This is a genomic window from Roseibium sp. MMSF_3247 (assembly GCF_030733765.1).
Lineage (GTDB): Bacteria > Pseudomonadota > Alphaproteobacteria > Rhizobiales > Stappiaceae > Roseibium.
This window is the reverse complement of the sequence record NZ_JASHII010000002.1, coordinates 863,866-921,536: the sequence shown is the minus strand read 5'-3', so window position 1 is coordinate 921,536 and position 57,671 is coordinate 863,866. Positions and strand designations below refer to the sequence as shown.

The 57,671-nt window shown below is 56.4% G+C and carries 52 protein-coding genes and 1 pseudogene (2 of these 53 only partly in view); 21 read left to right on the top strand and 32 right to left on the bottom strand.

All coding sequences use genetic code 11. The annotated features are described in order from the left end of the window. The 3 genes in view from RBB44_RS09605 to RBB44_RS09595 are tightly spaced (at most 9 nt apart) and all read left to right on the top strand, a layout consistent with a single transcriptional unit that may run on beyond the window. Positions 1-427, top strand: the 3' portion of a protein-coding gene (locus tag RBB44_RS09605) for a TRAP transporter small permease (RefSeq protein ID WP_306147148.1). Its footprint begins 242 nt before the window's first position; the window shows 427 of its 669 coding nt (coding positions 243-669); its start codon lies off the left edge, out of view; it ends in the stop codon at positions 425-427. Next, complete coding sequence (locus RBB44_RS09600; protein WP_133949816.1) at positions 427-1,785, top strand: TRAP transporter large permease; 1,359 nt, start codon at positions 427-429, stop codon at positions 1,783-1,785. Before RBB44_RS09605 ends, RBB44_RS09600 begins: the two co-directional genes overlap by 1 nt. A 9-nt stretch (positions 1,786-1,794) precedes the next feature. Beyond that, on the top strand, positions 1,795-2,574 hold the full coding sequence (locus RBB44_RS09595; protein WP_306147147.1) for an IclR family transcriptional regulator: 780 nt from the start codon (positions 1,795-1,797) through the stop codon (positions 2,572-2,574). 257 nt (positions 2,575-2,831) lie between these two features. Here the strand turns inward: RBB44_RS09595 and RBB44_RS09590 are convergent, their stop codons facing one another. Then, positions 2,832-3,239 carry a hypothetical protein gene (locus tag RBB44_RS09590; protein WP_306147145.1) on the bottom strand — a complete coding sequence of 136 codons (408 nt, stop codon included), beginning with the start codon at positions 3,237-3,239 and terminating at the stop codon, positions 2,832-2,834. 76 nt (positions 3,240-3,315) lie between these two features. On the opposite strand from RBB44_RS09590, the gene RBB44_RS09585 reads away from it, so the two are divergent. Continuing rightward, positions 3,316-3,450: a hypothetical protein gene (locus RBB44_RS09585; RefSeq protein WP_306147144.1), complete on the top strand. Its 135-nt coding sequence runs from the start codon at positions 3,316-3,318 to the stop codon at positions 3,448-3,450. Between the two features lie 255 nt (positions 3,451-3,705). Here the strand turns inward: RBB44_RS09585 and RBB44_RS09580 are convergent, their stop codons facing one another. Beyond that, positions 3,706-5,331 (bottom strand): VWA domain-containing protein, encoded by a 1,626-nt coding sequence (locus RBB44_RS09580; protein ID WP_306147317.1) that lies wholly within the window; start codon positions 5,329-5,331, stop codon positions 3,706-3,708. A gap of 529 nt (positions 5,332-5,860) precedes the next feature. On the opposite strand from RBB44_RS09580, the gene RBB44_RS09575 reads away from it, so the two are divergent. Further along, positions 5,861-5,992, top strand: coding sequence for a hypothetical protein (locus RBB44_RS09575; RefSeq protein ID WP_306147142.1), 132 nt, complete (start codon positions 5,861-5,863; stop codon positions 5,990-5,992). Positions 5,993-6,126: 134 nt separating this feature from the next. Here the strand turns inward: RBB44_RS09575 and RBB44_RS09570 are convergent, their stop codons facing one another. Further along, positions 6,127-7,002 (bottom strand): LysR family transcriptional regulator, encoded by an 876-nt coding sequence (locus tag RBB44_RS09570; RefSeq protein WP_306147141.1) that lies wholly within the window; start codon positions 7,000-7,002, stop codon positions 6,127-6,129. A gap of 74 nt (positions 7,003-7,076) precedes the next feature. Here RBB44_RS09570 and RBB44_RS09565 point away from each other — a divergent pair, with 74 nt between their 5' ends. Genes RBB44_RS09565 through RBB44_RS25505 form a run of 3 tightly spaced genes read left to right on the top strand, consistent with a single transcriptional unit; the run spans position 7,077 to position 10,194 of the window. Further along, positions 7,077-8,141: a four-carbon acid sugar kinase family protein gene (locus tag RBB44_RS09565; protein WP_371932236.1), complete on the top strand. Its 1,065-nt coding sequence runs from the start codon at positions 7,077-7,079 to the stop codon at positions 8,139-8,141. Then, entirely contained in the window at positions 8,138-9,139 is a 1,002-nt protein-coding gene (gene pdxA, locus RBB44_RS09560; protein WP_306147139.1) for a 4-hydroxythreonine-4-phosphate dehydrogenase PdxA, read from the top strand. The genes RBB44_RS09565 and pdxA overlap by 4 nt, the downstream gene beginning before the upstream one ends. Next, on the top strand, positions 9,139-10,194 hold the full coding sequence (locus RBB44_RS25505; RefSeq protein WP_371932235.1) for a cupin domain-containing protein: 1,056 nt from the start codon (positions 9,139-9,141) through the stop codon (positions 10,192-10,194). Before pdxA ends, RBB44_RS25505 begins: the two co-directional genes overlap by 1 nt. 299 nt (positions 10,195-10,493) lie before the next feature. Here the strand turns inward: RBB44_RS25505 and RBB44_RS09545 are convergent, their stop codons facing one another. Beyond that, positions 10,494-11,705 carry an MFS transporter gene (locus RBB44_RS09545; protein WP_306147138.1) on the bottom strand — a complete coding sequence of 404 codons (1,212 nt, stop codon included), beginning with the start codon at positions 11,703-11,705 and terminating at the stop codon, positions 10,494-10,496. Positions 11,706-12,347: 642 nt separating this feature from the next. Between RBB44_RS09545 and RBB44_RS09540 the strand changes: the two genes are divergently transcribed. Further along, on the top strand, positions 12,348-13,010 hold the full coding sequence (locus tag RBB44_RS09540) for a GNAT family N-acetyltransferase (RefSeq protein ID WP_306147137.1): 663 nt from the start codon (positions 12,348-12,350) through the stop codon (positions 13,008-13,010). An 87-nt stretch (positions 13,011-13,097) separates the two neighbouring features. Here RBB44_RS09540 and RBB44_RS09535 read toward each other — a convergent pair whose 3' ends face one another. After that, complete coding sequence (locus RBB44_RS09535; RefSeq protein ID WP_306147136.1) at positions 13,098-19,382, bottom strand: DUF4347 domain-containing protein; 6,285 nt, start codon at positions 19,380-19,382, stop codon at positions 13,098-13,100. Between the two features lie 437 nt (positions 19,383-19,819). Here RBB44_RS09535 and cyaB point away from each other — a divergent pair, with 437 nt between their 5' ends. Together cyaB and RBB44_RS09525 are read left to right on the top strand one after the other, a co-directional pair. After that, positions 19,820-20,407 carry a class IV adenylate cyclase gene (gene cyaB / locus RBB44_RS09530; protein WP_306147135.1) on the top strand — a complete coding sequence of 196 codons (588 nt, stop codon included), beginning with the start codon at positions 19,820-19,822 and terminating at the stop codon, positions 20,405-20,407. A 341-nt stretch (positions 20,408-20,748) separates the two neighbouring features. Continuing rightward, complete coding sequence (locus RBB44_RS09525; protein WP_306147134.1) at positions 20,749-20,904, top strand: hypothetical protein; 156 nt, start codon at positions 20,749-20,751, stop codon at positions 20,902-20,904. A gap of 141 nt (positions 20,905-21,045) precedes the next feature. On the opposite strand, the gene RBB44_RS09520 is transcribed toward RBB44_RS09525, so the two are convergent. Next, the gene (locus tag RBB44_RS09520; protein ID WP_306147133.1) at positions 21,046-21,459 is read right to left on the bottom strand and encodes a response regulator; all 414 of its coding nucleotides are present in this window, start codon (positions 21,457-21,459) and stop codon (positions 21,046-21,048) included. Positions 21,460-21,568: 109 nt separating this feature from the next. Between RBB44_RS09520 and RBB44_RS09515 the strand changes: the two genes are divergently transcribed. Beyond that, positions 21,569-23,542, top strand: coding sequence for a PAS domain S-box protein (locus RBB44_RS09515; RefSeq protein ID WP_306147132.1), 1,974 nt, complete (start codon positions 21,569-21,571; stop codon positions 23,540-23,542). Further along, the gene (locus RBB44_RS09510; protein ID WP_306147131.1) at positions 23,539-23,955 is read left to right on the top strand and encodes a response regulator; all 417 of its coding nucleotides are present in this window, start codon (positions 23,539-23,541) and stop codon (positions 23,953-23,955) included. Before RBB44_RS09515 ends, RBB44_RS09510 begins: the two co-directional genes overlap by 4 nt. Before the next feature lie 364 nt (positions 23,956-24,319). Here the strand turns inward: RBB44_RS09510 and RBB44_RS09505 are convergent. The 3 genes and pseudogenes from RBB44_RS09505 to RBB44_RS09495 form a co-directional block, all read right to left on the bottom strand. Next, positions 24,320-24,607, bottom strand: a pseudogene (locus tag RBB44_RS09505) (EAL domain-containing protein); the annotation flags it as partial. Between the two features lie 136 nt (positions 24,608-24,743). Beyond that, on the bottom strand, positions 24,744-24,980 hold the full coding sequence (locus RBB44_RS09500) for a hypothetical protein (protein ID WP_209173808.1): 237 nt from the start codon (positions 24,978-24,980) through the stop codon (positions 24,744-24,746). A gap of 1,361 nt (positions 24,981-26,341) precedes the next feature. Continuing rightward, on the bottom strand, positions 26,342-28,393 hold the full coding sequence (locus RBB44_RS09495; RefSeq protein WP_306147130.1) for a trypsin-like peptidase domain-containing protein: 2,052 nt from the start codon (positions 28,391-28,393) through the stop codon (positions 26,342-26,344). Between the two features lie 266 nt (positions 28,394-28,659). On the opposite strand from RBB44_RS09495, the gene RBB44_RS09490 reads away from it, so the two are divergent. Beyond that, positions 28,660-29,565 carry a GGDEF domain-containing protein gene (locus tag RBB44_RS09490; RefSeq protein ID WP_306147129.1) on the top strand — a complete coding sequence of 302 codons (906 nt, stop codon included), beginning with the start codon at positions 28,660-28,662 and terminating at the stop codon, positions 29,563-29,565. A gap of 188 nt (positions 29,566-29,753) precedes the next feature. Further along, positions 29,754-30,542 carry an ABC transporter substrate-binding protein gene (locus RBB44_RS09485; RefSeq protein ID WP_306147128.1) on the top strand — a complete coding sequence of 263 codons (789 nt, stop codon included), beginning with the start codon at positions 29,754-29,756 and terminating at the stop codon, positions 30,540-30,542. 34 nt (positions 30,543-30,576) lie between these two features. Here RBB44_RS09485 and RBB44_RS09480 read toward each other — a convergent pair whose 3' ends face one another. After that, positions 30,577-31,428, bottom strand: a complete 852-nt coding sequence (locus tag RBB44_RS09480) for a PaaX family transcriptional regulator C-terminal domain-containing protein (protein WP_306147126.1) — start codon at positions 31,426-31,428, stop codon at positions 30,577-30,579. A 181-nt stretch (positions 31,429-31,609) separates the two neighbouring features. Between RBB44_RS09480 and RBB44_RS09475 the strand changes: the two genes are divergently transcribed. Then, positions 31,610-32,839, top strand: coding sequence for a zinc ABC transporter substrate-binding protein (locus RBB44_RS09475; RefSeq protein ID WP_306147125.1), 1,230 nt, complete (start codon positions 31,610-31,612; stop codon positions 32,837-32,839). A gap of 220 nt (positions 32,840-33,059) precedes the next feature. On the opposite strand, the gene RBB44_RS09470 is transcribed toward RBB44_RS09475, so the two are convergent. Further along, complete coding sequence (locus RBB44_RS09470) at positions 33,060-35,036, bottom strand: murein L,D-transpeptidase (protein ID WP_306147124.1); 1,977 nt, start codon at positions 35,034-35,036, stop codon at positions 33,060-33,062. 330 nt (positions 35,037-35,366) lie between these two features. Then, the gene (locus tag RBB44_RS09465; RefSeq protein ID WP_133949830.1) at positions 35,367-35,918 is read right to left on the bottom strand and encodes a single-stranded DNA-binding protein; all 552 of its coding nucleotides are present in this window, start codon (positions 35,916-35,918) and stop codon (positions 35,367-35,369) included. A 504-nt stretch (positions 35,919-36,422) separates the two neighbouring features. Between RBB44_RS09465 and uvrA the strand changes: the two genes are divergently transcribed. From uvrA to RBB44_RS09450, 3 genes are all read left to right on the top strand, one after another. Then, complete coding sequence (uvrA, locus tag RBB44_RS09460) at positions 36,423-39,350, top strand: excinuclease ABC subunit UvrA (protein ID WP_306147123.1); 2,928 nt, start codon at positions 36,423-36,425, stop codon at positions 39,348-39,350. 239 nt (positions 39,351-39,589) lie between these two features. Next, positions 39,590-39,742 carry a DUF1127 domain-containing protein gene (locus RBB44_RS09455; protein WP_082429181.1) on the top strand — a complete coding sequence of 51 codons (153 nt, stop codon included), beginning with the start codon at positions 39,590-39,592 and terminating at the stop codon, positions 39,740-39,742. 587 nt (positions 39,743-40,329) lie between these two features. Then, positions 40,330-40,479, top strand: coding sequence for a DUF1127 domain-containing protein (locus tag RBB44_RS09450; RefSeq protein WP_008194643.1), 150 nt, complete (start codon positions 40,330-40,332; stop codon positions 40,477-40,479). A 116-nt stretch (positions 40,480-40,595) separates the two neighbouring features. On the opposite strand, the gene RBB44_RS09445 is transcribed toward RBB44_RS09450, so the two are convergent. After that, positions 40,596-41,237, bottom strand: coding sequence for a hypothetical protein (locus RBB44_RS09445; RefSeq protein WP_306147121.1), 642 nt, complete (start codon positions 41,235-41,237; stop codon positions 40,596-40,598). Between the two features lie 87 nt (positions 41,238-41,324). Then, complete coding sequence (locus RBB44_RS09440) at positions 41,325-42,032, bottom strand: hypothetical protein (RefSeq protein ID WP_306147120.1); 708 nt, start codon at positions 42,030-42,032, stop codon at positions 41,325-41,327. A gap of 381 nt (positions 42,033-42,413) precedes the next feature. Here RBB44_RS09440 and trmFO point away from each other — a divergent pair, with 381 nt between their 5' ends. Beyond that, the gene (gene trmFO / locus RBB44_RS09435) at positions 42,414-43,832 is read left to right on the top strand and encodes a methylenetetrahydrofolate--tRNA-(uracil(54)-C(5))-methyltransferase (FADH(2)-oxidizing) TrmFO (RefSeq protein WP_306147119.1); all 1,419 of its coding nucleotides are present in this window, start codon (positions 42,414-42,416) and stop codon (positions 43,830-43,832) included. 16 nt (positions 43,833-43,848) lie between these two features. On the opposite strand, the gene RBB44_RS09430 is transcribed toward trmFO, so the two are convergent. From RBB44_RS09430 to yajC, 6 genes are all read right to left on the bottom strand, one after another. Continuing rightward, the gene (locus RBB44_RS09430; RefSeq protein ID WP_306147118.1) at positions 43,849-44,370 is read right to left on the bottom strand and encodes a GrpB family protein; all 522 of its coding nucleotides are present in this window, start codon (positions 44,368-44,370) and stop codon (positions 43,849-43,851) included. A 30-nt stretch (positions 44,371-44,400) separates the two neighbouring features. Beyond that, on the bottom strand, positions 44,401-45,252 hold the full coding sequence (locus RBB44_RS09425) for a phytoene/squalene synthase family protein (RefSeq protein WP_306147117.1): 852 nt from the start codon (positions 45,250-45,252) through the stop codon (positions 44,401-44,403). A 28-nt stretch (positions 45,253-45,280) separates the two neighbouring features. Then, positions 45,281-45,670, bottom strand: a complete 390-nt coding sequence (locus RBB44_RS09420) for an Mth938-like domain-containing protein (RefSeq protein WP_306147315.1) — start codon at positions 45,668-45,670, stop codon at positions 45,281-45,283. Then, the gene (gene secF, locus RBB44_RS09415) at positions 45,670-46,620 is read right to left on the bottom strand and encodes a protein translocase subunit SecF (RefSeq protein ID WP_286183653.1); all 951 of its coding nucleotides are present in this window, start codon (positions 46,618-46,620) and stop codon (positions 45,670-45,672) included. The genes RBB44_RS09420 and secF overlap by 1 nt, the downstream gene beginning before the upstream one ends. A 17-nt stretch (positions 46,621-46,637) precedes the next feature. Beyond that, positions 46,638-48,248, bottom strand: coding sequence for a protein translocase subunit SecD (secD, locus tag RBB44_RS09410; RefSeq protein WP_286190220.1), 1,611 nt, complete (start codon positions 48,246-48,248; stop codon positions 46,638-46,640). Positions 48,249-48,318: 70 nt separating this feature from the next. Next, positions 48,319-48,651 carry a preprotein translocase subunit YajC gene (yajC, locus tag RBB44_RS09405; RefSeq protein WP_133949848.1) on the bottom strand — a complete coding sequence of 111 codons (333 nt, stop codon included), beginning with the start codon at positions 48,649-48,651 and terminating at the stop codon, positions 48,319-48,321. Between the two features lie 241 nt (positions 48,652-48,892). Between yajC and RBB44_RS09400 the strand changes: the two genes are divergently transcribed. Further along, the gene (locus RBB44_RS09400) at positions 48,893-49,765 is read left to right on the top strand and encodes an ATP-binding protein (RefSeq protein ID WP_306147116.1); all 873 of its coding nucleotides are present in this window, start codon (positions 48,893-48,895) and stop codon (positions 49,763-49,765) included. A 93-nt stretch (positions 49,766-49,858) separates the two neighbouring features. On the opposite strand, the gene RBB44_RS09395 is transcribed toward RBB44_RS09400, so the two are convergent. From RBB44_RS09395 to flgK, 12 genes are all read right to left on the bottom strand, one after another. Continuing rightward, positions 49,859-50,317, bottom strand: coding sequence for a hypothetical protein (locus tag RBB44_RS09395; RefSeq protein WP_133949852.1), 459 nt, complete (start codon positions 50,315-50,317; stop codon positions 49,859-49,861). Beyond that, entirely contained in the window at positions 50,314-50,712 is a 399-nt protein-coding gene (locus tag RBB44_RS09390) for a hypothetical protein (RefSeq protein ID WP_306147115.1), read from the bottom strand. The genes RBB44_RS09395 and RBB44_RS09390 overlap by 4 nt, the downstream gene beginning before the upstream one ends. Next, positions 50,712-51,143 carry a rod-binding protein gene (locus RBB44_RS09385; RefSeq protein ID WP_306147114.1) on the bottom strand — a complete coding sequence of 144 codons (432 nt, stop codon included), beginning with the start codon at positions 51,141-51,143 and terminating at the stop codon, positions 50,712-50,714. The genes RBB44_RS09390 and RBB44_RS09385 overlap by 1 nt, the downstream gene beginning before the upstream one ends. A gap of 102 nt (positions 51,144-51,245) precedes the next feature. Then, complete coding sequence (locus RBB44_RS09380) at positions 51,246-51,626, bottom strand: flagellar biosynthesis protein R (RefSeq protein WP_306147113.1); 381 nt, start codon at positions 51,624-51,626, stop codon at positions 51,246-51,248. Between the two features lie 5 nt (positions 51,627-51,631). Then, the gene (gene fliR / locus RBB44_RS09375; protein WP_306147112.1) at positions 51,632-52,408 is read right to left on the bottom strand and encodes a flagellar biosynthesis protein FliR; all 777 of its coding nucleotides are present in this window, start codon (positions 52,406-52,408) and stop codon (positions 51,632-51,634) included. Then, positions 52,405-54,495, bottom strand: coding sequence for a flagellar biosynthesis protein FlhA (gene flhA, locus RBB44_RS09370; protein ID WP_133949860.1), 2,091 nt, complete (start codon positions 54,493-54,495; stop codon positions 52,405-52,407). The genes fliR and flhA overlap by 4 nt, the downstream gene beginning before the upstream one ends. A 188-nt stretch (positions 54,496-54,683) precedes the next feature. Continuing rightward, on the bottom strand, positions 54,684-54,950 hold the full coding sequence (fliQ, locus tag RBB44_RS09365) for a flagellar biosynthesis protein FliQ (protein ID WP_133949862.1): 267 nt from the start codon (positions 54,948-54,950) through the stop codon (positions 54,684-54,686). A 15-nt stretch (positions 54,951-54,965) separates the two neighbouring features. Continuing rightward, positions 54,966-55,370 (bottom strand): flagellar hook assembly protein FlgD, encoded by a 405-nt coding sequence (flgD, locus tag RBB44_RS09360; protein WP_306147111.1) that lies wholly within the window; start codon positions 55,368-55,370, stop codon positions 54,966-54,968. 11 nt (positions 55,371-55,381) lie between these two features. Next, positions 55,382-55,849: a flagellar biosynthesis repressor FlbT gene (flbT, locus tag RBB44_RS09355; RefSeq protein WP_306147110.1), complete on the bottom strand. Its 468-nt coding sequence runs from the start codon at positions 55,847-55,849 to the stop codon at positions 55,382-55,384. 4 nt (positions 55,850-55,853) lie between these two features. Continuing rightward, positions 55,854-56,204: a flagellar biosynthesis regulator FlaF gene (gene flaF, locus RBB44_RS09350; RefSeq protein ID WP_133949868.1), complete on the bottom strand. Its 351-nt coding sequence runs from the start codon at positions 56,202-56,204 to the stop codon at positions 55,854-55,856. Positions 56,205-56,253: 49 nt separating this feature from the next. Continuing rightward, entirely contained in the window at positions 56,254-57,300 is a 1,047-nt protein-coding gene (locus RBB44_RS09345; RefSeq protein ID WP_306147109.1) for a flagellar hook-associated family protein, read from the bottom strand. Between the two features lie 5 nt (positions 57,301-57,305). Beyond that, a protein-coding gene (flgK, locus tag RBB44_RS09340; RefSeq protein WP_306147108.1) for a flagellar hook-associated protein FlgK crosses the window boundary here: on the bottom strand, positions 57,306-57,671 show its 3' portion. The gene runs 1,107 nt beyond the window's last position; 366 of the gene's 1,473 nt are visible here — the last part of the coding sequence; its start codon lies beyond the right edge, outside the window; the stop codon is at positions 57,306-57,308.

The following is a 57,671-nucleotide window of genomic DNA, read 5'->3' as shown; positions in this document are numbered from 1 at the left end:
TGACCGTTTCGTCTTCTCAAATCAGCAACCTTGGTCAACCACCATTCCCCCGTTTCTTTTCATGATCATGGCGCTCTTCGGGGGAGCCTACAACATTCGGATGCGGACGCATCTCAGCTTCTCTGAATTCCGAATGATCATGCCGCGGACGGCACAGTTCGCCTGTCTGCTTCTCGATTTCGTTCTTTGGTTTGGCTTCGCGCTTATTCTTCTCGTGACGACCCTGCGCGTTGTTGCGCTGTCCGCTTCGAACTTTCAAATCGTTCTGGGAACAGACAACACCATGCAATGGTGGTTCCTGTTGTCGGCTCCCATCGCCGCGACCCTCATGGCGGCGCGTGCGGTTGAAAACATCGAAGATGACATAAAAAACATGCGCGCTGGCAAACCCCTCCTCCGGCAGGCGGTTATTGGAGGAGATACCTGATGACCGATGGAACACTTGTCACGCTGATCTCCGTCGGAGTTACGATACTTTTCATGCTGGGCGTCCCGGTGTTTTTGGTGATTGCCTATTGGGTGGTTGGCTGCTCATTCGTTCTTGGGCTGACCCTCGACAACATGGGCGCCGAGATCCTTAACGTCTTCAACAAGGGCTTCGCGCTTCTCGCGATGCCGCTTTTCATTCTAACTGGGGATCTGATCAACAAGTCCGGAATTGCCCGGCGGTTGTCGGACTTCGCTTATGCTTGTCTTGGGTGGCTCCGAGGCGGGCTGGCCATGGCCTCGCTCGGCGCTTGCGGTCTGTTTGCCGCGATTTCAGGTTCAAACTCCGCCACCACCGCAACGATCGGTTCGATGTTGCATCCCGAGATGGTCAAGGGCGGCTATGATGAGCGCTTCTCCGCCGCAACAGCAGCAGCAGGTGGAACTGTCGGTATCATCATACCGCCGTCGATTATTTTCATCGTCTATGGGTTTCTCATGAATTTGCCGATTTCGGACCTGTTCGTTGCGGGTATCGTGCCTGGCGCGCTCATGGTCATCGGAATGCAATTCGCCTGCTGGATCATTTGCCGCCTCAACGGATGGGGCTTTTTGATCCCACTCCAGTTGAACCGGGTGCTTAAAACCGCTTTCGGTGCATGGCTTGGCTTCTTCGCAATTGGTCTTGTCCTTTGGGGCATCTACACCGGGAAGTTTTCGCCGACCGAAGCAGCAGGTGTCACAGTTGGTTTCTGTATTATCGCAGGGCTTCTATCCTGGCTCGTCAGCCGCCTTACGCGCCAGAACCGCGATCGCACGTGGCAGGAAAAGAACTATGCGGAAATGCTGGTCGTCGAGGGCTTCACGCTCTGGCAGGTGCCGGGGATCACGATGCGTTCGGCCGAGATCACCGGCATCCTTGCTCCGTTGATCGCAATTTCTGTGGTGATGCAACAGATCCTATCGCTACTCGGAGCGCAGCAGGTTATCGGCGATTTCGTAACCTCCATGGGCGGTTACTATGCCGTTTTGTTTACCGCGATGATTATCGTGTTTTTCTCCGGCATGGTGTTGGAATCCCTTCCGGTCACGATCATTCTTGCGCCTATCCTTGCCCCGATCGCTGCAAGTGTGGGTGTCGATCCGATCCACTTCTCGGTAATCTTTCTCGTTGGCGCTTCTATCGGGTTTATTACACCGCCTTACGGACTAAACCTTTATGTGGCATCTGGCGTAACGGGAGTGCCATATTTCCGGCTCTTGCGCTATACGGTGCCTTATCTGGTAGCGCTGATCGGAGTATGGATATTTGTTTCTCTTACGCCCGAGGTCGCGCTATTCTTGCTTCCAGACAGATAGGGAAACTGAATGTCGGTAGACGCAGAAGCGGATGCAAAGGGACAAATTCCGACGAACCTGAGGCTTTTGCTGATCTTCGAAGAGGTCGCACGCTCCGGGGTTCCGGTTACTGGCGCCACATTGGCCGAGACACTGAACCTGCCCAAACCCACTGTTTACAGGCTTTTGACCACAGCAGAAGAAGAAGGGTTTCTACAGCGCGACGTCGACGGTAAATCCTTTGGGCCGGGGCGCAGGCTCCGCCACCTTGCAGGCAACACGCTGTCATCGCAACGGATGAGGACCGAGCGATTGATCGTGATGAAAGCCCTGGCCGAGGAGGTGGGCGAGACGTGTAATCTCGCTGCGCCCGGCCGGTTTGGAATGGTTTATCTTGACCGAGTCGAAACGCATTGGCCGTTGCGCATTCAGCTGCGCATTGGGTCTCATGTCCCGTTCCATTGCACGGCAAGCGGTAAGATGTACTTGTCGTCATTGCGAACGGAGAAGCTGGACCGCTTGCTGTCCTGGATGGAGTTCGAGAAACACACGCCAAAGACAATCACCGATAAAAATCTTTTGCGTGAGGAGCTCGCAACGACCCGGGCCAGGGGCTATTCAACCGACAATGAAGAATTGCTGGAAGGCATGGCAGCGATTGCAGTGCCCCTGAAGGATAGCGAAGGCCGATTGCTTACGACGCTCTCCATACACGCACCCGTACAACGTTTGTCCTTCGAAAACCTTGTATCGGTGTTGCCAGCTTTGCGGGAGGCAGCCGCCAAGATCGAGGAACTCGCGCTAAACTGATCCAAGCCACCTCAAAAGAAGGTTTCTGCGCGATAGAAGTTAAGCCTGAATGGCGTTTCCCGCGAAAGCGCAGGCACGTGACTTCAGCTGAAACAGGTCACCTAGGGTTGGGGGTGGAGAAAGGCACTTACCCGCCTCTAACTCTTAAAAAACCTAACGTGTTGCCGGCGACGCTGTCCAACGCTGTGCCAGCTGGCGAAAGCCCGGTGCCGAGTTTCGGAAGGGAACCGGTCTTTTTGTCAGGCTTAGACTTCAACTCACCTGCTAAGGGAATCTGCCTTTACGTCACAGGACGCCGTCATGGCGTCAGGCTCCCAATAGAGGTCGACGTGGCTGAATTCCGCGAATGCGCGGACTTCGAGGGTGTTTGTCAGCCGATCAATGAAATTTGTGGAACAGATCGACGTCGCGGCGCTCGGCCCATAGATCACCATCGTTGGTTGCGTGATTTTATCTGCGTAGTGCTCGGCAATGTAGATCAACGATTGCATTGGCTGATCGCCGAAATGTGCTGCGGTGAAGTTCTTGACCTTTCCGGGGCCTGCAACGCTATCCTTGTAGGTATCGTCTGACATCGGAATGCTCGAGGCATTGAACTCTTCTTGGGTCATGTTGTCTTGTAGAACGATCTGCCAAGTGTAATCCGCTTCTCCAGTCTTAATCATTTTTTGCTTAGACGCACTTGCATCGGCAGCGTCCGGCCGGCCCATCGACACAGCCCGGCTGAAGTCCGCCCAGAAGGTGACGGCCCTCCTGGTTCAGAAACTCGGCGACGACTACCAGCCGTTTTTCATGCGTCTGGAAACCGAGCTCGCACAGCACGAATCCAAGGAAGCCGCCCGCGCGCGGGTGCAAAAGGTTCTGGAGGATGGGTGAGGATCGGCAAAGAGCACGGCCCATGTTCACGGCCCGTTTTTACGCCACACACCCGCACATTCAGGCAAGAAAAGCCCCGACACCCCCCTCTGATGTCATCCACGACTTGATCGGTGATCCACTCGATTCCAGAGGCTCGCGAAAGACCGATCACGCCACCCAACAGACAGTATCAAACGCCAAACCGAAAAGGCCGGTCAGGGACCCTGCGACCCCATAAACCCATGGTCCTCGCGCGACCATCAATGCACCCAATCATTGAACTTCAATAGTGATGTTCGGCTGTTCGCCAAGAACTAACTCAAAAACTTCCGAGGTGGCGTCATTGCCGATTTGCAATTTGTGCCGGCCGGGTTTGCCAATCCCAGTTCCCTTCGGAGTTCCCCAGGCAAAACCTGTTTTAACAAATCCTGATTTGTCGTCACGCTCTGACAATAGTGTTACCCCTTTGACAGCTCCGCCATCTTGTTTGGTGACGTTGTAGCTGAACAAGACAGCGTCCATTGTGAATGGACCCGTCAGCTGATCCCCAGGCTTGACTTCGATTGGAAACCGTTTTTCAACGCGCCCCAATTGACGATCCATCACAACCTCAAGATCATACTTGCCGGGCTTTACAGTTTTTTTGGTGCCATAGTATCCGATGATAACCTTGCTGCCAGAGCCTTCCGGGAACAGCGTCAGAAAACCGAAATTTACCTCCTGCTGTGCACCCGCATTGAGAAAGACCTTTGGCGCGACAGTGCCACTGCGCAGGTCAAAGGTGTGTTCGACCTGTTCGCCCGCAACCAGTTCGATTTCGGTCGAATCCGTAACGTTGCCGCCCACGTTGACCGTGACCTTGTATTTTCCTGCATTGAGCCATGTTTCGGCCGGCGCACCCTGGTTGTTGAAAGCTGAGGCAATTTCACTGCCAACTTCACCGTTCACCACCGGGTAGAACTTGTAGAGCGCTGTTTGTGCGACTTGTTTGTCTTCCTCACTAACAAGAGCAAATGTTGTGATGCTACCTGCGTTCAGGTTGAGCGCGCCGATCTGCTGACCGTCTTCACCAATTTCAATCTTCCCCTTAGCAACGGCAGTGGAATTGAACAAGCGCGCGGTGACGTCATATGAGCCGGAAGCAAATTGGTGTGTGTCCTCAGGATAGATGACGCCGAGGCCCGCGTGATGTTGAACGCCGTCCTTGAGTACATTCCAGTTCACGTCCAGGGGCTTTAGTCTGTCACAGGTCTCGCACAGTTTTCCATAGAGCAGCGTTGAGGGATCTTCTTGTGTTGGAACGGGCAAACTGTCATTGCCCTGGCCCGCACTGGTATTGCCCGCGCCATCGTCAGTGACGACGGCGACCGTATTCGTGATCGCTTCCTTCAACTCTTGGGCATTATTGGCTCGGAAGAACTGGCCGCCTGTGGACGTCGCAATGCATTGCAACTGCTCGAATTCCACATCGTTCACATCAAATCCGATCACGTGAGCCCTAAAGTTCACATTGAGTTGTTTGATGACCTGGACTTCCTGGCAAGGGTTTCTTTGGCAAGTTTCTAATCCATCCGACACGAGTACGATGTCGACTTTTTTGCCCGTAAACGCACCCGTCGAAACGGCCGCCAAACCAAGGGAAGCCGCAATTGGCGTTTTTCCTCGAGGGCTGACACTTTGCACTTTCTGGATGAAAGCCTGACGGTCTCCAAAACCTGGTGTCGAGATGATCTCAATGTCGTTGCAATCATCCTTGCGGCGATGCCCATACATCATCAAACCCATGGGCGTTGAGAAATCCCAATCCCGGATCAAGTCCGTCATCGTGGTTTTGGCGATCGATATTTTCGCCTCGCCGTCAATCTGTCCCCACATGGAATTGGACCCATCCAGAACCATCATGACAGTTCGTTTTTCCGGGTCACTTGCCAATTCTTGTGCATTCAGCGGCCCAGGGAGCGCTGAAAGACCGAAAGAACACAGGGTTGCAAGAAGCACTCTTTTCAGGGGGCTTGAAAGGCTCAATGGTCTACTCCGAAACAAATGAAATTGAGTTGGAGAATGGTCGAGCGAAGAAATGCCCGTCTCCAATCTCGTTTTTTTGATCCACCGCCAATACTGAGGAACGAAAAACGGTTGCCGACAATAGGCACGCACGCTGTTGAGAAGTTGTGATCATACTTTGTCCAAAATGTACTTTTGAAAAGACGGGCAATAAAACATTGATATCTTCAGTATGCGGTTTGGCTTCGAGACCCTGATAGAACAATAACGATCGATAATTGGAAAGAGTTTGCTTGAAGTTTTTTGGAAACGGGCGAATATTTCTGGAAATTTCCAACTATTCCTTGAATTGTAACGCACAGTTTTCCCGCTTATGAAAACCCAATGTCCGCCAAAGACAGGCCATGCCGCCTTCGGAACATGTTTGAGCGGACTGATACGCGATGTCGGAATTGCCTCCGATAATCAGCTTGCGCGCAAGGCTATGTGGCTCAAACAAGCGCAAGTCATGAAAACCGATCAGGACGGCGAGCAGCGGCGAGTTTCCGGGGTCTAGGATCTGGTATCCACGTCCGGCGCCAATCCCGCGGCTGCGGCGGCACCTGCTCTAAACCGCCGAAAAACGGTCCGGCAACATACCTCTGCCGGTCAAGGGCGTTTGCCTCAGCCAGAACGTATTGGAAACACCAACTACGATCTGAGGGGGGCAAAGGCATCACCAATCCAGTGCGCCAGGCGTCGTGCCGCCTCACTCAACTCCGAACGTCCTGGATCGATCAACCCATAGTTTGATCCGTCTTTAACAAACCCGAGCGGCGCGATCAGGCGCCTTCTTTCGATATCATCGCAGGCCACGATATGTGGGCAAACCGCGACGCCAAGCCCGCTGGCGGCTGCTTCAGCCAGCAGGAAATGGTGATCAAACAATCTGATTTCCGCAGGTTTGGGTGCCTCCGGGTTCTGATCCAACCAGGCCGACCATGCATCCGGCCTGGTTTTGCTGCCCAGACCGATAAAGCCGCCGGCTTGGAAAGCACCAAGCATTTCCGGAACCATCACGACCCCCACCCTCTCACCAAACAACGGGATAATCCGCCAGTCGGGATCAACTGGAAAATCCAGACGGCGCACGGCCAGTGTCACACCATCCCGAGCGAAATTAAGTGTCCCACCACCAACAGACAAGTGGACCGGGATATCGGGGTGTGCCTCCTGAAACTGGCTCAGTCTGGGGATGAGCCATCGCATAGCGACAGATCGCTCACAGGAAAGCACGATCGGCGCATGCGTTTCCTTAACGCGGATCGAGGTCAACGTTTTGGAGATCAAAGCGAGAGCCTGGCCGACAGCCTCGGAGAGAACCTTGCCCTCCGGGGTCATGGCAATGCCGCGCCCTTCAGGGGTGACCAAGGGAATTTGCAGATCGCGAGATAGCTTGGTGATGCGCCTACTTACCGCCCCGTGTGTTAAGGCCAAATCGTCGGCGGCAGCCCGCACAGAGCCAAGCCTTGCAACGGCTTCAAACGCACGCAGGTCATCGAGGGAGGGAATTTCGGATCTTTTCATTTGTGATAAATTATCACCGATACTGGTCAAAAGAAATAGATTTATGGAGATTATCCGTTTGTTATGCTCACCATATGAAGCAAATGCAACGACCTATCCCTCAGATTGGCATTCTGGCAGATGACTTGACCAGCGCAGCTTATGGCGGCGCGCCCTTCCGGCGAACTGGTCTTTCTGTAACCGTAACGCGTGGAGCCTTAGGCGTTGTGCCAACACCTTCGGAAGTATGGTCCGTTGATTGCGCCACCCGGTCACGGAGTGCGGATGCGGCGACCAAAATGACAGCTCAAGCAACGCAGACGATTGGCAGCGCTCCGGTTCTTTACAAAACAATCGACAGCACCTTGCGGGGGCACATTAGAGCGGAAATTGGAGCAGCTTTTCGCGCCAGCGGGCGAAAGCACCTCGTGGTGACGCCGGCCTTTCCGGACGCCGGGCGCGTTACCACTGGTGGCATTCAATATGTGAACGGCGTTCCCGTGTGCCAATCGTCCTATGCCGACGATCCTGCCCATCCTGCCACAACATCGCGCATCTCAGATCTCCTGCCATCCGCGATCCCGGATGTAACCATTCTGGATGCGATTACACAGGAGGAACTGAACCGGAAGGTGGCCGAGATAGAAGACACTGAAGATACACTTTGGGTTGGCTCCCCGGGAATGGCAATTGCATTGGCCAATCGGTTTGCGAAGGTGCGTTCATATGAATTTGCACTCCCCGACTGCGCCTCGATTCTGATCGTGGTCGGCAGCGCAAATCCGGTTAGCCATCGGCAATTGACACGGGTTGCGCAGCACGATCCCCAGACCAAGTGCCTTCAGGTGCCAAGCGATCGGGCCAATACGCCTGCCCAGGTCCTTTCCGACCTTGTGGAGCAAGCCATGGGTCATATCAGAGAATGTGACACGCTGATCGCAACCGGCGGGGACACGATGGATGCCCTGTTGAACCGGCTTTGTATTTGCCAGTTTACCTTGATCGGCGAATTGCAGCGTGGCTTTCCCCTTGCCACCGCCACGCTGCCAGATGGGCGCGCGTTTACGCTTGGAATAAAGGCTGGTGGTTTTGGCGATGACGCTACATTGCTGCGCGCGGTCGATGGGCTGAGCGCCGGGAAACAGAAGGCAATTAGATGACTGATCAAGAAAAACCCTTGGCCATCACAATGGGCGACCCATCCGGGATCGGGCCAGAGATTATCGCGAAGGCGTTGATCGCACGGCCCGAGGTGCGCGCCTTGGTGTTCGGCTGTCCGAGCGTGATGGAACGAGCTGTCGGAATTGTTGGGGCCGTACATAATGTACGGGGGTTGCGTTGCGTGCAAGACGCTTGTTTCGCACAGGGGGAGATCGAGGTCGTGCGTTGTGGCAAGCTGACCGAGCTTCCCGCATTGGGACAAATCCGGGCAACAAGTGGGCGAGCCGCTTATTGCGCTATCCGGCAGGCCGTTGTTAGCGCGCTGGAGGGAGAAGTATGCGGGATCGTCACAGCCCCGATCCATAAAGAGGCATTGTCTCAAGCCGGGATTGCCTATCCTGGTCACACCGAAATGCTCGCCGACCTAGGCGGTGCAGACCGCGTCGCAATGCTGCTTGGAAATGACGAGATTCGAACCGTCCTCGTCACCATTCACTGCTCGTTATCGGACGCCATCACAGGCGGGAATTTCGAGGCGCAGAAGGCGGCAATAAGGCTGGCGCATGAGGGTGCCACAGCCTTGGGATACGACAATCCGCGCGTGGCTGTTGCAGGCCTGAACCCCCATGCCGGGGAAGGTGGAATGTTTGGCGGCGAAGAGATCGAGGTCATCACGCCTGCAATCAAGGCCGCTCAGGCCGAAGGCATCAACGCCTCCGGACCTTGGCCGGGCGACACGGTGTTTATGATGGCGCGCCAGGGTCAGTTCGATATTGTCGTGGCGCAATACCACGATCAGGGGCTGATCCCCATCAAATACATGGGACTAGAGAAAGGCGTAAACATCACCCTTGGTCTGCCCTTCGTGCGCACCAGCCCTGATCACGGCACTGCATTCGACATTGCCGGAACCGGCAAGGCCGATGCCGCCAGCCTTCTGACCGCGATAAGTTATGCGGGCAAACTCGTGGCATCCCAAGGTAAAGGAATCGCCTGATGGGACTTCGTTTTATCTTCATGCTCACCCGCAATGACATGACAGTTGAAGACGCCGAACAGCATCTAAAAACGGCGCTGGCCGCCGGGGTACACCACATAGGCTTCAAGGACGTGGGCCTGCCCTTTGAGCGGTTGAAAGAGTTGAATGCGGCGATCCAGGCTGGTGGCGCCACCAGTTACCTCGAGGTTGTCTCGCTGGACCGCGAAAGCGAAGTAGCATCGGCCAGGGCAGCAGTGGAGATCGGCGTCGACATCCTGTTGGGCGGCACGAATGTGGACGCCGTATTGCCGGTTTTGGCCGGGTCCGGCATTCAGTATTTCCCCTTTCCGGGCCGCATCGAAGGCCACCCCAGTGTGCTGACAGGCAACATTGACGAAGTGGTTGAAAGCGCTGTCAAACTGGCGGCACGCGACGGGGTGCACGGGCTTGATCTCCTGGCGTATCGCTCGACCGAGAATGTCACCGGATTGATGGCGGCTGTCTGCGCGGCGGTGGACAAACCGGTTATCATGGCGGGTTCGATCGGGTCGCGAGCGCGGATCGAGATCGTACGGCGCTCGGGCGCTGCGGGCTTCACAATCGGCACAGCGGCTTTGGACGGCGACTATCCGGCCGACAGCCCTGAACTGGAAACCCAGTTGCAGTCGATCCAACGGGATGTGGCCGGTGTCAATAACCATTTGTCGCCGCACGCGCCCAAGAACCTCGACCAAGCCTTTGCTTCGTTCACCGAGACCTGGAGCCCCCGCGTGGCGGGTCAGGTGAACAACATGATGATCAAACTGGCCAAGTTCGAAGGCGAATTTGTCTGGCACCATCACGAGACCGAAGACGAGATGTTTCTGGTGCACAAAGGCCGGTTGCTGATAAAGTTCCGCGACCGGGATGAGGTGATCAACGCGGGCGAGTTCATTATCGTGCCCCATGGCGTGGAACATTGTCCCGTGGCTCTGGACGGAACCTGCGAGGTTCTTCTTTTGGAACCCGCAACCACAGTGAACACCGGCAATGCCGACGACCCGCGCCGGGTGACCGAGCTGTCCAGGGTTTGAACTGTAGAAGCAAACTGAACGGCGGCATTCAGCCAGATTACAAAAGCACGTGCACCCGCAAGCCGGGACCATGGCCTTGCACAAGTACGGCGCAAGAGCATCAAGCCACTTCAGAGTGAAGGAAAACCTGAAAGCTGATACTCACCAAGGAAATTTTTGAAGTCGGCGCTGGCCCGAGCATACCACACTGTCAGTGTGTCACAAAAACCGGAAGCGCCACGCATCCGTCCCAGGCGAGCGCCGCCGCCGCGGTCCGCCAAAAAAGTAAGACTTGTTCAGCCCGTAATGGCATGACCCGGTCAGATGGCGTTTGACACGCGCTGTTCAGCGCCTTTCGCCGCATGGGCCAGCACGAGTGCAACGCCCGAAAAGCCGATCAGGATGGCGAGCAATGTCGCGGGCCCGGGGATCGCGTCCAGCGCCACGCCCGTGGCCGCGGCGGCGCCTGCGCCCATCAGGATGGTGATGGCCCCCGACAGACCCGACGCCGTCCCGGCCAGTTTGGGGTTCACCGACATGACACCCGCATTGGCCGACGGCATTGTAAGGCCGTTGCCGATGCCGATCGCAATCATCCAGGGAAAGAACGACAGTGCATCCGCGCGTCCAAGGGAAAGGAGCAGCGCCGCGATCAGGAGGGCAACCAGCGTGACGAGCCGTCCGGTCATCATCAGCAACGACAGGGGAACCTTCTGGCCCAAGCGGATGACAATCCAGTTGCCCAGCATGAAGCCAACGGGCGGCAGTCCCATCACGACACCGGTCCCAACGGGAGACATGCCGAAATACCCGGTCGCGACCAGCGGGATCCCGGTGATGTAGACAAAGAACACGCCGACGGAAAACGCCATGCAAAGCGTGTAGCTCCAGAACGCCGGGTCGGCGGCGAGAGCGGGATACCCCTTCAATTGGTCGCCAAAACTGCTGTGGCGGCTGGCGTTGGTCTCACCAACGTCTTTCCAGGACAACAGCCACAAAGCGGCGGCGGCAAGGGCAAAGGCCCAGAAGGTCGATCTCCATCCAAAGCCGCTTTCCAGAAGCCCGCCAAGCATCGGCGCAAGCATGGGCGCAAGAGCCATGGCCATGCCGATTTCACCCAGACGGACGGCAGCGTCTTGCGGTGCGGCGTTGTCCCTGACAATGGCCCGGGAGATCACCGCCGCGGTTGCAATGGCCCCTTGAACAAGGCGGAACACCATGAACACCCAAAAGTCCTCAGCGATTGCACACCCAACCGAAGCGGCAAGAAAAACTGTAACGGCTGCCAGCAAGATTGGCCGGCGGCCATAGCGGTCGGAAAGCGGTCCAACCACGATCTGAAGAAAGGCCGTCAAGAGCATATACAGCGAGATAGACAGACTGACGTAGGCATAAGACACACCGAAATCAGCGCTCATCGCGGTCAAGGACGGAATATGCATGTTCAGGGATACAACCGAGATCGCCGACAGAAGGATCAGGGAGATCTGGCGTGGCGGGGAACCGGCAGGACTGAGAGCCGTCAAATGCATTGCACGGCCTCCAGCCGCGTTATTCGGTCGTCTTTATGAATCCATCCGCAACGGCGTGTGGAATAGGCCCGCACCGGTGTCGGACAAAATGCCATATTGAACCTGTATCTGAATTCCCGCTGCCAAGTGAAGGTTTATATCGTTTTTCCGAGAAAGAACCACCAGTTGGCGGCAGTTTCTCGAACCCACCCGTCTCGACACCATGAAGAGCTCTAATCGACAGCGCAAGAGACCGTCCCGCGCGAAGCGGTGTCCAGGAGTGAGCCGGGCCTGCACTAATGGGACTTCAAACGTCAGGCTGTGAAGCCCCCTGTCCGTCCATGCGCCTCAAAACCGATTTCGCCTATATCGAAGCTAGGTAGACCGCCCGCGCGCGGGTGAAAAGGTTTTGGAAAACAGTTAACACGAGGGATCCCGTTGGCCGCACTAGAAAAGCAGACGCAGCTCGGAACCAAGCTCGCTGAAATCGGTGATATCTGCAAAAGCGACAGGCAGCATGGAGCGGACAGCGTTCGTCGGGAGCCTGTCACGCCAAAGACTGACTTGCGAACGTCGATGTCATTGCGAAGTCCTGTGATTTTTGGCATCCGAAGGGGTCAGAAATCCGCAAGAAGGTGCGCTGCTGTGTCATTGGGTAAGGCAATGGATCGTGAGGAATGGAGTTTCCCCGAAAGAACGCCCCTCTCCGGGCGGTACATCGAGTTGCAGCCACTGTCGGCAAAGCATCTGGATGATCTCTGGATGTGTGCCAAGGATGCGCCGGACAGCTTTACCTATTTGCGCTATGGCCCCTTCGACGACCGCGAACACCTGAAATCCCTGATCGCGGACTTGAGCTCTCGCGATACCCAGCCGTTCTGGGCTGTCATTGGAACGTCAGGCCGCGCGGAAGGCTGGCTTTCGATATGCGACGTGTATCAAGATGATGGTGCGTTCGAGATCGGAAGCATCTGGTTTTCGCCCGCTCTGCAAGGGTCGCGGGAGTCGCGGGAAGCCATCTTCCTTCTGATGTGCCTGGGCATGGATGATTTGCAGTATGAGCGGCTTGTGTGGCGATGCCAGGCGCAAAACGCCAAGTCGTTTCGTGCAGCTCTCAACCTTGGCTTTACGCACGAAGGCACTTGGCGGCGCGCAATGATCATCAAAAACTGGCAACGGGACGTTGCCTGGTTTTCCATATTGCGGGACGAATGGCCGCTGTGCAGAGATGCCTTCGAAAAATGGCTGAACCCCGAAAACTTTGACGCGCAGGGGCGGCAGATCGTCCGCCTTCAGGATTTTCGAAGCGGCGCAGACGATCGGTAGTTTGGAGGTCACCGACTTGGTCTGCGTTGAACCGGAAGATCCTACAACCTACGCCCGGCCGGTGACACCGGCCGGGCTGTGAGGGTCTTATGCGAGCCCTTCAGAGGTAAAATCCGCTGCAGTTGGTGCCGTAACGCCCTGCGGCAGGCCGATGAGCAGGAAATGCTCCAGGGCACTCACATCGTTGCTGAGCCCCTGTTCTGTGCGGTAGGCCGCTGTATCGAAGAAACGCGACGCCGCCCGTCCCTCCTGGTCGCCGTACAGAATGAAATGATGGTAGGCGCTTTCAAAAGCCCCTGAAGTCACGGCATTGGCAACATCCTCGTTTTGCGTGAGATAATACGCACCATCAAACAGCGGATTTAGCGATCTGTTTTCTGCAGAGCCGTGGAGCTGGTAATGCTCTGACGCCGAGGCAAAAATACCTTCTGTTACCGCAGCGGCGACATCGGGATTGTCGGCCAGATAGAACTGTGCATCGAACACAAGATCGACAATGCGGCCTTCACCGTCGCCGTACAGAGCATAGTGCTCCGCACCGCTGGCGAAAATACCGGCAGCGACCGCCGCTGCGACGTCCGGATGTGCATTCAGATAAGCCGCTTCACTGAAACCGTATTGCCCGGCAACGGGTGCCTCGTCTTGCAGCAGCACCGTCACCCGGTCCTTACCGGTCGTGTTTTCACCGGTAAAGACCAGAAGTTCGACACCTATCAAAGTGTCGGTCCCGCCTGCATCGACAGCCGTCACCGTGCCGCGGGTTCCAGCCAGTGTGACGCCGTCGCGGGTTACGCCATAGAGCGCGGCATCCCGATTGGCACCGCCGTTCAAAAGGTCGTTGCCAGCACCGCCGAACAGAAGATCATCCCCGGCCTCACCGAAAATCTGATCATTCCCGGTGGTGCTGCCGACGGTGTCATCGCCTGCCCCGCCAAACAGCTGGTCGTCCCCCTCGCCCAGGACAATGATCTGAGCGCTGTCATCACCCATGACATAATTCTGGCCGGATCCGCCATTGATTGTGGCTTCACCAATGATCGTGGCGAACTCAATGTTCTCAAGTTGAATCACCGTGCCTGATGGCAAGGACCGGAGATCAATGACGAAGGCTTCGGACTGAGTTGACCCGTCTTCGGGCGATGTGCCTGTAATCACAATCGGTTCTGACAAACCGGATTGGGTTGTCGTTGGGGCGATTGTCCGCACGTCCAAGGTCGTCGTTTCCGCCAGAGTGTTCAAATATGCCTGAGCTCCGCCGATAAGCTCTGTTTCCGATGACGCGTTGCGTGCATCAACGGCAGCCACCAATGTGTTGACGGCCTGCGTGGGAGTTTGAGCCGTTTTCGGACCCGTTGAGGAGATGCTCGTATTGGCCGGCAAGGTTGCGGTGACAACATTTCCGTTGTTGTTCGTGTTTTGAACGATGGCGGCCGATCCCGATCCCCCCGATCCCGTCGTCACAGTTGTTGTGGTGGTCGGAGGTCCGCTGCCGTCGTCATTGTCTTCGGTCACGACCGTAACCGGTCCGGTCGAGCCGCCTCCTCCCCCGCCAGTCGAGGGATTGGCAACGCTCAGCGTGACGGTGGCAGCCGAGGAAGTTCCACCATCGCCGTCGGTAAGGGTAACGCTAAAGCCGTGCGATCCGGTTTCCGCACTCGAATAGGTAAGCGCCTGGATAAGGGCCTGTACGTTCGCTGGCGTCGCATTGGCATTCAGGGTAATCACGAGATTGTTCGCGCCCTGACCATCGGTGGTCACCGTGCCGATGCTGGTTGCGCCGACCGCGATGGTCTGGCCGGCCGCGATCGTGCCGTCGCCGCCCGATGTGGCGTTGGCATCGTTAAGAGCAAAGTTGCCTTCCAGCGCGCCGGTGCGGGTGATCGTTAGAATCCCGGTGTTGAAATCGGTCGAGTCGGCATCCGTCACCGTAACGTTGCCGCCTGTATCAAAGGCAATGACAGCACTTGGAGCCCCGGAGGGAGCGTCGCCATCAAGGTTGGTGAATACGGGGGCATCATTCGCTGCGGTGATGGTGACCGTGATCGAATCGTCGGCATCGGATCCGGCGCCGCCCGATCCTTGCGTCCCGCTATTGCCGTCATTGAACGTGTAGTTGATCTGGACATTCGCCGGCGGAGTGTCGTTGCTGTTCGAATATGTGATGTTTTGCAACACACTGTCGACCAGCGCCGAGGTTGCACTTGCGTTGAACGTGAGCACCAGAGTGCCACTCGAATTGGTCGTCACCGTACCAACAGTCGTGCCGTTGTAGGTCAGATTGCCGCCTTCGGTGAGTGGCGCCAGCAATCCGTTGTTTGCGAATGTGTCTTCCGCGTTTGCGCCGCCATTGCGCGCCAGTGTCAACGTGGCCCCATTGTAGTTGCCGTTGCCGCTGTTCAGAGCATCGAGTTCGGCATCGGCAACGGTGGCATTGGCATCCAGCACCACGGCAGCGCCGTCCTCGGTGAAAGCGGCCGCGTTGTCCACGCCTGCGAATACAGGGACATCGTTGACATTCGCCACCGAGACCGTGCTGGTGACGCTTGAGGATGTCAGGCCGTCGTTGTCGGTCACCGTCACGGTGATGGTTCGGGCAGTGAGATCCGGCGCGTCCGAGACGTTGTCGTAAAAGACGGTCTGCAGGAAGGTCTGCACTTCCGCGAGGCTCGCCGTTGCGCCGGTGATCGAAATGGTATCCTGGCGGGTGATGTCGGCAGCTCCCGCAATGCCCGTGAGCGCGTTCTGGGCCGCGGCGCTGACGGACAAACCTTCATCGGCCCCGTTCTGGTCGTTGGTCAGAGAGATGGTGATTGCGGAAATTGTCGCCCCGCCATCACTGTCGGTCAGCGCAACGTCTGTATCGGCGATCGCGACCGGGGTGCTCTCTGTGAAAGCGGCGGCATAGCCGCCGGAGCCTGTGCCCGCGCTGTCGTTGCCGTCCAGATCCAGCACTGGAGCATTGCCGAGCGTCATGGTGAAATTGGCGGTCGTGTCCGCGTCACCGCTGTTGGCAATGCCATCGGCATCGTTCAGCGTCAGCGTGAAGGTCTGGGCGCCGGATCCGGCGGCCGCACTCCACGACAGGTTCTGGATCAGGGTCTCAATGCGGGCGCTTGTTGCGTTCGCGCCGAAGTTAATGGTCAGGTCATTGCCGCCTTGACCATCATCCAACACATTGACCGTTCCGATATCGATCCCGCCGACCTGAACGGCCTCACCGGTTGAAACCGTTGCATCTCCGCCCGATGTGACCGCGGTACCGTCGACCGAGAAATCGCCGCTTGCCGCCCCGCCCGTTTGGGTGATGGTCAGGACCCCCCCATTGTAATCGGCCGCATCCGGGTTCGCGACCGTCGCGTTCCCATCCGTGTCGATAGTGGCGGTCGCGCCCGGCTGAAGGCCCGTATTGTCGCCGTTCAGGTTGCCGATCACGGGAGGATCGTTGACGGCCGTCAGCGACACGGTCGAGGTCAGGTTGGGTGTGGCCGAGTTGGTGCCGCCGCCACCGTCGGTGACCGAGGTGATGGTGACCACCCGGTTGCCCGCTGTCGTCGGGTCCTGCGATTCATTGCGGTAGGTCAGTCCGTCCACCAGCGTCTGCAATTGCGCTTCGGACAGGGTTGCCCCCGAGAAGGAGACCGTCGCCGTCGATCCGGTGACCGACACGCCGACCGTCAAGCCATTCGTTGCCGTGGGCGTGACCGTATTGTTGTTGGTCAGCGCCACGTCCGAGCCGTCGAAGGACAGGATCTCCGAGGCCCCGTCCGCCACATTGGTCACGGTGAGCGTTAGTGCGGTGAACGTCTGGCCTGTCTCGACCGTGTCGGCGGTGACGGTGTTATAAAGATCCTGGGCGCCACCGCCTTCGGTGAAGGTCGGGTTGCCCCCCGTCGCGGTCAGGGCCGGGGCATCGTTGACATCGGTGAGGGTCACCGTGATCGACCCGGTGCCGTTGGTGGTGCCATCGGAGAAGGACCAGTCGAGCTGCGGGTTGGAGGTCTGATCGTTGCTGGTGTTGGTGTAGGTGATGGCCTGCAGCACCTCGTTGACCAGCGCGGTTGTCGGGGTGGTGCCATTGTCGGCGAAGGTCAGCTGGATCTGGCCATTGCCCGTATTGGCAATGGTGGCAATGGCATTGCCCCCCGCCGTGATCGTGCCGCCGCCGTCCGGCCCGCCGGCGACGGTCAGATTGCCGCCAGTGGCAACGGCAAAGACGTCCGATACATCAGCCCCGCCATTGCGGGCAATGGTCAGGCGGGCACCCGAATAGTTGCCGTTGCCGCTGTTCAGCGCATCAAGTTCGGCATCTGCAATCGTGACATTGGCGTCCAGCACCACGGCTGACCCGCCTTCCGTGAAGGCCGGCGTGCCGTCGAGGCCCGTGAACACTGGCGCATCATTCACTGCATTGACCGTGACCGAAGCGGTGTCCGAGGCGGTGGAAAACGCTGTTGCATTGCCGGTCGTGGATGCATCGGCGGTCCCGCCTGCAGTTCCGGAGGATTTGTCCCATGCATGGAACGTGAGGGTGGCCGTGCCATTGTAACCCGCATCCGGAACGAACCGGACGAGTTGTGTGATGGCCCCACTCAAGCTGCCATCAAGGAGCCGCGCCATCGATGTAATGTCGACAGAAGATCCGGTTGTCCCGGAAAAAGCATTCCAGGTGCTGCCGTTGTCGGTCGAGTACTGCCAGACGCCGTTGGTGTTGTCGACGGTGGTGATGGCAATGGCCTCCACCGCGCCGCCGTCCGCATCCGTAATCGACCCGTCGACCACGAGCGCAGCCACGGAGGTACCGCCATTGTTGGCATTGTTCGCGCCATCGTCATCGCCGTCCGCGCCCGACCCGTCATCGTCGCCCGCATCTTCGTCGATGGCCGTCAGAACAGGCGACTGCGTGGCGTCCAGAACCGGCGCGTCGTTGACCGCCGAAATCGTGATGTTGACCGTATCCGCCGTGCCGTTCACGGTGCCATCATTCGGCGTGACCGTCAGAACAGCTGTGGTCGTATCGTTGGAGGCTGTGGTGTAGGTAATCTTGGACGTATCGTTGAGATACGTGTTGAGATTGGCAGCCGTGCCCTGAAGGGTCATGGATCCGGTGCCGGAATTGGCAACTGTGACACCGGCTGTGGTCCCGTTGCCATCTGTCGAGGCAACTGTGCCCCGGTCGACGGCCAGCGTCAGCGTGATCGTATCGCCATCTGCATCGGACACATTGTAGGCGGACAGGTCGATCGCCGTCGCATCATCTTCGCTCGCCGTATCGTCCGCAGGGGTCCCGCCCAGTTCAGGGGCGGCATTGGCCGGAACATTGTCGTCAATAACTATATCGTTAAGGGAAAGGTATCCGGTGCCAGAATTAAAGGTTATCCTGACTTCATCGACAGAATCGAAAGACGTATTCGAGGCGATATCAACTGAAACGCGATTGTTGTTTCCATTTGAATTGAAGCTACCTGTCGCAACCTGTACATTATCCCGGTAACCGATAATATTCATAGTCTCTGGGCTTCGCGGCGAAGTCCCCCAGTCATAAAAATCAAAAGACTCCAGTTGGAATTCCGAGCCATCTGCGCTCTTGATGGACATTCCCTTCCATTCGCCGCCGAAACCGAAGTCTGTTGTCACTCCGGTAAATCCATCGCTGGAGCCTAGATCGCCGTCGCTGTACCAGTTGAGGGAACTGATCTGAGTGCCGTTTGTATCGGAGATGTTGATAATCTGAATTTCGATACCGGTAATGTCGGTACTGCCACCCTCGCCATCGCTTGCTATATCGTCAGACCCAATACTACCGCCGCTATTGGAGCTAAAGGTCAGGGTTGTCGGGGCAAGGACCTCTTTGAAGCGCGCGCGTGCAGTGTCAGAAAACCCGATACCCGCCGTGAGCGCCCCAACATGGACGTCAAGATCCCAGTCGCCGCCGAGGTCTGCGGCACCCGTGAGTGTACGTGACGCGGCAATGTTGGCGCCTGTTGCCTCCGCAAGGTCCGCAACAAACGCTTCGCCTTTTTCCGTTTTGGCTATCTCACAGCCATAAAGAAGAATGTCTGCGGAGCTGCTCAGGGCCCGGTTGAGGATCATCAGCTCGGAGGCGTAGGTGCCCAGCGTCTCTTTGGAGAGGACCGTATTGCCCAGCACCATTGTGCCATCGCGGCCGTGGGAGACAATATGCAGCTCTTCGATATCCGCTTGTCCGGAAAGATGGCTGGCCAGCTGCTGAAGACCATCGCTGGACCCGTCAATCAGGATGATTTTTGCAGTCTTATTGATCCCGGAAACAAGGGTTTCAATTTGATCGACAAACGTGTCAAAGACATAGACAACATTGCTTTGGCGACCCGGGTTAGAAAAGATTTTTTGCATAATGGACCATTCCTAAAACAGCGGTCAGGGTTGTTGAAGAGAGTCGATATTTTCCAGTAGGTGATTGTTAAAAATAGCTAATTTTTCTCAGCATCCACAGGTAAGTTTAATAATGTCATGTGCCGTCAAATGCAATTTTAAATTGTATCTTGATTAATTACCCCGGCGGTCCGAGCCGAGGATTTACTTCTCACCGGTTCTGACAATGATAGGACTGAAAGGACGCTGGGACGCGAGGTCACGCACAGCGGGGGGGCTTTGCGGGCAAAGGCGCGACTTGTCGGCATAGGCGCCTGGGCAAAAGCGCCTGCGCAAAAGCGCCTGCGCAAGGCAGCCGGCCCAAATCTACCGGTGGAAAATTACCGGGCAAAGTTGCTGCTGGAACCCCACCGGTGCAAAAAAACCGGAGCCCGGTCACCGCACGAAAGGAGCAAGCCATGCCTCAGGAAACCCGCGATCTTGAGACCAAGGGGATGCTTGCCGATCCGGGCACCCATTTTGTCGGGCGCTTCGAGGTGGAGCGAAAATTTCGCGTAGCGGATCTCGAAGCCGTGCGGCAAGAGCTGGAGATGCGGAACGCAGTGGCTTTCACCCTTGGAAATGCCGAAGTCGATATCTTCCTCGACCTGGCTGACTGTCGGCTGGAGAGGAACAATCAGGTCCACACGCTCAGGCACATGCAACCGTCCGGGCGCGTACTCTGGATTTCCAAGGGTCCGAAAAAGGACGAATGTGTGGCGATGGACCTCCCGGACATCGGCAAGGCGCGATCGATGCTCAAGTCCCTCGGGTTTGAAGAAAAATGGAATATCAGCAAGAAACGCGACATCTACTTCCTTGGCGATTTTCACGTGACGCTGGATGTTGTCGACGGTCTCGGGTCTTTCGTTGAAGTCGCTGCCATGACGGACGATGAAAACCAGCTGCCCGGCTTGCGGCTAGGTATTCAAGACGTGGTCGACGACCTCGACCTCACCCATCAACAGGAAGAAACCGGGTCCTACCGGCAATTGCTGTTCGGATAGGCCGTCCCGGGCAATCCCACTCAGTCCCCTTTTCCTACGCTCCAATTTCCAGATACTGCAAGGAGACCACAGCAATCCCGGTCTCTGGCGCCACCGTCACCGGATCCCGATGAACCGGTTTATAACCGCACCGGACCTTTGCGCCCCATACCCTGGGATTTCTGCACCACCTCCGGCGCGCAAGACCGCCTGTGCCGCTTGAAAGGCGCCCCTTCCGCCGCCTCGCCAGGGGCACCGCTGCGCCCATGGTCTTGTCCAGTCCGCCGCCCCGCCGATTTTGAGATTTGGGGAACCAACCAGCCTCCTGGCCGTTGGGAATTAGAAGCTGGCTGGTGTGTTGGATGCGGACCACGCCGGACGGCAGACAGATGCGGCCCGGCAAGAAACCTGCCAAGTCCTTCCCGATGGGGCATTCGGCGAAGATGAGCTGCAATGTTTCAGGCGCCCCTCAAACCGAGATCGTGCAGCTTGAGGCCAAGGAATCCAGCCTCGCATAGGTGCCAAAAAGTGCTGGAGGGCGGGTGATCACCCGGCTTTGTGTGAAACGTGGATGCAGGTTGAAACCGGGCTACCCTGCGCCGTTTTGGATTGATCAGCAATAGGCCGCGGTTTTGGAACCGCAACACGCATCCTGTTCGTCAAACAAGCCAGGTATCGAAGACCTCATCGATGATCCGGTCGAAGGCTGCGGCCGACCGCGGTTTGGTGACCACCGCATTGGCCCCGAGAGCTGTCGCCCGCTCGTGGGTGTCGGGATCCGACGCCGTTGTAATCACGACGATGGGAAGGTGCCGCAATTCGGGCGTCTCTCTGACTTTCGACAACACACCGAGCCCATCAAGCCGGGGCATGTTCAGATCAAGCAGCATCAGGTCTGGTGCAGCATCGGTACCGACAAGCGATTTGGCTATTTCGATGCCGGCGATACCGTCATGCGCGACCTTGCGGGAGATTGGAAAAGGGTAGTTGCCCACCCTGGAATCAATCGCACTGCACATGAGGAAAACATCATCCTCGTCGTCATCGACAATCAGTACATTCATACGTTGCATGCAAGAAGCCCTTGTTGCTGCGATTATGCTCGTATTGAATCTCTAAATTTAACGTTACGTCAATTCTCAAAATTGTACCCTTGATCCAAACACGAGTGCGGAGCCGTCGATGCAACCAGATTTAGAACCATCGGAGCACTACCTCGAAACCGAGTTTTTTACGCGCATTCAGTCCGATCCCGAGATCATCAACTTCCTGGAAGAAGGCTCGCTTGACGGCCTCTGGTATTGGGATTTGGAGTATCCCGAACACGAATGGCTGAGCCCACGCTTCAAAACGCTCTTTGGGTACGAGCAGACAGAGATCCCGCACACCAGCGCTTGGTGGCAGGAAAACATCTTGCCCGAGGATTTGCAGAAGGCGTTACATGCGTTTCAGGCGCATGAGAGCAATCCAACAATCCCCTATGATGTGGAAGTGCGGTATCGCCACAAGGATGGGCATCTGATTTGGGTGCGGTGCCGGGGCAAAATCATCCGCGACAAGGCTGGCAAACCAATCCGAATGATTGGGGCGCACACCGATATTACGGCATTGAAGTCGCGGGAAACACAGCTTGATTATCTGAATTCGGTCCAGAAGACCCTCTTGGACACGGTCCAGCATGGCTTGTTGATGTTCGAAGCTATTCGCAACGGCGAAGGCAGGATCATCGATCTGGAGATGATCGAGGCCAATTCAGCGGCCTGCAAATTGGTAGACCGGTCAAGGGACAGCTTGATCGGGCGTTACTTGAGCGAGACGTTTCCCGGTAACTTTGAAGACGGTTTGTTTGACGCCTATCGCGACGCCTTGAACAACGGCGAACCGGTCAAGCTCACCCGGCATTATCAGCATGACGGTCTCGACAATTGGTACGACATTGTCGCGACCCCGCATTTTTCCGATCTGCTTGTCATCAGCTTCAACGACATCACCGCCTTCAAACTGGTGGAGCGGGAGCTGGAACAGGAAAAGAAGAAATTCGAAGAGCTCTATTTTAGAACCCCGGCAATCATGCACTCGATCAACGGCAAGGGCGAACTGGTCCAGGTGAGCGATGCTTGGTGTGACGCGTTTGGCTACAGCCGAAACGACACCTCCTGCATGCGGTCCACCGATGTGTTGACGGACGAGAGCATCGACTATGCCCGGGACGTAGTGCTGCCGGCCTTTTGGCGCGATGGCCACTGCGACCGGGTGCCCTACACGTTCAAGCGCCAGGACGGCTCGACATTCGAGGGTGAACTGTCTGCTGTCACCTTTGGCCATGCAGGCAACGCTCCGGAAGATCAGGTCAGTTTTGCTGTCATTGAGGAAGTCAGCGAACGCAACCAGTCGCGCCGCGAGCTGGAACAGACGATTGACACCCTCCGCGACGTCAAATCCCGTCTTGAAAAGTTCTCTCATGCGGCCTCCCATGACTTGAAGGAGCCGCTTCGAAAGATCGAAACGTTCCTGCCGATGCTGCTAAAGGCAAGAGACGAAGATGACGCGCAAACGGCCGCCTATGCCAATGAAGTCATAGAGCGTGCCCTCGGCCGCGCAAATGCGTTGATCACCGCCCTTCTCAATTTCTCAAAGTCTCAGGACCGCACCCTGGACACCACATCAGTCGACCTGTCGGACGCCCTGGATCAAGCTTGGCAATCTGTTTCATATGGCGGGGCAACGGAAGCACCGGTCTTCAGGAATGAGGCGGAAGCGATCAAGCTGACCTGCGATCCCATTTTGTTCGACATCCTCCTGGTCAATCTGTTCTCGAACGCGGCAAAGTACCGCTCAAAAGACAGACAAAGCCACATTAGAGCCTGGACCGGGACGGATGAGACCGGCCGCACCTGTCTGCACATAGAAGACAATGGAATTGGGTTGGACAAGGATGAGCTGCAGAAAATCTTCGACCCCTTCATCCGGCTTCACACACAAAAGGAATTCCCAGGATCCGGCATCGGCCTTGCAACATGTGCAACGGTTTGCAAGCGCCACGGCTGGTCGATCAGGGCAGACGGCAATCCGGGTCAGGGATCCTGTTTTTCAATAGTGTTCGATCCGGAGCCGTCCGCAACAACTTCACCCATCTCCCCAGGGGTCTCGCCATGATTAAGACGATTGTGATGGCTGAAGATGATGAGGACGATCGCCGGATCTTCCACAATCTGTTGGCACCCCATGATGATTTTGTTTTGAGCGTGTTTACCTGCCCGCTCTTGAGCACCTGCATGCGGGTGGTGTTCGAGAAACGGCCGGATCTTGTGATTCTGGACTTGAACCTGCCGGACAGTCGCGGGCTTGAAACGCTGCAACGGCTGGTCGGGAGATTTCCGGCCCAGAAGGTCCTGGTCGTGACCGGTGATCTCGACAAGGAGTACGAGAACCAGCTGATTGAGAATGGAGCCGTCGGGGCCTTCGAAAAAGCCTCTGTGACGGTCGGCGACTTCCGAAGCGCGATCGCGGGCGCCCTGGGAGGCACAACGGCAAAGCAATATTGGGAAAACCGAAGCGGAAGCGCCTGAAAGATGACGTCAGGGATCCGTGTCCTTGCCGAAGGACCGCGGGTTTTGTCACCAGCCCGCTTTAGTACTGAGCCGCTTGGCGCCAGAAGGCCTCAGGCCCTGCCCAGTGCGCATGAAAAATCGAATCCGGAACGGTTTTTTGGCGCAATCAAACCGTGTGCAAAGCAGGATCTTGACGGCCCTTGCCGCTCTTTTTTGCGGCCCCCTGTTACCATGCGCCCTGCCCCTGTCACTCAGGGGTCGAGTGCGGCGAGCGAATGAGCGCCTGTTCCCGGCTCTGTCCGCAACCGTCGAATTAAGGTCAGCCTCGAAGATAGGGGATCGCACCTTAGGTCTGTACGCGGCTTTCAAGCGAACATAGGCGTCACACGCCGCGACAGTCAGCTGCAATCTGCGTTTCAATGCGGTCGACAGCTGATTGAAATGCTTCGATCGCCACCGGCGCAGAAAAGTAATTCCCCTGAATGCGGCAGCATCCGATATCGGAAATCGTTTTGAGCGCGGCAAGATCCTCGATGCCTTCCGCAACCGTTTGCGCCCCGACCTCTTCCGCCAGTCTCTGGATCAGACGGATCACCGGTACTGATGCCGGCATCGTATCGATGAACGACTTGTCGATCTTGATGCAGGATATCGGAAACTTGGAGTTGTAGGCGAGATTGGATTAGCCGGTCCCAAAATCGTCAACCGCAATCTTGTACCCCAACGGCCGTCTCTGCGCTGTCAGGAGGGTTCGGACGGCCTGTCGCGGTGAAAGCAATCATGAGGGTAAGGTCACGGCGTGACGGTCAACCGCTCTCCGGACCGATTTCCTGCATCCGGGCCTGCAGCCAGAACAAATATTGCTCGGCAGTTTCTGCCTGCTCGGCACCATTGAACCCTCTGAAACTGTCCGCATCGAACTGGCCGCTTTCGACCAGGCTGTCGACGAAATTATACTGATCAAACGCTGCCTTGTAGTTCAACGTTGTGATGTTGCCCAGATTAAGGGTGTTGTTTTCCTGGCTCGGTGTCGTCATCGCCATGGACTGTTCACGTGTTTTGCCAACAGCGGGAGCAGCACTCGATCCTTTTTCGGGTGCAACGCCAACCGTACTGTGGTCAGGGGAGGATACGTGAGGCTGTGATTTGAAAACCTCCTTTGCAAGTGGACCTCCGGTTTGACTCCTTATTTCATTCAATCGCATGTGAAGTTTCGGAATATTCATGGTTTTTGCTTTCACTGGTAGTGAGCTCAAGAGCCGACAGAGCGATCCGCCAAAATTGTTCCGGCAAAAAACACGCCAAAAAATTGCGTAGATGAAACTCTTCTGGCTATCGACTTCAGATTTGCATTTACGCAATGGTGAGACGGCAAGATTCTAAAAGGGCTTCGACCTGTCGTTGATCAAAGCCCTTTGTTTGTTTTCGGCGTGAATAGCACGATCACCTCAAACGCGAGGCCGTGTCGTCATCCCGAAAAACGTCACCTGACCTCTGACCTAAAGCCACTGATCAAAATCAAGGTTCAATACACCTCCGGCCCTGTGGGATTGCCAGAACAAAAACCTCTGGCAAATTGACCAGCACACCGTTTGAGTATTCGGGCGGCGACCGCCGCCCCCGAGGCGGTTTCGCTGCTGCGCGGTCGAAGGAGCACAAGACACCGGTGTGAGGCCGGCCTGGCACCACTCTGGAAAGACCGGCGCTGATGGAGCCTTCTTGTTTGTCTGCTCGCATGGGACGGCACCTCCGATCTGGAAGCGGAGACCGATGGGCTGCCTGCGGGCGTGCCAACAGAGAAAAGGCGAGTTTGAACACTACCCATACGCTGGCCTGCTGCGCATATTCCTTCGGACCATTAGAACTTCACTGTCGAACCAGCCGGTATCCCTGCTTCAGCGTGTCCTGGATGTTTGTATCAGTTGCAATCGAAGCTTCTTGGCCCCGCGCTTTGATTTTTTTGGGCATGGATATACGCACCTGGCGGGCAGTGCTTCGGTTCAAAGCCAAAAGTTGGATCGGTTCATTGGGCCGAGAACAGACTATCATTTGCAGACTTTGATAAATCTCACATCAATAGCAGCTACATTGGTGTTTGGTTTTAAGCGTGAACGGGTGAACAGACTTCGCCTCAACGCAGATCTGTGTTCCGCCCCTAACCGCTTGATGAGACAGCCGTTCTTTTATTTTCATCACAAACGCTGCAGCTCATGAGGTTTGGTGACAGGCGCGGATAAGGTCGGCTGAGATTCTTGAAGACAGCTCTGACAGAAGAGCATCAATCCAACATCACCCCTCACGAACGAAATCGTAGAATTGTCAGGCCATATGGAAACGGAAAAAAGCCAAAACTCCTGTTTACTGTTTTTACAAGCAAAATGGCACTTAGCTTCACTCTAACGTTTTACCGGCGTGGTGGGGCTGGTGGGGCAGCGTCGATGAAGCGTCTGGCGGCTTGTGCTTGGCGTGGATCGGCTTCTAGGAGCGCGACATAGCCGTCTTCAGCGAGTTCTAGATCACCGCCCCAGACACCGGACTGGATCGAGAACCGAAGCGCTTGCGGGTCGTTGGGGGCAAGCTCCATGAGCTTGCGCGCATGTCCGGTCATTTCCGCAAACCGGCCGCCGAGCTGAAGTGATACCAGCAATGACATGCGGGAATTGATGGAGTTCGGAACCTGCTCCACAGCCTGCCCATGCATCCTGATTGCGTCGTCGAACTGACCTGCCTGGGCCAAGATGCGCCCCGCTTTGAGCAACTGACCATGGTTCGCAGCTTTACTACAAATCGATGTTAGATCGGTGGTTCCAGTCGTACCGGGCAGCCCTCCCCCAGACGTGTCGAGCAATGCCGCGCAGGCTTCATACCCGCTCCCAAGTTCTTCGGTCACTAGGTCCGCTTGCGGGTCGCTGCGCAGATCGAGAAGTTTGGCCACGTCATCCAAGGGGATCGCTTCAAACCGTCCATCACCACCACCAACGGCAATGCCAACCAGGCGGCCGGCTGTGTCGACAAGTCCCCCGCCGCTAACGCCCGGTTGCATTTGAGCCGTGACGTGGAGACGGCCAAACACGCCATCTCTTGCCGGAGGAGACAGCAATTCGCCTGGATCAAACACCCGGACTTGTTTACGCGCAATGTCTGCACCAATCGCGTAATAGGCACCATTGCCTTGAGGCGGATCTACTGGCGAAGCGTTCAGAGCCGGGATCACACTCCCGTCGGGCAATCCGTCCACCTGCAACAAGACAAGATCTCCCTGATAGGCTGATGGAAGCACTGTCGCCGTCTTTGGTCCAGAGGGTGTGTGCACCGTCGCGGTCTTCGAATTGCCGACTACATGCCGGTTGGTGACCAACAAATCGTCTGCGATGCGTGTCGCGCTTCCCACGGGATCAAAACTGGATACCGGAAAAACAATCTGACGCATTTGACAGACGTCTTCAGGATGCGGGCAGTCAGGATCTTTAGCCGTTTCCAGTTGAGAGGCGACCTGCGTTGTCTCTTCCGCAAAAGACAATGAAACGGTTTTTGTCTCGCCAGACCTTTGTAGCGTCAGGCTGACCTGATCTATTGTCTCCGGCAGAACTGCGATGGCAGATGCGGCATCTCGTGGGCTCAAGACGCGCCGCGCGCCAATGGATACAATTTGATCTCCAGCTTTTATCCCCGCTCTGTCTGCCGGGCTGCCGCTGTCAACGGACACAACTGCGGGCGCTGCGATTTCGGCGAGTTGCGACCGGCGCGCTCTATTGAGGCGCCAGCCGGCCTCCAGATAGGTGACGCTCCCATCTGCCATCAAAGCATCGGTCACCCGCAGAAGGAGCTGCGATGAAACCGCGAAATTGACGCCTATGTTGGCATCGGCATCGGAGGCAAAAATGGCAGAGACCATGCCGACCAACCGACCATCTTGGTCAACCAGCGCCCCGCCTGACGACCCTGGATTTGCGGCAGCATCCGTCTGGACAAAGTCTTCAACAGTGTTGAACCCGGCATTGCTGACATTCAAGGCCGAAACCACACCGCAGGTTACGGACATACCGAGACCAAAGGCATTTCCGATTGCGCACACAGGTTGAGCAATCGCTGTTGTTTCGGCGATCGAGATCGGCTCGACCGGTTCTTCGATCCTCAAAAGCGCGATATCGGTGGACGTATCTTGCGCCAGCAACCGCGCCGGCAGAACACGGCCATCTGAGAGCCGGACATCAATGCGTGTTGCGGGTTCGATCACGTGCCAAGCAGTTGCGATTATGCCTTCGCGGATAACCACTCCGCTGCCCTCCGGAGCCCGCCCCGGCCGGGCTCCCGAACCACCTTGTTGATGGCCAGGCCAAACAGGCAGAACGGAGACCACATGTTCAAGCGCAACAGCGGGAGAGGCCTTCGCTGGCGTCCCCGCAAGAAGGGCCGCTGCGATTGCTGCAAGGAGACACGAGATGAAACGGGCCACTTCCCCCTCCGATAAATTAGCCGTCTATGTCATCAGTTCGGACTGCATACGGACGCAAGCCCGATCGGGATTGGACAACGCTCCCGTAATTTTCAACCAATCGCAACAACCTGAATTATGCAGATCTCAACGCCACGTCTTTGAATTGTTTTTACAACGATTTTATTCACGTAATTCCGCAGCTAATTCGATTTCGCCTAGAGATCCTGCCCTATTCTCACTACTCTCGCTTTAGAAAAAGAATCATTGTCCTGGTGTGCGTGCTCATGACGTTTTTGTGCGAACAGGTTGTGTCGGAGATAGATCGTCACGACCTGAATTGCGACCCGCGTATTTTTCATGTCCTGCATCTCTTTCTGACAGAACCGGGCTCTCCGGTTGCACGGGAAGTTCAGCGTCTCATCGCGAGCGAAGAGGGATTGACGGCCAAAGCGTTGCTTTTCGTCTACGAAAACTTCGTGCAGCCAAATGTCAGCTCGGAAAAACAATTCGAGTCGATGAAACGCTCACAAGGACACCTTGATGCGATCCGGTCGTCCGCCGAAACATCCGCTGAGTTGTGCAAGGATGCGAAACGCAAAAGCACAAAAGACGATGTCATTAAGGCCTTGTCCGACAACATGGCCGAAATACTCTCCCGCACCGCGAAGTTAGAGCAGGAACTTGCGGCCAGCCAGAGCGAGATCTTCACGGATTCGCTCACCGGCATTTACAACCGACGCTACTTGGAAGCTGAATTTGCCGCAAGACAAGCACGCCCCAGTCCAAAATACTTCCTGGCGCTGCTGGACATCGATCACTTCAAGAACGTTAACGATACCTACGGGCACATTATCGGCGACCAAGTCCTGAAACTGGTAGCGACCGCAATCAAAAGCCTCATCCGCAGTCAGGATGTGCTTTGCCGTTATGGCGGTGAAGAATTCGCGATCCTCTTCGACAGTGCGGATGAAACAGAATGCGCGGATGTCGTTGAGCGGGTCCGCTTGGGCGTAACCAAACACAAGCTGGTCAACCGCAAGCAGGGTCAAACGATCGGATCCGTGACTCTGTCCGCAGGTCTGGCCCTTGTGGAGCCGGACGATGATTTCGACACGGCTCTGGAGCGTGTGGACCGGCTCCTTTACAAGGCCAAACAGGCCGGAAGAGACCGCCTCGTCATTCAAATGTAATGCGGCTATCAGAAGTCAGGCATGTTCAACACTGAGCTTCCGTTTGCCCGCAAAGACAGGCCTGCGGGAGTAATCTAGCGCAGATAGGCTCTGTGGCTTTCTGGCGAAAAGTGCCAGCTATCTAGCCAATCCTCGACAGGGTACACTTGCTGTGAACGCGCAATTGTAAAAACCCATTGAGGCGCCACTTGGCCGCAAGACCGCTCATAGCCGCAATCTTGGTCGCACTTTTTCCGATTTGGGCTCAGGCGCAGGACCCGCGGCCGATCATCCAGACGATGCAGCAGGAGCCTTACAGTTTCTACAACATAACCGGCGACATCGACGGCTATCACTTCATAATTGCGAACATGATTTTGGCCGAGGCCGGGTTTGACCACAAGGCTCAAGTTGTTCCGATCAAGCGGATGATCAATGACGTCGCTCACGGGGATGCGGACTGCACCATTGCGGCCAGTTCTCCCTTTGCGCAGAAGACTTTCACGATGGTCGAGGATATCGGCTACACGCTTGAAGTCGGCATCTTGCCAAAAAAGGGCATTGACCTGCGTTCCTATGAGGACCTCTCCGGTTTGCGGATTGGAGTACCTGCCGGGATGAGCATCGGAGATCCATTCGACAGCGATACGAGCTTGAACAAAATCGAAACACCAGATTACGAAAAAAGCTCGCTGATGCTGTCATTTGATCGGATCGACGCGATTATGGGAGCGATCGAAAGTGTCCGCTACAGTGCATTCGCAAAAGCTGGCATAATGGCGGAAATCTTTGGCCAGCCTCTGGTAACGCAACGGTACCCCTTCAAGCTGATGTGCACAAAATCCCTTCCGTCAGATGGATACGTCAAGCTCTTGAAGGAGGCCACACAGCGCTTGCGGGATCGCGGAGACATCAAACGGGCTATTGATGACTTTTTCTCAGTTTCAATGAGTTCCTTGAATTCCAATGAGATCTCTACGGTCAACCCAATCAAATAGCCCACTTTGCAATTAGGACTGTGTGCGGAAACACTCAGCCAGAAGACTGTAGATCAGAAATCCGTTTGAGGACCGGCCCGGTTTTACCCTCAAGAGCTCCGCCCTGCCCTGTCAGGCTTGCTCCAATGAAAGGATCTGCCGTTTCCGACAGTTCAAGATACCTGTTGGCGAACAATCGGCGCGCCGCAAGTCCATCCCAATCATCCGGCAAAACGGATGGCGGAAGCCGAGGGTCCTTCAGCCGGATGGCTCTGAATTCATGGACCATGGCGAGCCTTATGGTGACGGCCTCCAAACCCGACAAACCAATGCAGTCCAGTGCCTCAAATTTCGTGAAAAATGATTGGTACCTGCAGGCCAATTGCTCCAGGTCGAATACTTTATTGAGCATCTCGGCGACTTCTTTAGTGCTTCGTTGATCAGGAAACGCCTTAAAACAGGCGCCTGATGGAACCCTGCTTGGTCGATCTGCTCCAACAAACACTGTTTCTGAAACGGCTCCAAAACCTTGATCGACGAGACATTGGTGATCCGTTCGGTCCGGTTGGACGATGAACAACAAACCGCAGTCGGTGTCCGGCGGACCGAAAATCTGTTCCGAAGCTGACTGGAACTCTATTCCCGCGGCATCGGTGAGCCGGTAGTAGCTGCGCCGTCCATTGCGCTCGCCTTCAAGCTGCCCCCTTGCGACCAGGCGGGATACGGCCGTCCGCACCAACGACTCATTGACGCCAAATTGTACGCACAGCGTGATCAGATCACCCATCCACAATGTGCCACCGCGCGGTTCCACGATGTCACCATAGATGGTGACGATCAAAGGCCCGGCTTTGGGCGGATAGGATGTTAGGAGTTTCGGGAGAAAAGTTGGCGCTTGTGAAGTCATTGATTGGTCGTTTGTCTGAGAGGCGCCACCATAGACCTGACAGCGCAGCATTCCAAGCAATCAGCCTGAACCAGCGAAAGTCATCGCTTGCACGCCAAATCCATGAACGTTATACCGTTACATGTTACAAAGTAACATGAGATCAATTTCCCTGTTCCTCTGGATGACCGAATAAACCGCCATGCAAAACGCCCGAAAACTTCGCCTTGCTCTTGCTGCCTCGACCGTGCTTGCCGGGTCTGCCTTGTCGGCTCCTGCGTTTGCGGATGGACCAAATGTCGTGACCACGATCAAGCCGGTTCATTCTATCGCAGCCGCTGTTATGGAAGGTGTAGGCACACCGCACATCCTGATTGACGGTGCAGCCTCTCCCCACGGGTTTGCTCTGAAACCTTCCCAGGCCTTTCTCCTTGAAGGGGCCGATGTCGTGTTCTGGGTTGGTCCTGAATTAACTTCTTCGCTGGAAAAGCCCATCTCATCGATGGCGGACAAAGCTGCCCGCGTCGAACTTCTTGATGTTGAGGGTATTGAACAGCTGAAATGGCGTGAGGGTGACCAATTCGACAGCCATGATCATGGCGACCACGACGATCATGGTCATGACGATCACGCGGATCACGGGCACGACGACCACGCACACGATGATCATGACCACGATCATGACAAGACGGCTGAAAAGCATGATCACGGCCACGATGATCATGACCATGACAAAGATCACGCACACGATCATGACAAGCATGAACATGAAGAAGAGCATGCTGCGCACGATGATCATGGGCATGACCATGATCACGACAAAGAACATGCACATGATCATGACGAACACGCGCATGAAGAAGAGCATGCCAAACATGATGATCACGGGCATGACCATGGGCACGATCATGCCGGCGGCAACGACCCGCATATCTGGCTGAACCCGGAAAACGGCATTGCGATTGCCAATGCGATGGCCACCACATTGTCAGAAGTTGATCCAGCCAACACCGATACCTACAAGGCAAACGCCAAGGCTTTTGCTGAGAAGGTTTCTGGCCTGGAAGCAGAGATTTCCGCCAAGCTGGAACCGGTGAAAGGTCAGAAATTCATCGTGTTCCATGACGCCTATCATCACTTTGAACACCACTACGGCATCGAAGCTAGCGGTGCGATCACAGTGACGCCAGAGGCTTTGGCAAGCGCAGAACAAGTCGCGGAAATTCAATCCCGTGTTCGTGACCAGAACGTTGTCTGCGTTTTCCAGGAACCGCAATTCGATTCCAAGCTGGTCAATGTCGTGATCGAGGGCAGCGATGCGAAAGTCGGCGTTTTGGATCCGCTTGGCACTGAGCTTGCGAACGGCCCGGACCTTTACCCGGCTCTGCTGACAAGCCTGGCAGACTCTCTGGCGGATTGCCTCAAGTCTTGATTGACAATTCTGGGCCCGCTTTTGCCCACCAGGCGGGCTCAGCCAGCTGGATCGACAAATGAGGCCGGCAGCCGTTCGGCTATGAAGACCGGGCGCTTTTTCTTGCCCGATTAGAGCCCGGGTGGCACAGCTGAAACGACGACCTCAGCCAACTGCACTCGTCCAGCAAAAAGCCCGCCGATACACTCGGCGGGCTTTTCATTTATTACGGGAACCAGTCTCAAGAAGCGCGGGCCTTGGCACGAACCTCTTCGGTTTTCTCCAGCGCCTTGAGCAGGTAACGGTCGCGGTCATAAACGTCCGTGTAGAACCCGATCGAGCCGTCAGCTTCCGGCCATGCCGTGAAGTAAGACACGTAGACCGGGATATCACCGGTCACCTTTTCCTGGGCGTTCTGACCCGCAGCAATCCGGGAAGACACATAATCCGTCGATTTTCCAAGAACTGCCGCTGCCATGCCTTTTGGATCATGCAAACGGATGCAGCCGTGGCTGAATGCGCGCGTATCTTTGTTGAACAAGCTCTTTGACGGCGTGTCATGCATGTAAATGTGATGCCTGTTCGGGAACAGGATTTTCACCTCGCCAAGCGCGTTGGAGCGACCCGGATACTGGCGCACATTGATCGACTTCTGTTTGTTGGCGACCGCATACCAGTCGACTGACGCTGAGGACACTTTGCGGCCACCCGGCGTCGTCACTTCATAGCCCGCCTGATCCAGATAGGACGGATTGGCAGCAAGCTTCGGAATCATCTCATTGACGATGATCGAATATGGCACGCCCCAGTACGGGTTGTATTCAACGATCTCGATTTTGTCGTAGAAGAAGTTGGTCTGGTTGGACTTCTTGCCGACGACAACGCGCATCGACATCGGGTCAGTGCCCGGCTCATAGTATGTTGCGGTGAATGCCGGCTGGTTGATGAACACTTTGCGCGTTCCAAGCTCTTCCGGCAGCCAGCGGCTCCGCTCCATCGCAAGTTCGACCTTGGCGATCTTGGCCGCATTGGTCTCACCGACCATGGCCTTGATCGTGTTCTTGCCGACAATCCCATCTGCCGTGAGCTTCGAATCCTTCTGAAAGCTCTTTACAAGAGCTACAAGCTCAGGCGTGTAGAGATCGGAGCCGTCATAGGCTGCAAGCGTCGCTGCATGGTCCGTTTTCAGCGTCTCCGAGCCATGTTTGGAGATTGCAGCAACGATATTCTTCATTTCCGGGCTGGATTTGCCCGACTTGAGGAACGTCCCAGGCGCGATCACGATCTGGTCGGCTTCTTCATCTTCGGCCTTGAGACGAGCCAGCTCAGCGGTCAATTTCTTGAAGTGATCACTTTGCGGCTGATGGGCTTCAAGCGCGGTCGCCACATTGCCAGATGCCGTGAACTCTTCCAGCGCACCGACAAGATCAACATCATGCCGTGGCAGATCGTGATATTGCGAAATCCGGTTCGGATCGACCCGGCCGCGGGTCGCGTCAAGCACATAGGTTAGCGCGGCTGCACTCAGCTCCATTTCAAACTGCATGACCGCCGCATCAAGGTCATCCCCGTCCAGCGAGGCGGTTGCCGGCAGAGCCACGACATAATCTGCCGGGTTGAGGCCATAAGCGGCAGCGTTTCTCAAAGCACGGCGCATTTGAGCAGCCTTGGCCGTCGGCTTGCCATCTTTGACCCAAAGAAAATCAGGGTACTCCCGGTAAAACGCGATTAGCGCATCGCCGACTTCCGGCAACACCGTCAGCTTGATGTCTTTGAGGGCCGGGCGGGCTTCATCAAAATGAGTCAAAACAACAGGTGTGGACGTACTGATGTCAGCATCATTGATGGACGCTGCGTTGCCGTCGGCCGTGGACGGCGTGACTTCCGCGGTTTTCTTTTCCGACAAAGGCGCAAGCGAGACGGCTTTAAAGGTGTCCGGCTTGTAGGTCAGGTACCGCGGAGCAGACACACGAACCTTGGTCGCTTTCTTGCGGCGCTGCTCCTGAAGCTCCCGCTCACGCTGGCGTTGCTGGGCTTCAGGATTGAATAGGCGCTGGAAAAAGCCTTGGGCTTCGGCATCAGCAACCGGCAGCGCGGTGAAACCCGTTGCCAGAACGCTTGCCATCAAGCCTGCCTTCAGGCCGGCGCCAATTTTTTGTCCAAAAGACAGTTTGTAGCCGGAGGCCGGTTTGCCGTGTGCCATCATGCTCGTTCGCATTGTCAAAACCTGTATTTCAAATTGTCCAACACAAACCAGGAGCGCCCAAGACCCTGGTCATTGTTCCTGCCTCATGGTCATCCGGCCGCTGCTCTTGGAAATATGAGCAGTCCTTGATTACCCGCACGGTCTACCAGCCGCCCCTTTTGGGAAACCGGCGTGGATCGCTATTTCGTGTCATTTTAGAGGAGAATACTACACCAAGCCCATACGTAAGGTTAAGTGCGTAGGTACGGTGTAGGTTTCCAAATCACGTCAGTGTGACGTATTTGCATGTCTCCGCCTGGCGTGCCGGCATCCCGACACACGCCAAACGCGAAATTTCATGAATTAAAACGGAATTTCATCATCCATTGGGCCGGAGCCACCGCCGGACGGTCCACCGAATCCGCCGCCCGAAGATCCACCGCCGTAACCGCCGCCGCCGCCGAAGCTGCCGCCACCGCCACCGGAAGACCCGCCGCCAAATCCGCCGCCGCCCTGGTCATTGCCGTAATCCGGCAATCCGCCGGGCTGACCGCCGCCTTCGCCGCGTCCGTCAAGCATCGTCAAATTGGAGTTGAACCCTTGCAGCACGACTTCGGTCGAATACCGGTCCTGCCCGGATTGGTCCTGCCACTTACGCGTTTGCAGCTGGCCTTCGAGGTAGACCTTGGAGCCTTTGCGGAGATAGTTTTCCGCCACCTTGCATAGGCCTTCATTGAAGATGACCACACGGTGCCATTCGGTTTTTTCGCGGCGCTCGCCGGAATTGCGGTCCCGCCAAGATTCGGACGTTGCAATCCGCAGATTGGCAATCGGCCGGCCATCCTGTGTGCGCCGGATTTCCGGATCCGCTCCAAGGTTCCCAACCAAAATGACTTTGTTGACACTTCCCGCCATACTCAGCTCCTGTTTGTCTTTTTGCTTCCGGCCCAGCTTTTTTGGCAGCAGCACGGCCTGACGCCCTGAAGAGGCGCAGCTTTATTGGGCAACACCCTAACGATCTCCTCGCTTGATCGCCGCCACTTTTTCCGCATGCCCCCCATTTTCCACAATGTTGAGCACTTATCGGTTCCCGTATGCACCGCATCAGCACGCTTGGCAAAGCTTCGATAGACCCGGGGCAACCCAGCCCCGCCAGATCTCATTTCGTAAACTGGTCTGCCTTCGGCATATATGTACTTGTTTTGTTCTTATCAGTTTCGTATCCTAAGCGCAATTTCCGCAGGCCCCTTTTTGGTCTCCTGGTGACCCTGAAGAGCATTTTCCGCAAATGCCCATCTGGAAGCCCAACTGGAAACTGCTATATCGGGTCCGAGTGGCCCGCCCTGCCCGCTTAGCCGGACCGAATTCATTCATGAGCCCAGATTGGGCGGCCTGCACAAGACCAGAAAGACACGCAATATGACGACGCCGAAGGCCCCTGACACCGACAGCTGGAAGAGCGACCCAACAAAGGTGCTCAGCGTCCGCGGTGCCCGTGAACACAATCTGAAGAACGTCGATCTCGATCTGCCACGCAACAAGTTGATTGTGATGACCGGATTGTCGGGCTCGGGCAAGTCTTCCCTTGCCTTCGATACGATCTACGCAGAAGGCCAGAGGCGTTATGTGGAAAGCTTGAGCGCTTACGCCCGTCAGTTTCTGGAAATGATGCAAAAGCCGGACGTTGACCAGATTGATGGTCTGTCCCCGGCGATCTCCATTGAACAGAAGACAACCTCCCGAAATCCACGCTCCACCGTCGGCACGGTCACCGAGATCTACGACTACATGCGTCTCCTGTTCGCCCGTGTCGGGATCCCCTACTCACCGGCGACCGGACTGCCGATCGAAAGCCAGACCGTCAGTCAGATGGTGGACCGGATCATGGATCTGGACGAAGGCAGCCGTCTCTATCTGCTCGCGCCGATGGTTCGCGGCCGCAAGGGGGAATACCGCAAGGAACTTGCGGAGCTGATGAAAAAAGGCTTCCAGCGGGTTAAGATTGACGGAACCTTCTACGAGATTTCCGAGGCTCCTGCGCTGGACAAGAAATTCAAGCACGACATCGACGTTGTCGTGGATCGGATTGTCGTGCGCGATGATATCGCGGGCCGTTTGGCCGATTCCCTTGAAACTGCGCTGAAACTTGCCGACGGCATTGCCATTGCAGAGTTTGCGGGCGAAACGGAAGAAAACGGTGATCCGAAGCGGATGATCTTTTCCGAAAAATTCGCATGCCCGGTTTCCGGCTTCACAATCCCGGAAATCGAGCCGCGCCTCTTTTCGTTCAACAACCCGTTTGGTGCCTGCCCCACCTGCGACGGCCTCGGCACAACGCTTGCCTTTGAAGAAGACCTCGTTGTCCCGGATCACACCTTGTCTTTGCGGGAAGGCGCGGTTTTGCCCTGGGCGAAAACCGGATCAACATCTCCCTATTACACGCAGACCCTGGAGGCCCTTTGCCGGAACTATGATGTGTCGATGGCAACGCCCTGGAAGGATCTTGGACCTGAAGTTCAAGATGCCGTTTTGCACGGCACGGGGAAAACAGCGATTGAGTTCGTCTATGACGATGGTGTGCGCAGCTACCGGACCGAAAAACCGTTCGAGGGCGTTATCGGCAACATTGAACGCCGCTGGCGGGAGACGGAATCGACCTGGGTGCGCGAAGAACTGGCTCGCTTTCAATCGGATCACGCTTGCCCCTCGTGTCAGGGTTTCCGTCTGAAACCGGAGGCCTTGGCCGTCAAGATCGCAAACCGGCACATCGGCAACATCACCGAACTCTCGATCCGCGAAGCCGCACTGTGGTTCGACGCGCTGCCTGAAAAACTCAACGACAAGCAGACCGAGATCGCCGGGCGTATCCTGAAAGAGATCCGCGAACGGCTGAAGTTCCTGAACGATGTCGGCTTGGAATACCTCTCAATGGCCCGGTCCTCCGGCACCTTGTCCGGTGGTGAAAGCCAGCGCATTCGTCTCGCCTCGCAGATCGGCTCCGGCTTGACCGGCGTCCTTTACGTCCTCGATGAGCCATCCATCGGCCTCCATCAGCGCGACAACGCCCGTCTGCTGGAGACGCTCCGTCATCTCCGGGATCTTGGCAATACAGTCATTGTGGTCGAGCATGACGAGGATGCCGTGTTGACCGCCGACTATGTGGTTGATGTCGGCCCCGGCGCCGGGGTTCATGGCGGCCAGGTCGTTGCGAAGGGCACGCCCCAAGAGGTCATGACCAATGGCAACTCGCTGACAGGTCAGTATCTGTCCGGCGCAAAAATGATTCCGCTGCCCGCAGAACGGCGCAAGATCAACAAGAAGCGCAAGATTTCCGTAAAAGGTGCGCGTGGCAACAACCTGAAGGACGTCGATGTCGACGTGCCGCTCAGCACATTTACATGTGTCACAGGAGTGTCCGGTGGCGGCAAATCTACGTTCCTGATTGATACGCTCTATAAGTCAGCTGCTCGCCGTTTGAATGGCGCACGGGACAATCCGGCACCGCATGACCGCATCGAGGGCCTTGAAGTTCTGGACAAGGTGATCGATATCGACCAGTCGCCGATTGGCCGGACGCCGCGATCTAACCCGGCGACCTATACCGGTGCCTTCACCCCGATCCGGGAGTGGTTTGCCGGAATGCCGGAGGCCAAGGCCCGTGGTTATCAGCCTGGCCGGTTCTCGTTCAACGTCAAGGGCGGCCGATGCGAGGCCTGCCAGGGCGATGGTGTCATCAAGATTGAAATGCACTTCCTTCCGGACGTTTACGTTACGTGCGACGTCTGCAAGGGGAAACGCTACAATCGGGAAACCCTGGAAGTGGAATTCAAGGGCAAATCCATTGCCGATGTCCTTGATATGACCGTTGAAGAAGCCGCCAGCTTTTTCTCCGCCGTCCCTGCCGTGCGCGACAAGATGGAAACTCTGGCGCGCGTCGGGCTGGGCTACATCAAGGTGGGTCAACAGGCCACAACGCTCTCCGGCGGTGAAGCGCAGCGGGTGAAGCTTGCCAAGGAATTGTCGAAACGCTCCACGGGCAGAACACTCTATATTCTGGATGAACCGACCACCGGTTTGCACTTCCATGATGTTGCCAAACTTCTGGATGTGCTTCACGAACTGGTCGATCAGGGGAACACCGTTCTGGTGATCGAACACAATCTGGAAGTCATCAAGACAGCAGACTGGATCATTGACCTTGGACCGGAAGGTGGCGATGGCGGCGGTACGATCGTTGCAACCGGCCGGCCAGAAGATGTGGCGTCTGTCAAAGAGAGCTACACAGGCCAATTTCTTGCAGAATTATTACACCGCAGACCGCATCGCGCCCCGGATGCTGCTGAATAAATCAGCAATCTGAGTTGCGGAGCTGCATTGCTCCGCAACATAAAATCTCAAGCGATTGTTTTGTCTCACTATTCCGATAGATTAAATCGATTAGTTTGATTATATTTTTTGCAATGCACAAAACGCATGTCAGGCATGCAGACGCGGCACTTCTTTAAATTCGGCTGGTGAAATATATATGATTCCAACAAAGACGCAGCGGGTTGGCGACAACACCTCTGCCAATAAGGAAAAACAAAATGTTTGATACCGTTGTACGCAAATACAACAACTGGAAATCCTACCGCCGCGCGGTTGACGAACTTTCCAGCCTGTCCAGCCGCGAGCTGCAGGATCTCGGCATCAGCCGGGGCGACATCAAGTTTGTTGCCCGCCGCAGCCTGGAAGGCTGATTGAAAATTTAGAGATCGCGTCCCGAGGCACTCCTCCTCCCAGCCAACGGACGTGTGACACGCAGGGCATCCTCCTCCCAGCCCTGTCACGTCGAAACAACGCCCGCCAGTACCTCCTCCCACTGGCGGGTGTTTGTTTGTCTGGCGGCCGGTTTTCCCAAACACATTCCGTTCTCCCAACCTCAGGCGTTGTGGCTCATGCCCGATTTGTTGCGCGTGATCGGTCGTCCTGTGGCTTCCATGCCCTTGAGCCATGTCTTCCACGTTTTCGATAAGACCTTGCTGAGGAGAGCCGAAAGAGATCTGGCTCTTTTGTTTGGCGGCAGGAATCTTAGCCCCGATACAACTTGCCATGACCAAAAGCTGCTCAGGAAACTGCCGTGACGCAGCGCTCAGCACCGCTATGCGCTGAACGCCACCGCAAAGGGTGTTAACCCTTCATAAACCTGCATTTTTTGCATATCAGCTTCGCGTTTGCCCCTCTACCTCGCAGCGCACAAAACACCTATTTCCCCGATGTAACGAGATGAACGGGCCAGTCGCCGATCCGCGGTGTCATGGCCACTAGATAAAAAAAGGCCAGAGCCATGATCGATAACGTTGTACGCAAATTCAACAACTGGAAAAGCTACCGCCGGACCTACGACGAACTGTCCAACCTGTCCAACCGTGAGCTGGACGACCTGGGCATTGCCCGTGCGGACATCGCGCGCTACGCCCGCGCCGCCATCAAGTAATTCAGTTTCGCGGTCAAAGGCATCCTCCTCCCAGCCAATGACCGTGATGCTCTGCGGGTTTCCCGCAGACCTCAAAAAGCGCTTGCCGGATCCTCCTCCCACCGGCAGGCGTTTTTTTATGAGCTCTGGAACCAGCGGTCACCCTCGGCCAGCCAACGCTCGATTGGCATGATATCTGGCCGTTTGCCGTTTGCATGCACCCAGGAGTCAACGGCATAGACCGTACCGGTTTTCTTTTCGGTGACTGTCGCAGTCGCATGAGGATAGCGGCCATCAAGAAAAAAACCGCGCGCAACAGGAGAGCTCACACGGTGATGCCTCAGCATCTTGTGTCTTTGGGCAACTAACAAAAGAGACGTTGTGTTCGTGCTCTCATCAATGCAGTCCATTTGACCGGATACGCCAGCATTCTCGATATCAAAACCACCGATATCGTCTTGAGACCCGACAGTTGAGGCAACGCGGCGCTCTTGCCAGACAACCGCCTTTGCAATTGCCTGCCGTTCAGCATCTGGCGACGCACGGCCGGATGTCAGGATCGCACGCAGCCGAGCAAGATCCCGACGGGAATACTCCACAGGCGTTTTGTAGGCACAACCAAATCCATGACAGATGTAAACCTTGCTGGCTTTGGGCGGGACACCATCATGTGTACCAAACCAGCCGGTCGCCTCGCTGGTCGACTGGCTGGCACACGCAGTGACTATCAACAGTGCGGCAACCGCAGTGATTCCGACTGGCGACAGCGGAGAGGTCATCAGCGTTCCTCGGACGAGAATGATTCACTTGCCGGATACGCTGGCGACTTTATTCATTTGGATGTTGCGGTGATTCTTCTGCAGCAATCAATGCATAAGCAGCCGAGTGACCAAACCAGCAAATGCGCGCTCGTCAAACAGTGTCTGTCCGGTAAAACCGACTTTGCGGTCATCCTCAATGATTCTGGCGGCTTTGAAGAACTCGAAGAATGTCTGATTGGCGGCGGCAAGAAGCTTGTAATAGGTCTGAATGTACCGCTCTGGAACCGGGACTGGCCGCGCAGCGTTCCTTTGGGTGAATCCATGGAACACCAGCCGACCCTCAGGGGCCATCCAGCGTTCGTCTGCGGCAAGGAACAAAAAGGTGCAGCCTGACATGCAGGTGTCTCCGGCCGACACTTGTGCGACAACGCGGGTGCCCTGGTCCTGCGCCGATTTTATGATGTTCACCAGACGAAAAGAAGCTGCAGCATCACCGCCTTTGGGAAGATTGAGATGCAGATACACTGGCGATTTGCGATCACCGGCCAATGCCAAATCCAGCAGAGCTTCCACCAAATTCCGGTTCAAGGCGCCCGGGCTGTAATCCGCAATCTCGCCGCTTAGAACAAGATGGTTGGCAAAGCGTTCAATTTCGACAGCCTTTGCTTGTCCAGGCATGAAAAAGAAGACCAACGACGCCATCATCAGCCCAAACCCAAACACGGACCATCGTTCCATAGGAATACGGCTGGTTATGGCGTGACACGTTGCCGGTGTATTTGATTCAATTCCGGTTCGAGATGCCTTCCACATAGGGATACCTCCGCGCACAGCTGAGGCGCACTTTTTGCGCCTTTTCACAAAGCTGTCATTGTTAGCCGGGAGGCTGCAAGTGTTATTGTTGCGTATATTTTTCCTTTGCCAGAAAAGTATTTAACGTCTTGTCACACCGCTTAAAAGATCAGCCGGCTAGCTATCGAAAATCGCGGTTACCTATCAAGGACCTGCCGACTTCAAGATCGCATTCGGCTGTTCAACAGTGTTTGCGAACCACTTTACCCGGACCGTTGCGATGGATTTGTTTTGCCTGTAATCAGGGCGCGAGAGAGTTGCCTTGCAGAAGCTGGGAGATCCGAAAATACGAATCGGGCTCGGCAGAACACTCAAAGGCACACAATTCCGAAGGAAATCGCCATGCCCCCCATCCATGTGATTGGCGGCGGCCTTGCCGGGTCTGAAGCTGCCTGGCAAATCGCCCAAGCCGGATTTGACGTTGTGCTGCATGAAATGCGGCCGGTTCGCAAAACAGAAGCCCATCAGACAGACGGACTGGCAGAACTTGTTTGTTCCAACTCCTTCCGCTCAGATGATTCTGAACAAAACGCTGTGGGTCTGATCCACCATGAGCTGCGTCAGCTTGGTTCGCTCATCATGGCCTCTGCCGATGCCAATCAGGTTCCCGCCGGCAGCGCACTTGCCGTTGACAGGCACGGTTTTTCTGATGCCGTGACCAAAACGTTGGAAGAGCACCCCCGGATCACGATCTCGCGCGATGAAGTCGCTGGCTTGCCGCCGGAAGACTGGGAAAAAGTCATCATCGCAACCGGCCCTCTAACCTCACCTGCACTGTCGGAAGCCGTGCTTGCGAAAAGCGGCGAAGATGCTCTGGCCTTTTTCGACGCCATTGCGCCGATCGTTCACTTTGACTCCATCGATCTCGACAAGGCCTGGTTCCAGTCGCGTTACGACAAGGTTGGCCCGGGCGGCACCGGCAAGGACTATCTCAACTGCCCGATGGACAAGGAGCAGTACGAAGCCTTTATCGACGCCCTGATCGAGGGCGACACGGCCGACTTCAAGGAATGGGAAGAAAACACCCCGTACTTTGACGGCTGCCTGCCGATCGAGGTGATGGCGGCGCGCGGCCGGGAAACACTACGGCACGGACCGATGAAGCCGATGGGCCTCACCAACGCCCATAACCCGGACGTCAAACCCTATGCGGTTGTCCAGCTGCGGCAGGACAATGCCCTCGGCACGCTCTACAACATGGTCGGGTTTCAAACGAAGCTGAAATACGGCGCGCAGGGCGACATCTTCAAAATGATCCCGGGGCTGGAAAACGCGCAGTTTGCCCGTCTCGGTGGCCTCCATCGCAACACCTTCCTAAACTCACCGAAAGTTCTGGATGGCACCCTGCGTTTGAAGGCGGATCCGCGTCTGCGTTTTGCCGGACAGATTACAGGTTGTGAAGGCTATGTGGAATCCGCCTCCGTCGGCTGCATGGCCGGACTGTTTGCGGTTATGGAAGCCAAAGGGCAGGACATCATCACGCCGCCGCAAACAACAGCCATGGGCGCTTTGCTCGGTCACATCACTGGTGGCCATATCAGCCGGGATGACGGGGCTGGAAAACCACGCTCATTCCAGCCGATGAACGTCAATTTCGGCCTGTTCCCGTTGGTCGAAGCGCCAACAAAAGACGCTGACGGCAAGCGCATCAAGGGCAAGGAAAAGTCGAAAGCCAAAAAACTGGCGATGACACAGCGTGCCAAGACGGACTTCGCCGTCTGGCAAGCGCAGATCGGCCCCGTCCGCGAAGCAGCTGAATAACTGTGTGGGGGGTGCTTCAGGCGCCCCTTCCCGCATACCAGTCCAGAGCCAATTGCTCGGTTCGTTGAACAAAGCGGTCCTTGCCGGAGACATAACTGTCCCAGTCTCCGTCATCGATCTTTGAGAGCTTTCGTTTCAGGTTACCGTATTCATCGGCTGTTTCGGGATGCGCGATCAGATAATCCCGGAAAGCCAGGTGCCGGATCGCGTGATCCGACCCATTCAAAAACACATGAAGGTGATGGGTCCGGCGCCTGTCCGCGTTGAATTTGCGGAAATAGCGCCGTCCCGGAATACCGTAAGCGCCCATGGCCTCATAGCCGAGCAATTGCATCGCCGGCTGCGCCTGATCGCAGGCCTCAAGGCTTGCCACTTCCGCCATGAGATCAATGATGGGTTTTGCGACCAATCCCGGTACAGCCGTACTGCCGATATGATGGATGCTGGTGAGATTGTCTCCGAGGACACGCGAGATCCGAAGCGCCTCGTCCTCAAACTGATCCGCCCATTCCGGCGCATGCTCCGTCAGCTCGACCATGTCCCTCACCAACCTCGCGCGTTTCGGCGCCTAAAGGCTGGCGACCGATTTGCCGCTTGCGCGCCACAAGATCCACTGACGGCGCAGCTGCGAGAGTTCCGCAACGTCCTTCAACGGATTGAAGTCGGCAGCTTCCATCTTTTCCAAGAAAGGTTCAACCAACGACAGCGGGAGGAACGCCGCCCGGCAGGTATCGGGAACATCGCTCGCAGCTTGTTTGACCCGGGACATGTGATGGCGCGCATGCGCCCGCATCTCGGACAGAGCTGCGGCAAGCTCCGGGGTTGCTTCGCCTTTGAATACGGTCCGCAGGTCAACGCCGTGGCGATCCAAAACGTCTTTCGGCAGGTACATTTGTTGGCGGGAAGCATGCCAGGGCAGCGCACGCATGAGGCCGGTCACGCCGTACGCCACCCCCGCGTAGCCCGCAACTGTAGCTGTTCCCGGGTCTTCGCCGTTGTTGAGCACCCAACATGCCAGATGGAATAGGCCGGACACCGTCTCGCCGGTATAGCCCTCCAAATCGTTAAGGTTCGGCATCGGATCATTGTAGAGATCAAAAATCCGCGCTTCCGTCATGGCGATCAGGCCGTTTTTCGGAAGTTTGTAGCGATCAATAGTCTGAGCGAGTGCGGAGGCAACCGGATTGGCGCCGACAGCGCCATGGGATGTACCCTCCAGAAAGTCCCGCCACCATTGGAGCCGAACTTCCCCCGGCAAAGGTTCAGAGACGATTTCCCGGATCCGGGCTATCTCTGCATTGAAAGCATAAAGCGCCATCAGCCCCGGGCGATGGTCTTCCGGTGCAAGCAATGCGCTCAGATAGCGGTCCTTGTCGTATTGGCGCACGACATCCGCAGCGTGTTCAAAGTCCTCGGCCATAAGGGCTCATATGGAATTGAGAGGGGGTTTAGTCCACTGCCAAAAGAGCAGCAGCAACAGCGCGTCCTTCGGACAGGAGAACATTGAATGTCCGAACGGCTGCGCCGGTCGACATCGGATCGGCGAGAATACCGGCTTCGCGGAACGCGGCCTTGAGATCCGCAGTGAGCGGCATCAGATCAGGTCCGGTCCCGACCAGCAGAACCTCGATGTCGGGCTGTTCTTCGAAGACCCGCTCGAAAGCCTCGAGGCTGAACTCAGACGGCGTTGTCAGGTTCCAGCCGTAGATCCCACTGGGCACGCACAAGAGAGAGCCGCGGTGCGACATTTCCGCAAACCGGAACCCGCCGCCGCCATAGGCGTCCAGCGGGGCCCGGCCCGGAAAATAGGCATCGCGGATTTCGAGACCCTTCACGATCAGGCTGTCGCCTCCGTGCCTTCACCTTTCCCGCCATCGTCGTCCTTGGACGACAGGGCGTCCGGACGCAGGTTCAACAGGATCAGGAACGGCGCGGCCAGGAAGATCGACGAATAGGTACCGATCACAATGCCGAAGATCATCGCCAACGTAAACGACTGGATCACTTCCCCGCCGAAGATGTAGAGCGCGAGAAGCGCCAACAATGTCGTGACAGAGGTCATAGTCGTCCGCGACAAAGTCTCGTTGATCGACTGGTCGAGGATCTCGGTCAGCGGGCGTTTCTTGTATTTGCGCAAGTTCTCCCGGATCCGGTCGTAGACCACCACGGTATCGTTGAGCGAGTAACCGATGATCGTCAAGACCGCTGCAATACTCGAAAGCGAGAAGTCGAGCTGCAGCAGCACAAACAAGCCAATGGTGACCACAACGTCGTTGGCAGTTGTCAGGATCGCGCCGACGGCAAAGTGCCACTCGAAGCGGAACCAGATGTAGAACATGATCGCCAGAAGGGACGCTGCCACCGCAATCGCCCCGGCTCGCGCCAGTTCACTAGACACCCGCGGTCCGACCACTTCCACCCGGCGGAAGTCGACATTGTCATCTGCAAAGATCGTGCGCACTTTTGAAACAACGGCCTGCTGCGCCAGTTCGCCGCCTGGCTGTTCTTCGATCCGGATCAGGATGTCATCCGGCGCACCGAATTCCTGCACCTGAACATCACCCAGCTGCAAGCTGGACAACTCAGACCGGATAAAGCCGATATCGGCAGGACCATCGGTCTTGATCTCGATGATCGTACCGCCCTTGAAGTCAATGCCGTAGTTCATGCCGACAGTGAAGAAACCGGCAAGCGATGCAACGACAAGGACGATGGACAGCGGAAAACTGATCTTCCGCAGCCACATGAACTTGAATTTCGTGTTGTCCGGAACGAGTCTCAGCAACATTTTTGTTTACTCCCGGATCAAATCGGCAAGACGGACGGACGGCGGTAGCGGACCCAGAGGGCCACCATCAACCGGCTGAACGTGAAGGCGGAGAAGACCGTGGTGAAAATCCCGATCGCCAGGGTCACCGCGAAACCGCGCACCGGCCCAGAGCCAAGCTGGAACAGGATGACAGCTGCGATCAGAGTCGTGATGTTGGCGTCCAAAATGGTTCCAAGCGCCCGCTTGTAACCGGCGTCGATTGCCGTAATGGCCGACCGCCCTGCCCTGGCTTCTTCGCGAATGCGCTCAAAGATCAGCACGTTGGCATCGACCGCCATACCGATCGTCAACACGATACCCGCAATCCCCGGCAACGTAAGCGTTGCTTGCAGGAACGTGAGCGCGCCGAAAATTAGGAACATATTCCCAACAAGCGCAACATCCGCAATTACCCCGAAGCGGCCGTAGGCAAGGATCATGAAGATGATCACAAGCGCGCCGGCGATGATCGAAGCCATTTTACCAGCTTCAATTGAATCTGCGCCAAGGCCCGGACCGATCGACCGTTCTTCGATCACGGTCAGTTTTGCCGGAAGCGCACCTGCGCGCAGCAGCACCGCAAGGTCGTTTGCGCCTTCAACGGTGAAGTTTCCGGAAATCTGACCGGAACCGCCTGTGATCGGCTCGCGGATGACCGGTGCGGAAATGACTTCCTCGTCGAGCACGATGGCAAACGGACGACCGACATTTTGCTGGGTCACGGTTGCGAATTTCCGGGCACCGGAGGTGTTGAAGCGGAAGTTCACGACCGGCTCATTGGACCGCTGATCAAAGCTGACCTGCGCATCCACGAGATCTTCACCAGCAAGAAGCGGCGTTTCTTCCAGAAGGTACGGAAGTGGCGGATCGTCAACCGACATCATGACCACGGTTCCAACCGGCGGGCGGCTCTGCATGGCCTGATCGCCGGTCATGGATGTATCGACCATGTGGAACGTCAGCTGGGCCGTCTGACCGACGAGATCCTTGAGGCGCTCCGGATCGTCTTCACCCGGTGCTTCGACAAGAATACGGTCCGTCCCCTGACGCTGGATGTTCGGCTCGGTCGTGCCGAGTTCGTCAACACGGCGGCGGATAACCTCGATCGACTGTTGAACGATGTTCGTCATCCGGTCGGCAAGGCCTTGCTCTGAATACGTAAAGCGCACCAGACCGTCGTCGCTGACAGACAACTCAAACTCATCCACCTGCTGGCCGCTGAAAACGTTGGACACAAGCGGATTGACCAGCGGTTCCAATCGTTCCTCGGCTTCAGCCAGGCGGGTCAGGTCGCGAATCCGAACCTGCGCGGCATCGCCCTGAACACCTAGGCCGGTGTACCCGATGCGCGGGTTTTCACGGAGCGCCGCACGGATATCGCCGACAAGCGCCTTCATGCGCTTTTCGATGTAATCCTGCTGATCGATTTCATAGAGCAGATAAGCACCGCCCTGGAGATCGAGACCCAGAACCATCTGGTTCTTCGGCAGGAAATCCGGCCAGCTTTCGAGAGTTTTTGCAGAAAAGAAATTCGGCAGAGTCGTCACGATGCCAGCGGCAACGACGAGGACGATCAGCGCAATTTTCCAGCGTGCGAAATAGAGCATGGTCTAGCCTTAAAAGCGGACGGGCCGAAACACCTTCGGCCCATCAATACTGGTCTTGGCAGTGTTAGGCTTAAGCGCCTTCTTTAACCGGTTCGGTCTTGGAACGGACTTCCTGAACCATGGAGCGGACGACGCGGACCTTCACGCCTTCTGACAGCTCCACCTGGATTTCCCCATCATCAACGACCTTGGAGACTTTGCCGATCAAACCGCCGGTTGTCACGACTGTGTCACCGCGGCGCAGGTTGGATACCATTTCCTGATGCTGCTTCATGCGCTGGCGCTGCGGACGGATGATCAGGAAGTACATGATCGCAAAGATTGCCACGAATGGCAGCATGGACATAAGAAAATCAGGTCCGGCGGCTCCGGCACCTTGCGCGTAGGCTGGGGTGATCAACATTCAACTCTCCTAAGGGGCGCTTTTTCTTTGCTGCAGGCAGTCTTCCGGCCCTCGGCAAAACGCTCAATTCTGGTGGCGCGGACTATAACGTTGGCGCGCTTCTTTTCAAGCATAACCGGCAAATAGCTGCGTACCGGAATGGGAATAAGTGCCATTTGCGCTCCCTGCCCGTCATGATACTGCTCCGCCGCATGGTTTCCGGCCCCCACGTGGGCCTTTTTTGTAAGGGTTGCAAGACATCATGAGCGCGCCGAGTGACATTGCCGCATTGAATGAAAAGCTCGATTCCCTGATCGATCTAATTTCCCGGGCGGTCCCGGCCGCGCCCACACCGGCCGATTTCGCAGCAGCCGATGCCTTTGTCTGGTCGCCCAATCCCGGCGAACTGATACCCGTCGCCAAGGTCAACCGGGTGGATATCACCTTGCTTTGCGCGGTTTCACATGTTCGCGATCTTCTGCTCGACAACACACGCCGCTTTGCCAAGGGCCTGCCGGCAAACAATGCGTTGCTCTGGGGCGCACGCGGCATGGGGAAATCTTCTCTCGTGAAAGCCGCCCAAGCTGCCGTAAACACAGAACTTGGCTCCAGCACGCTCAAACTGATCGAAATCCACCGTGAAGACATCGAATCGCTGCCCAAGCTGATGGCCCAGATCCGGCCGGCGCCTTACCGGTTCATCGTCTTTTGCGATGATCTCAGCTTTGACCATGACGATACGTCCTACAAATCGCTGAAAGCGGTTCTTGAAGGCGGCATTGAAGGACGGCCCGAAAACGTCCTCTTTTATGCGACCTCGAACCGCCGGCATCTCCTACCGCGCGACATGATGGAAAACGAACGGTCGACCGCCATCAATCCGTCTGAGGCGGTTGAGGAAAAGGTATCGCTGTCCGACCGTTTCGGCCTGTGGCTTGGCTTCCACAAATGCAGCCAGGACGATTACCTGGACATGGTCCGCGGCTATGCAGACCACTATAGCCTTGATGTCGTTGAAGAGACCCTGCGCGCAGAAGCGTTGGAGTGGTCCACAACCCGCGGCAGCCGCTCCGGCCGCGTTGCGTACCAGTTCATTCAGGATCTTGCCGGCCGTCTTGGAAAGTCACTGGATTAGGGACAAAAAAACCGGTGCCTGTTCAAAACAAGCACCGGTGAGGCTGCCAGGGAGGCGGCATAGAGATGGGGCGGTAAGCCGGACGCTCAGCTGTTAGTGGCTTAAGACATCCGCCTTGTCGAAATAGTTGAACTCCTCAACGAGAACATCCTGCACGACCTTTTGGCCAATGCGCTGGTTGGTCACCGTTTTCAGATGCTCCGTGAGACCGTCGAGGTCGTATCGTTCCAGGTTCCGGAAATCGAGGGTCTCATCGGCATAAAGTGCCCGGAACGCCTCATCGACAAGAAACGGATGCGGCGGAACTGGCAGCTTGCGCAAGGTGTCACCGTCGGCGGTGAACACCAATTTGGCCACCACATAGCCCTGCAAGGCGCCTTCAAACAGGATCGGCACATTGACCGGTTTCAACGTCTCATAGTCGAGGCCGACATACGCGGTTTCTTCCTGATTGCTGGTCTGGTTTTGGGCTGCGATGAACTTGGCAGTTCCGTATCCCGAGATCAGCATCGCAATCGACATCCATACACCGGCCACGAGCATCTTGATCATCGCGCGGGCTCCGGGAACGGTGCAGCATAGGTCCCGTCGGATTCCTGGTCGAGCATGGTGCGCGACATCATTTTCACGACCTCGGAGACGGCATTCATGTGCAGTGTCAGTAGGTCGACGTTTTCCTTGAGCACGTCCTTGAAGTCCACCAGACGGTCCTTGACGTCTTCAGTGTAAGCTGACGGCGGAACAAGGGACCGCGCGCGGGTAAGATCCAGAAGTGCCTGGCTCTTGCGATACTCAAACGGTTTGAGATCGGTGGTCGGATTGGCGCGCAACGCCTGGGTCTCCGCTTCCACGACCTCTATGGCGCGGTCAATCGCAATGACCAGGGGTCCGGATACGGCCGGGTTCACCACCGGGCTTTGCACGACAAGATCCTGTCCGGCATCCATCAGACTTTTGCTCCTTGTTTCAATGTATCGGAGATCAGATCGGCGACACCAATGCCGCCGCTTGCCGCCAGCTGCCCGGCGACTTGCTCAGCCAGCATCGACTTCCAGATCTCGCCGGTTGTGCCTTTGCCGAAAACCATCTCCGCATCCTTGGGCAACATGGTTTCGACGAATTGGGTAAGGATCATCGCCTCGAATTTTTCCGCCGGTGATTTTTGCGATGCACCGGCGTCGGCACTGCCAGAGCGGAACATGTCGAAGCTTGTCCCCGCTGGGGCACCGGAGCGTGCGCTATCAAAGGCGAGACTGAAGCCGGAACCGTCGCCGGAAGCCGCAATGGACTTCAAACGGTTCGACGCCTCGCGAATTTCCGTCGGGTCTGCCGCCTTGGCGACGTCTAGGATCAGATCTGAAGGAGGCGAAATGGCCATCGCCGATCTCCCTGTTATGCGGAAACCCCGCCATAAATCGTGTGATCAGGTGTAATTGGCCGAGCTTGCGGCAGGCTTGCGCCCTTCCGGGTTGGCTCCACTTCAGCCATACCGGCGGTCCAGATAGTCCTGCAGCTCCCGTTCGTCGTTTGCACGCTGTTCTTCACCGCGCATGACAGCCAGTCGTTCCGACATGGTTTTGAGCATGTGACGCTGGCGCTCGAATTCGGCGCTTACCTTTTCCCTGGCAGCAGTGATGCGGGCCATTTCTTCAATGATGCGGCGCAGGCGCTCTGCAGCGTTGGCGATGAACCTGTCATGTTGCGCGAGATCACCGTTTGAAAGCGCCAGCAGGATCCGGCGTTCCTTTTCGTTCAGTTTGTGGGCCTGTGTATCAAGATCCTGAAGGATCCAGGACGACAGTTTCAGGATTTGCTCTTGCATCTTGAACATGCGTTCGATTTCACGACTGTTTCGTGCCATGTGCGCTAACCCAATTGAAGCCAGGTGAAATACCCGTCGAGGAAGATCATGATTGCTTCGGCCGCGACGAGGTAAAGGAAGTAGAGACCGCCCGCGATCACGAACGGCAGTGAAATGAAGTAGACCGGGATTTGCGGTGTCAGTTTGTTGATCAGCCCGACGGCGAGGTTCACGACGATCGTGTAGACGACAAACGGGCTGACCACCCGAAGCGCCAGGACAAATGTTCGCGCCAGCTGCTCTGCAAACTGCTCCAGGCTTGCCATCGCCGCCAAGGGCCGCCCAGGCGGAATGACTTCGTAAGACTGCACAAGACCGCGCAGGATTTCCCAATGCTGATCGGCAATGAAAATCATGGCTGTTGCGGTCAGCGTGAAGAGGTTTGCGACCGGCGGAAGCGCGTCGACACCATCGATCGGCATGCCGGGCATGTTGGACATGCCGATCGCCATGGAGACCAATGTTGTCAGTGTTTCGAGGGCTGCAATGAAGATCCGCCCGAGAAACCCAATAAACAAGCCGGTCAGAAGCTCCGCCCCAATGAAGAAGGAGACAGTGCCAAGGGCTTCATCCGGCAACGCCTCCTGAATGTCAGGCACCAGCAGCGGCGACAATGCCAGGGAGATGGCAAGTGCGATAAACAGCCGGACCCGCATCGGGATCCGGTTGCTGCCGAAACCCGGAATGACCATCAGACAGGCTCCGATCCGGCAAAACAGAAGAAACGTTGCCAGGACCAGAGATGAGCCGTAGGTGCTGAACAGCAGACCTCCGGAGATCACGACACCGTCCCTAGCGCGGTCACATCAACACCGCGGGCAATCTCGAGATGTGAGAGCACCGGAAGAGTCGGGAACATGCGTTCCACGATCATGCGCACGTAAGGACGGGCATCCGGCGCGGCGACAATGGCAAACCTCTGACCGCTCTTCATGTGTTTCTTGACGGCCTCGGACATTTGCGTGCCGAAATCTTCCACCAATTGAGGTTCGATATCGAACTCCACCACTTCGCCCTTGGCATCGCGCTTGAGCGCGTTGTGGAAGGCAAGATCCCAACGATTGCCGAGCCGCAACACTTGCAGAGGGCCGCCTTCAGCGAGATCGCCGCAAATCTGCTGGGCGATGCGCATGCGCACGTGCTCCACAACCTGCTCAGACCGTCTGACATGCGGCACGATTTCGGCAACCGCTTCCAGAATGAGGTTGAGATTCCGGATGGAAATCCGCTCAGCCAGGAGCAGCTTCATCACGGCTTGCAAGCCGGAGAAGGACGTGTGGGCCGGGCAGATGTCATCCAGCAGTTTCTGGTACTCAGGATCCAGCCGGTTGAAGAGGTTGCGCATGTCCTTGTAGGACAAGAGTTGCGGCAGGTTGTTGCGGATCACCTCACTGAGGTGTGTCAGCACCACCGTGTTGTTTTCAGCCGGTTCCAGACCGTGACGCCGCACTTCATCCCGGTAGGCGTTGGGCACCCAGATGGCGGGCATGCCAAATGCGGGCTCGCGGGTCTCATCGCCCGGCACCGGCAATCGCTCGTCACCATTTGGGATGACCAGAAGCTCACCGACCTTGATTTGCTGGGACGCCACGATCGTGCCGTGGATCTTGATTTGATAGCTTTTCGGATCAATCGTCAGGCTGTCCGATACACGGATCTCTGGGACTACGAAACCATACTGTTCGGCAAACTTGCGGCGCATTTTGGCAACCCGGCGGGACAACTCGCCATGATTGACCACCAGCTCGGCCGAGAGCTGCTTGCCAAGCACCAGCTCGATCTCGGCGGTCTTCAGCGACTCCTTGACCGAATCCTTCGCCTCTTCCTTCGCCTGGCGCTCGGCATCTGCACGTTTTTTGTCTTCCGTTGCCTGCCGCGCGGCCTGGCGTTTCGGGATCGAGTAGCCGATAAAGCCGAGGATCGCCGCAAGCATGAAGAACGGCAGCATCGGCAAGCCCGGCATGAGCGCGAAAACACCCATCAGCACAGCGGCCACGAACAAGGCCCGAGGATAGCCGCTCAGCTGGTCAAGAACCGCCTTGTCGGCTGACCCACGTGTTCCGCCCTTGGACACCAAGAGACCAGCAGCGAGCGAGACAATCAGTGCAGGAATTTGGGAGACAAGGCCATCCCCGACGGACAGTTTGGTAAAGACATCAGCCGCATCAGACACCGACATGTCATAGCGGGTAACACCGATGACGATGCCGCCGAGAATGTTGACGGCCGTAATTATCAAGCCGGCGATGGCATCGCCGCGGACGAACTTCGAAGCACCATCCATTGATCCGAAGAACGAGCTTTCCTCCTCCAGCTCCTTCCGGCGGCGCTGGGCTTCTTTGTCGTCAATGAGACCGGCGGACAGATCAGCGTCGATCGCCATCTGCTTGCCCGGGATCGCATCCAGGGTGAAGCGGGCTCCCACTTCCGCGATCCTTGTTGCGCCTTTGGTGATCACCATGAAGTTCACCGTGATCAGGATCGCAAAGACAATCAGACCGATCACAAAATCGCCGCTCATAACGAACTGCGAGAAGCCACTAATAACAAAGCCAGCCGCGTTAACACCCTCGTGGCCATTTGCGAGAATCACGCGGGTTGTCGCGATGTTCAACGACAGGCGCAGCATCGTGGCGATCAGAAGGATCGTCGGGAAGGACGAAAAATCGAGGGGTTTCTGGATCCACAGGGCAACCATGAGGATCAAAACAGACAAGGCGATCGACATGGCGAGGCCAACGTCGATCAAAAAGGTCGGGATGGGAAGAAACAGAACCGCGAGGATCACCACGATCCCGAACGCGAACCCAACATCGCGGCGGCTTTCCGGAGCCCCGTTGACGCTGGAAGTGATGGATGTGTCTGTCATGCCTGCTCTCTTGCGCGTGTCAGCTGATGGCAAAATCGCCGCTCAAACTTGCGCGAGGCTTTTTTCGGCCAGCGATCACGCGGTCAGGCACCGAAAAAGCAGAAGGCGGCGGCCGGTCGAATGACCTGCTCACCGCCTCATGTTTGGATGCGCTGATGACGTCTCTAGGTTTCCGCAGGTGCTAGCGATCAGAAACCGTTTTCAATCCGGCTGTAAATCACCGTGGTCAAGGCATACATCTGGCCGCCAATGAACGGCCCTGCAATAACGATCATCACCAGAATGGCGACAATCTTTGGAATGAAGGTCAGAGTGATTTCCTGTACTTGTGTAAGGGCTTGCAAGAGCGCAATTACGATCCCAACGATCATTGCAGGAATGATCGCAGGTGCCGATCCAATGAGAATCGTCCAGATCGCGGTCCGGACCAAATCCAGGGCGTCAACTTCATTCATGGCAACCTACAGCCTCTAGGAGATGGAAATACCAGGTCCAAGCAGCACGCCTTTGCCGTTATCAAGGCCGAGAATGGTTCCGTCGGAATAGATTTCGACTTTCTCAACCACTCCGGTTGTTCCGTTGCTGTCCGTGACCGTCCGGCCGATCAGATCATCAACCTGGCCAAAGGACATGTTGGTCAGCATTGTCTCCAGCTTGGTGTTGGTCTGGATCGCCTGCTCGACTTGCGAGAAGGTCGCCAATTGCGACAGCTGCTCTGACGCGTCCATCGGCTTGGTTGGGTCCTGGTTCTTCATTTGCGTCATCATCAATTGAAGAAACGCATTGTAATCAACGGTCAACTGCTCCTGAGCAGCTCTAGCGCCGCCGGCTTCGTTCGCGGCGGCCGCCGATGCGACCGGATTTACGCTTGTCATGGCAGGTGTCCTTATACCAGTTCAAGGTGGGGTTCAGAGTACGCAGGTTGCCTAGCAGAAAACCCTGAGGCTTTTTCTTCCTCCTGCCTGGCCCGATGGTCTGCAGCCATGAGACGGGCTTCCAGGGGGTACAGTGCACGCACTGTTTTCATGGCTTCAAACCAACGGTCCTTGCGGGCCAGTTGACCGACTTCATCCAGCTTATCCAGGACTTCTGTGCTTGAGAAAGCGCCTGAGACTGAGGCCAGCACGACGTGAAACATATCCTTGGCCGCAGGCGCTGCCGCGGGATCCATAATCATCGTCTGCAGGATGAAATAGAGTTGCTTCAGCGGCGTCGTGGCCTCTTCTGGCTGAAGCACATGAGACTCCAACAAGAACACGGCATCGTTCATCAACTCGATCGATGTCTTGCGTTCAGCGCGGATCACCGCGCCGTTGATAAAGAGGCGTTCCCCTGATTTGAGCGCAATCTTCATGAGCTTACCCCGCCAGACTGTCCCGGATGATGGAATTGATCTCGATGATGTCGGAGAAGTCTTCCTTCTCCCATTGACGCAAAGCCTCCGCCTCTTTCAGCACCCAGATACCGACCGATATCAGGTTGGCCCGCATTTCTTCCGGCAGCTGATTGGCGTCATCCGCGAGGTTTTCCATGAAGAACCCCCAGACCCTGCGCGTGTAGAACAGCGCATCGATGGCTTCCGGGGAACGGATGCCTTTTTCCTGTGCGGTGGTCAGCTTACCGATGATGATGCACATCGCCTCATGTTCGTTCAGCCGTTCATCACTGCAAAGGTCATCCATCACCTCAGCGTAAGACAAATTGTACATGGCCCCTCTCTGGTGCTCAGTTGAAATAGGTGGCGAGCCACTTGCTGGATCAGATGTAGTTCAGGAGGCTCAAGCCCTGCATCCGCGCGGTCACGGAGTAAGTCGTTTCAAGCTGCGTCAGCGCCGTGTTGAGGCGAACCGCCGTCTCTTCCTTGTCAACGAGCTCCAGGTCGTTGATGCGGGTGTTCAAAATGCTCGTTTGAACGGTGAGACGCTCATTTGCCTGAGCGACCTGCTGCTGAACGGTGCCGAGCTTGCCCATCTCCGTTGTCAGACCGCCAATGCCCTTGCTCAGTGCTTCGATCGCCGCATCGACCACGACCTTGAAAGTTTCATCGGACAGGGTCTCATTGCCGATATCGGACATCATGGTGTAGGCCTTGGCCAAATCCCGAAAAGCCTGCTCATTGGCGCTGGTGGAGGAACCTACCGTTTCACTTGCCGAAATCCGGCTTGCCAGCGGCGTATCCGATGCTGTCGACCAAGTGGTGCCCCAGGCCGGATCTTGGAACATGGTGTCGAAGTTTCCGCTGAGATATGCAGACATTGAAGCCGGCGTAATCGTCGCGACACTTGGATCAGCCTGATTGAAACCGAACTCCGCCAAAAAGGCAGCATCTGCGGCAATCTTGTTCGGAGAAGCGGGATCAGAATAATCTGCAAACGGCAATTCATCCGCGTTGATCCCAGCAAAGACAAAGCTACCATTTAGCTGGGTGTTTAGGCGTGAAACCATCAATCCCAATTTGCCTTCGGCGTCGGCCTTGATGATATCCGCGCTTTGCGGGTTCTCCTTCAGCGCAACAAGGGTCGCTTGAAAGTCTTGCGCTGTGGTGAGGATATCGTCCATCGCCGCTTGACTGACGTCCAGACGGGACTTCGTCAGCGCGTTGGTATCCATGATCCCATGCAAGAACTGGAATTGAGAACGCAGCGTGACGCTCTCACCCGTTCGCGTTCCGAGATCCAAGCCCACATCAAATTTGCGGCCAGACGACAATTCGACCCCAAGCTTGTTGACCAAATTAGACTGGCTCAGGATGTTGCGCCGCGACGAATCTGCCAGTGTGAAGGTAGAGATAAAGGTGGTTTTCATGGCTGTTACCTCGTGGCCATCAAGAGATCGTCGAGCATGGAATCAACTGCAGTGATCAGGCGGGATGCCGCCGAATAAGCCCGCTCGATCTCGAGCAGCAGCGTCATCTCTTCATCAATGTTGACACCTGTGGTGTTGTTGAGGTTTTCCGCTGTCCGCCCGACAATGACGGACTGGATTTCAACATTGCTGGTCATGGTCTTGCGGCCACTCTCCAGCCAACTCACTGACGATGCGGCGAAAGAGGATAGGCTGGCATCCGGATCAAGCTCGACGGAGGACGCGAAAGTCCGCGGTGTGTCGAACGCCGTTACAAGTTCCTGTAGGCGGTCGGAGAACCCAGCATTGCCTGCCGGGTTGTAGTTGAAGGC

Bases quoted from the DNA above. Each gene is read 5' to 3' on its own strand.
- RBB44_RS09400 (WP_306147116.1), top strand. From the start codon at position 48,893: ATGAGCGCGCCGAGTGACATTGCCGCATTGAATGAAAAGCTCGATTCC.
- yajC (WP_133949848.1), bottom strand. From the start codon at position 48,651: ATGTTGATCACCCCAGCCTACGCGCAAGGTGCCGGAGCCGCCGGACCT.
- RBB44_RS09525 (WP_306147134.1), top strand. From the start codon at position 20,749: ATGCGGACCACGCCGGACGGCAGACAGATGCGGCCCGGCAAGAAACCT.
- RBB44_RS09380 (WP_306147113.1), bottom strand. From the start codon at position 51,626: ATGGCACGAAACAGTCGTGAAATCGAACGCATGTTCAAGATGCAAGAG.
- RBB44_RS09580 (WP_306147317.1), bottom strand. From the start codon at position 5,331: ATGGTTCTGGATGGGTCCAATTCCATGTGGGGACAGATTGACGGCGAG.
- RBB44_RS09535 (WP_306147136.1), bottom strand. From the start codon at position 19,382: ATGCAAAAAATCTTTTCTAACCCGGGTCGCCAAAGCAATGTTGTCTAT.
- flgD (WP_306147111.1), bottom strand. From the start codon at position 55,370: ATGACAAGCGTAAATCCGGTCGCATCGGCGGCCGCCGCGAACGAAGCC.
- trmFO (WP_306147119.1), top strand. From the start codon at position 42,414: ATGCCCCCCATCCATGTGATTGGCGGCGGCCTTGCCGGGTCTGAAGCT.
- RBB44_RS09475 (WP_306147125.1), top strand. From the start codon at position 31,610: ATGCAAAACGCCCGAAAACTTCGCCTTGCTCTTGCTGCCTCGACCGTG.
- RBB44_RS09445 (WP_306147121.1), bottom strand. From the start codon at position 41,237: ATGACCTCTCCGCTGTCGCCAGTCGGAATCACTGCGGTTGCCGCACTG.
- RBB44_RS09430 (WP_306147118.1), bottom strand. From the start codon at position 44,370: ATGGTCGAGCTGACGGAGCATGCGCCGGAATGGGCGGATCAGTTTGAG.
- RBB44_RS09595 (WP_306147147.1), top strand. From the start codon at position 1,795: ATGTCGGTAGACGCAGAAGCGGATGCAAAGGGACAAATTCCGACGAAC.
- RBB44_RS25505 (WP_371932235.1), top strand. From the start codon at position 9,139: ATGGGACTTCGTTTTATCTTCATGCTCACCCGCAATGACATGACAGTT.
- RBB44_RS09470 (WP_306147124.1), bottom strand. From the start codon at position 35,036: ATGCGAACGAGCATGATGGCACACGGCAAACCGGCCTCCGGCTACAAA.
- RBB44_RS09515 (WP_306147132.1), top strand. From the start codon at position 21,569: ATGCAACCAGATTTAGAACCATCGGAGCACTACCTCGAAACCGAGTTT.
- RBB44_RS09540 (WP_306147137.1), top strand. From the start codon at position 12,348: ATGGATCGTGAGGAATGGAGTTTCCCCGAAAGAACGCCCCTCTCCGGG.
- RBB44_RS09565 (WP_371932236.1), top strand. From the start codon at position 7,077: ATGAAGCAAATGCAACGACCTATCCCTCAGATTGGCATTCTGGCAGAT.
- uvrA (WP_306147123.1), top strand. From the start codon at position 36,423: ATGACGACGCCGAAGGCCCCTGACACCGACAGCTGGAAGAGCGACCCA.
- RBB44_RS09545 (WP_306147138.1), bottom strand. From the start codon at position 11,705: ATGCATTTGACGGCTCTCAGTCCTGCCGGTTCCCCGCCACGCCAGATC.
- secD (WP_286190220.1), bottom strand. From the start codon at position 48,248: ATGCTCTATTTCGCACGCTGGAAAATTGCGCTGATCGTCCTCGTCGTT.
- RBB44_RS09480 (WP_306147126.1), bottom strand. From the start codon at position 31,428: ATGACTTCACAAGCGCCAACTTTTCTCCCGAAACTCCTAACATCCTAT.
- RBB44_RS09500 (WP_209173808.1), bottom strand. From the start codon at position 24,980: ATGGCGATGACGACACCGAGCCAGGAAAACAACACCCTTAATCTGGGC.
- RBB44_RS09590 (WP_306147145.1), bottom strand. From the start codon at position 3,239: ATGATTAAGACTGGAGAAGCGGATTACACTTGGCAGATCGTTCTACAA.
- RBB44_RS09520 (WP_306147133.1), bottom strand. From the start codon at position 21,459: ATGCAACGTATGAATGTACTGATTGTCGATGACGACGAGGATGATGTT.
- RBB44_RS09490 (WP_306147129.1), top strand. From the start codon at position 28,660: ATGACGTTTTTGTGCGAACAGGTTGTGTCGGAGATAGATCGTCACGAC.
- RBB44_RS09390 (WP_306147115.1), bottom strand. From the start codon at position 50,712: ATGGATGCCGGACAGGATCTTGTCGTGCAAAGCCCGGTGGTGAACCCG.
- RBB44_RS09440 (WP_306147120.1), bottom strand. From the start codon at position 42,032: ATGTGGAAGGCATCTCGAACCGGAATTGAATCAAATACACCGGCAACG.
- RBB44_RS09600 (WP_133949816.1), top strand. From the start codon at position 427: ATGACCGATGGAACACTTGTCACGCTGATCTCCGTCGGAGTTACGATA.
- cyaB (WP_306147135.1), top strand. From the start codon at position 19,820: ATGCCTCAGGAAACCCGCGATCTTGAGACCAAGGGGATGCTTGCCGAT.
- pdxA (WP_306147139.1), top strand. From the start codon at position 8,138: ATGACTGATCAAGAAAAACCCTTGGCCATCACAATGGGCGACCCATCC.
- RBB44_RS09385 (WP_306147114.1), bottom strand. From the start codon at position 51,143: ATGGCCATTTCGCCTCCTTCAGATCTGATCCTAGACGTCGCCAAGGCG.
- RBB44_RS09465 (WP_133949830.1), bottom strand. From the start codon at position 35,918: ATGGCGGGAAGTGTCAACAAAGTCATTTTGGTTGGGAACCTTGGAGCG.
- RBB44_RS09450 (WP_008194643.1), top strand. From the start codon at position 40,330: ATGATCGATAACGTTGTACGCAAATTCAACAACTGGAAAAGCTACCGC.
- flaF (WP_133949868.1), bottom strand. From the start codon at position 56,204: ATGTACAATTTGTCTTACGCTGAGGTGATGGATGACCTTTGCAGTGAT.
- RBB44_RS09455 (WP_082429181.1), top strand. From the start codon at position 39,590: ATGTTTGATACCGTTGTACGCAAATACAACAACTGGAAATCCTACCGC.
- fliQ (WP_133949862.1), bottom strand. From the start codon at position 54,950: ATGAATGAAGTTGACGCCCTGGATTTGGTCCGGACCGCGATCTGGACG.
- RBB44_RS09345 (WP_306147109.1), bottom strand. From the start codon at position 57,300: ATGAAAACCACCTTTATCTCTACCTTCACACTGGCAGATTCGTCGCGG.
- flhA (WP_133949860.1), bottom strand. From the start codon at position 54,495: ATGACAGACACATCCATCACTTCCAGCGTCAACGGGGCTCCGGAAAGC.
- RBB44_RS09395 (WP_133949852.1), bottom strand. From the start codon at position 50,317: ATGATCAAGATGCTCGTGGCCGGTGTATGGATGTCGATTGCGATGCTG.
- RBB44_RS09510 (WP_306147131.1), top strand. From the start codon at position 23,539: ATGATTAAGACGATTGTGATGGCTGAAGATGATGAGGACGATCGCCGG.
- RBB44_RS09570 (WP_306147141.1), bottom strand. From the start codon at position 7,002: ATGAAAAGATCCGAAATTCCCTCCCTCGATGACCTGCGTGCGTTTGAA.
- RBB44_RS09425 (WP_306147117.1), bottom strand. From the start codon at position 45,252: ATGGCCGAGGACTTTGAACACGCTGCGGATGTCGTGCGCCAATACGAC.
- flbT (WP_306147110.1), bottom strand. From the start codon at position 55,849: ATGAAGATTGCGCTCAAATCAGGGGAACGCCTCTTTATCAACGGCGCG.
- secF (WP_286183653.1), bottom strand. From the start codon at position 46,620: ATGTTGCTGAGACTCGTTCCGGACAACACGAAATTCAAGTTCATGTGG.